Source organism: Ruegeria sp. AB7 (genome assembly GCF_056542625.1).
The window spans coordinates 1-46,553 of record NZ_JBQGAC010000012.1 but is presented as its reverse complement, the minus strand read 5'-3'; the positions used below and the strand labels follow the sequence as shown (position 1 = coordinate 46,553).

Here is a 46,553-nt window from a genome sequence, read left to right as displayed (position 1 = left end):
CCCGGCATCGCGCTTTGCGCGATGCCGGGCCCAAGGCGGCTAGCAATATTGGCGCAGCCAATGTTGCGCAGGCGCGGGAGCCTTTGCCTCGAGACTTCAGGCACCTTTGTTGAGATCATCAAAGCAGCGGTTCTCGGCCACCAGTTGTTCAAGCAGGGGTGCAGGTTGCCAGAAATAGGCATCTTCTTCAGCCCACTTGCGGATATCGTTCAATACGCCCGGCAAACCTTGCAAATCTGCCCATTTCAGCGGCCCACCCCAGTAGCGCGGAAAACCGTAGCCATAGAGCAGCGTAACGTCCACATCCAGCGGTCTACGCGCGATGCCGTCGCCTACCACCTTCGCCGCCTCATTCACCATCGCGACCATATAGCGACGGATGATCTCCTCATCCGTAAACGCGCGTGGAGTTATGTTCTGAGCCGCACGCTCGGCTTCGATCAATGATGTCAGCTCGGGGTTCGGCTCTCCACCCCGCTTGCCATTTTCATATATGTAATAGCCCTTGCCGGTTTTCTGGCCGAAATGTCCGGCCTCGCACAGCTTGTCGGCATAGAAACTGTCGCGAACGCGTGGATCCTGGCCTGCGGCCCGTTTCCGCTTGCGCGCCGCCCAGCCAATATCCAATCCGGCCAAGTCTGACACTGCATAGGGGCCCATCGCAAATCCAAACCCGGTCAGCGCAGCATCGATCTGGAATGGGCTCGCCCCATCCAGCACCATGTGATCAGCACAGTTCCGATATGTGCCCAAAATCCGATTACCTATGAACCCGTCGCACACACCTGCCCGAACGGCCACCTTGCCCAACCTCTTGCCCAACGCGAAACCCGTTGCCACAACTTCGGGCGCGGTGTGATCCGCCACCACGATCTCAAGCAGTTTCATCACATGTGCTGGGGAGAAGAAATGCAGACCGATGACATCCCGTGACCTTTCGGTCGATCCGGCAATTTCGTTGATATCAAGGTATGAGGTATTGGTCGCCAATACCGCACCGCTTTTGCAGACCGCATCCAGTTGCGCAAAAACCTTTTTCTTCACTGCCATGTCCTCGAACACGGCTTCGATCACCAGATCAACGCCACTCAGCGCGTCATAGTCGGTGGCCAGGGTCAGCCGGTTCTGCAGAATATCATCATGTTTGTCCTGGCTCAGCTTTCCGCGCCTCACGGCGCCAGCCAGATTTGCCGCGATACGATCTTTAGCGGACCGCGCTGCCTCGTGTGACATCTCAAGCAGCACGACAGGAAGTCCCGCCAGCAGAACTGAGGTGGCAACCCCTGCGCCCATCGTACCGCCGCCGATGACGCCAACCTGTTGCAGGTCCCGCGGCTCGACCCCATTCAACTCAGGCAATTTTGCAACCGCACGCTCCGCAAAGAATGCGTGGATCAACCCTTTGCGCTGATCCGAGGCCATCAGGTCCATGAATAATTCCCGTTCGCGTGCCAAACCGGAAGCAAAATCCTCGGCCTCGCAACTGGCTTGTATTGCCCGCACTGCAATCGCAGGCGACAGTTGGCCCCGGCCCTTCTTCAGCACCGCGTTATAGGCCGCATAAAAATCGATTGGGGCGGGCCGGGCCATATCGCAAACAGGACGCCGAGGTGCATCAGTTGCAAGCAGCTCTCTGACATAGGCCAGGCCGATCTCGCGCGGATCACCATCCTGAACTTTGTCCAGCACACCCATCTCAAGCGCTTCTGGAGCTCGGACGTGCCGCCCCGTCGTGATCATGTCCAATGCAGCCTCGGCTCCGGCAACACGCGGCAAGCGCTGGGTGCCGCCAGCGCCAGGAATGATACCAAGATTAACCTCGGGCAACCCCACCTTCGCAGACGGCACGGCAACGCGATAATGACAGGATAAGGCAACCTCAAGCCCACCACCAAGCGCGGTTCCATGCAACGCAGAAACCACCAGAAAGGGCGACGCCTCAATCCGATCACAGAGTGCGGGCAGCCACGGGTCCTGTGGCGGCTCGCCAAACTCGCGAATGTCTGCGCCTGCAAAATAAGTCCGACCCTCACCATAGATCAAAACCGCGCGCGCGCCCTCTGTTTCGGCACGTTCGATCGCAGACAACAAACCCCGGCGCACATCCACGCCCAGCGCGTTAACGGGTGGGTTCTCAGCCGACAAAACGGCGATATCGCCCACTTTCTCATACCCGATGACTTGGGTCATATGATCGTGCCTCCTCAGACGAAATGCGATGCCAGTAGTAAATCAGGGAATCCCCGGACACGGCGCGATCAAAGACTGGCCCGGTCTGCGTTCGTATTCAACTATATTTTCGACCGATCGTTCGGTTTATTTGATTTTCTCGGATTTAGTACCATAATCACGCGGTTCATGCCCGGAACTAACCTTTTACGTTGCGGTAGAACTTGCTTCGCGGCCTCAGACCAACGAAGCGCAAAGAACTGCAGTGCTTGGTCTGAATTCGCACGGAACCCGAGGGCGCGATCCAAATGGAAACGCAGCTAACAGGGCCTTAGCACTTGTTTGGGAAGTTCTGGTAGCGGAGGAGGGACTTGAACCCCCGACACGCGGATTATGATTCCGTTTACCTTCTAACTTAGCTGGAAGTCTCTCACGGTCTATGGCTGTCCATATTTATCCGGCCCTACCCTATTTTACTGTTTAAAATCTGGCTCCCTCATGTTGTCCCCCGAATAATTATTGTCTACTATCATCCATAACTGTCCGCCACAATCCAGTTGATTTTGTCCCCCATGAGTCCCCCAGAACGATGAAGAAGAAATTGACTAACAGATACCTTGAAAGCCTTTCCCCTCCCGAGACGGGGCGTCTTGAGGTGTCTGACACAGAGCGCAAGGGGTTGAGGTTCCGGCTTTCCTCTACTGGCAAGGCAGTATGGATGTATGAAAAACGGGTGAAAGGCGGGCCAAAGCGCAAACATACGCTTGGCCAGTGGCCCAGGCCCATTGGTCTATCAGAAGCCCGCAAGATGGCATTGGAGATTGAAGCCGAAGCCGCGCAGGGAATTGACCGCATCGCGAACGCAGAGGCAGAGAGGCGCGAAAAGAAGCGTACGCAGGCATCAACGCTGAACGTATCGCAGGTGCTGGATATCTATGACACCATCCATCTATCCAGCCTCAGAACGCGCGACGAAAGGCTGCGCCAGTTGCGCCAGTCCCTATCTGAGCATCTGGATAACCCAATCACTGGCTTGACGCGAAGCGATATTCAAAGGGCCGTGGACGCAAAAGCATCGGCTGGCCGAAAGGCATACGCTAATCGTATTCGGGCTGCGTTGTCTGCGTTTTCAAATTGGGCATGGGTGCGCGGCTACATCTCCGAGAATATAGCCAGCGGCGTTGCGAAGGCGACAACCGAACATGCACGAGAGCGGGTTCTATCGATTGGCGAAATAAGGACAATCTGGAAGGCTACGTTTCAGATGGGCCCTGTCTGGGGTCCGGTGTTTCGGCTTTTGCTGCTCACCTGTCAGCGTAGGGGGGAAATCCTGGGCCTTAGGTGGGAGGAAGTCTCATTCGACACGGCGCGAATGACAAAGCCGGGTTCTCAGACAAAGAATAAGAAGCCGCACATAACCCACCTTTCCAATCCAGCTTTGAAGGAATTGAAAGGGCTTCATTCCGAAGACACCGATACCGGCTTTGTGTTCACGACGACTGGCGAGACCCCTGTTTCAGGGATCGGAAAAGCAAAGGCACGACTGGACAAACTTCTGCCAGATGATTTCGAGCATTGGCGGATACATGACATCAGAACCGGGTTCGCGACAAAGATGGCGGAGACTGGGGAGAATGAGGCTGTTGTGGATCGCATATTGAACCACTCGGCCACGGCATCGGCCCCAACGCTCGTTGGGCGCGTTTACAATCAGGCTCAATTACTGGATCAGCGGGCTGCTGCGCTAGACAGGTGGGCAGAACTGGTGACACAGGAAAGTGCAAACGTTGTTGCGATTGGGGGCAAGAATGGCTGAGTTACCCGTGATATTGAATGGGCAAAAAATTTCGTTCCCTGCGCCTCGTGTCTGGTCCGAAATGTGCTACCCGGACGATAGGTTGGCAGCTTTGAGGGCTTGGGAGCAACTCTGTATCGAGAATCTTGCGATGCAGAGTGAGTTGCAAGCCGGATACTCCCACGTAGCTAAACTAATTCAGAAGGATATGAACCGAAGCACCAATCTTGGAAAATTGTGCGGCTACGTTGCTTGTCAAATGCGTTGGAACTACTTGAATCGAGGTGCCGTGCAAAAGGAAAGAGCTTGTTTCACAGTCTCTGAATTCTACGCAAACAAAAAAACTGTAGCGGGGAAGAACATTCCAACTGACGGAAAAAGGCTACGAGACTCTGTGAACAGGTTTTCGCCAGTCCTTCACTTATGGGCGGCCTTTGTTTTACTTGAGGACCACGACGGCCAGCCAGAAGGAATCCTAAAAGAGGATGAGGCCTTTGATGCACTCATTATTCTGGCCTTGGACATGCAGAACTTTTTTCGGAAATCTGGTGCATTTGCAAGTGGCGACAAACTATATGATAACTTGCTAACGATCCCAAAAGTCTTTGCGGAGAAGTACGCCGACTTTGCTGTAGCCTTCCCCAATGAACCGGATTGGGTACAATCTATTTTAAGTGAATACTCTCCCGATCAATTGCGCTAAGCAGGACGGGGAATTTAAAATTCCCCGAATTTCTTTATAAAAAACAATGAGGTACGGTCCAGCCACGTCCAGATGAATCCAAAAGGAGTTAGGATATGGTTGATCGTCATCTTCGCTGCCGAATGGTCCAAGAAGTTACCGGCCTGAGTCGCAGCACTATTTACGCCCTCATTTCAAAAGGTGAGTTCCCCCGGCCAGTAAAACTGACACCTAAGACGGTCGCGTGGCCTGAAAGCAAAATCGCCGAGTGGCTCGATGAACGTCGAGCTGCCTAACGAAAACCCGCACCCCAGGAACAGGGCGCGGGCGGTGTTTGATTGCGGCTAGTGGAATAGTTGTAATTGTAACCGTTTCGGCCCTTTGGTGCAAGAACCAAGGAGCAGAAAATGAGTACTGAGCAGAAACCAGACTTTGAACTCCCACCGTCAAACGCACTGCGCGTGTATCGCTGGGCAGACCTTCCTAACCTGACAGCCCCGGCTCTTTACCGGGTCACTGATCCGGGTCAGGAACCGCGCGAAATCTATGCGTCCAAGCATAAGCGCCAAGTCCTTGAAGGCCTGATGCGGTCGCCTCTCTATGCGGCCAGCTACTGCCGCCTGTCGGATCAGGTGCTGCCGCTGCGGCGCGATGACGGCGTGAACATCGAATGCAAGATGTATTGTGGCGATGCAGACACCGGACGCCAGAAATTCGGCATCTACTTCCTCGTCAGCAAGGTCGAGCTGATTCAGGCGAACGAGGTGGCGGCATGAGAACCGTAGACCTCCAGATCCGCACCATCCGTCGCAAGCATGGCCTTTCTGAAGCTGCAGCGCGTCTGATTGCCGCTCTCCACTACGGCGGGCGTCGCTCATGAGTGTCGTTGTTCAGAAAAACGCTCAGGAGGAAATCCACGTATCCCGTTGTGAATACATGGGCCACGACGTTGTTAATCTCCGTGTCTGGTACCTGACCAAGGACGGGAAAAACATCCTACGAAAAAGGGGGTGGCGTTCAGCGCCGCCCTGCTCCCCCAAATACTGGATGCGCTCACAAACCTGTCTCAGCGGGAAGGGGGTGGCTGATGGGCGCGATAAGCGAAACGAGAAACGTGGCGAGCACTTCACAAAGCTCGTTCGTAACATGATGGAGGAGCCCGCTTGGCGGGCCCTCTCGCCAACCGCGCAGGCGCTGTACCCTTGGCTAAGGTTAGAATGGCGCGGTGCGGATAATAACAACAACGGCAAGATTTGCTTGAGTGTCCGGCAGGCCGCTGAACGTCTGGGTGTATCGTACAACACTGCCGCAAAAGGGTTCCGTGAGCTTCAGGCCAAGGGATTCATCGCTGTTACGCGCCCTCCAAAACTAGGCACCAGCGGAGTCGCTTCTTCCCCGCTATTCGAACTGACCGAAATCTCATTACCAACCGCACGAGGTGAAGCTGGACGCAAGCTATACAAGCAATGGTCAGACGGTGCGGATTTCCCGGTCGTTAAGGCTCCTACTCACAACCCCAAAGGGGTGAATGGAAAAACAAAACCCTGTCTTAAAAACTGCGACGAGACCGTCGTAGATTTTGCGACGAGAATGACGGAGGCGACGCAATAAATGCGACGGGCCGTATCAATATTTGCGACGAAAACACCCGATTTCGGCAAGTCCCCCGTCGCAATATTTGAGACATCCTTAATCTACCAGGGGGTCTGGGGGAAACGGACACCTTCTGCACCAACAATCCAACACAACGAGGCATGAACAATGACTGATGAACCTGACCGTAAAAACGGAACGAATACGGACGAGAGAAACCCGGACGGCACCTTTGCCATCGGCAACCCTGGCAAGCCCAGAGGAACCCGTCACAGAGTCACACGGGCGGTTGAGGAACTGCTGGAGGGGCAATCTGAGCAAATCACGCAGAAAGCGGTCGATATGGCACTTGAGGGCGACAGCACGGCCCTGCGTCTCTGCATTGAGCGGATAGCGCCCACCAGAAAGGACGCACCGGTCAACTTCGAGCTTCCGCCTATCAGCACTGCTAGCGAGGCCTCCAAAGCCTCGCAGGCGGTGCTGAAGGCGGTTTCCGATGGTGAGATTACTCCGCTGGAAGGAGCAACGGTCATGGGGCTCGTTGAGCAGTACAGACGGATTCTCGAGACGATTGATTTGGAGAAACGTATTGCGGCATTGGAGGCAAAGAAATGAGCATCAAAAACCGTGTCAACAAACTGGAAGCGAGGTCGCCAAACGTGCTCGAACTTCCCATCGTGTTTTATCAGATATGCGGCATCAAGAAGGGTACAGAGCATACCACCCGCACCATTGAAAGAGAGCCTGGCCCGGCGACAATTCCAGGCCTCGGTATTGGTCGGATATATCCGCACGATGGTGAAAGCCAAAGCGAATTCGAGCGGCGTGTTTTTGCCATCAAAGCAGGTGGAAAGCTAATCGAAGACATGACCAAGGCAGAGCGGGAAGCAGCATTCGCTGCGGCGGACATCGAAATGGAAGGAAGCAGTCGTGACGATAAGTAAAACGCATCAGCAAACTGGAGCAGGCCAATGGGTCGGGTCTGGTTATCTATTTCACCGACCCTTTTCTCGGGGACGACGAAGAGCCCAAAATCCTCATGGCGCTGGTCGATGGCAGACAGTTCAAACGCCAATCCGACGAAGTTCAGGACGCCTTCACGGCTCGGGTAAATCCGACAGGTCAGCGGAGCGTCTACCTTGAATCAGACACACGCAATCTTTGACAGGAGCAGTACGCATGAGCGTAAAGAACAGAATTTCCAAGCTGGAAGCCCGGAAGGGCACCAAGAAAATGACGGCAATGATAATCTTGCCTGCCGAAATGACAGATGAAGATGAGGTGCGCGAAGTCGTGGGCCGTCTTACTGCCGATATTTCAGAGCCACTTGGTGAGTGGATATTTCATGACAACAACGCCACCGAGCCGACGATTGGCGTTGTGGATCTGGATGAGTTGTTGGCTGACATAGCCGCCAACATCAAACGGATTGGGGTGGACATCGGAGGCGCAGGAGATGAGGAAAGCCGTCACTGAACACGTCCGTGTGATGCGCGCATTGGAGCGACTTGTTTATAGCGAAGGTTAACTTCTGTGTGCTTTGGGTTTGGCCAATTCTCAGCACAAGACTACCGACACGGGGCGGCTAGAACCATTACCCAGGTACTATCCGCCGCCTCGTACAGCGCAAACTCCTGGGCCTTGCGTGACAGCATATTGGCGCGATGTCCCCGCGACTGCGCCCAAGCCGACATCACAGCGTCCAGACCAATTTGACCTTTGGCAATGTTCTCAGCAACGAAACACCAATCATAGCCTGCCTTGCGCACCCGCTTACCCACGTCAGAGCCGCTAGAACCGGTATGCGAAAAGAACCCCTTATTCACCATGTCTTCAGCATGAGACTTGGCGGCTTTCTCCAACTTCCGACTATAGACTAACCCTTGAAGACCTTGGCTTTTTCGAAACGTGTTCAGTTCGTCAGTCGCTGTGGGGTTTGCAGCGAGTCGCGCGGGCAAAAGAAACGCCAGTATTAACAACAAACGCGTCAGCATTTTTCCACCAGGTTTTTCCTATAATGGTTCACACGGATCCATAGATAGCATGTTGATTTCCCACCGGTCTTGATGAAACAACAATATCGCACCAAGGATTCTATTTGCATAGATAATAGCTTTGCTGGTTGGAGGTACGACGCGCCAAACTCGTACCCCCTCATCGAAATCGCTAATCCCATCACGACGCGCCGCACCTGCTTGGTATCGGTGCAGCGTGTTTGAATTGTGTCTGAGATAAGAAAATAAGGGGTCTACGGGAATCCCCCAATTTCGGACAAGGCGCTAACGGGGTAGATTGGGTTCAACGGAACAACACTACCACTCCGGATACCCTCTCAAGAGAGAGGGGCTGGCTAAGACCCCCTCATCCAGCCCCTCACCACCTTCACTCTCAATCATTTGTGAGACGGTGGGTTCTTCCCCTTCTCCCGAACCGGGAGGCCCGCACAGTATAGCACAAAAAACCCGTCATATTCAGCCCGCCATAAATGGGGGGTGTTCGGCAGGCCTATTGTCAGCAAATTTCGAGTTCTGCACTAACACATCGACTTGGTCGGATGTCGGCTATTAGCCCACTACTAACGTCTCGGTGAATTTGCGAGCACGGTAGATACGGTGCGCGTCTTTCTACTTCTTGTAATCACGATTGCGCCCAACACTAAGGCACATGCCAAAGCTTGAAGCAAAGAGATGGCTTCTCCAAAGGCAAGAAATCCCACGGCAAACATCGTAGGTAACTCGATGCTCCCGACTACTGCAGTTTGGGAAGCTCCGATGACAGGTGAGCAAATCGTGTAAATTAGCTGGGGCACGAACGCGGTGACTAGTCCAATACCAGCTATGAGAAGCCAATCAGATTGCTCACGCGGGAGAAGCTCTCCAACGTCAGCACCGAGAATGAGCGGAGCGAGGCCAAGAACAGACCCTAGAGAAACTGACGCTATGCGCGCTAATGGCGCAATCCGTGACAACCTGTGCACCAGGACGCAAATTCCGAAGCCAAACCCGAATGGAGCGGCAAGTGATATAAGCAGCGTTGGTACATGCTCTGTAGGGACTGACGCGGGCGAACCAGCAATGACAGCCGCGACCACAATCAGAGCAGCGGCCAACATGGCGCGTCGCGTGGGTGCATCGCCAAACACAGCCCAGGCAATGACTAGGGTGAACACCGGATAGGTCATGTATAGCACACCCACTGTCGATGCGGGCAACTTCTCCAGCGCCGTCACATATCCGATCCAACCAAGTCCCATTATGGCTCCGGCTGACAGGCCCCAAGTTATCTCTCGCCATGCTTTTCGGTGCAGGATGAGAACAGGAAGCAGAAGGAATGCCGCAACAACATAGCGATAAAATGCGACAGCATAAGGCGCGACGCCCTGTTCAGTCAGGTTACGGCTAAAATAGGGAACCAGTCCGAAACAGATTGAAGCAAAAAGGACACCAATAACCGCAAGTGCGTTAGGGATCGACGGTCGAATTCGCGCAGATGTCGTTGCCATAATCTGGAGCTATCACGCATTTGATAATTCGTCTTTAGATATTCGACGAGCCACAGCTTTGTCCTGCTTTGCAGCCTTAGCTCCGCTCCCGTCTTGCTGACTTCGAATGTCTGCTACGAGCCCCTAACGCCCCTTTTCCCGCCGACGACCTTCATCTGCCAAAATGTTGACGACTATCAATAGCGCTACAAATGCGGCGCAGGCCAATAAACCGAGAACCTTGCTCCAAGTGAAGAGAAAGACTGAGACAAGCATCGTGAGCATTGCAGCCGTGAAGACAATCAATGAACTGATTACAAGTCTTAAGGTGGTCTTTGTGGCAAATTCCCAAATCCGTGAATTTTCGATGCTGAGACGAACTTGAAGATATCGGTGCAACAAAAGCTTCATCATATGACTGTGATATCCCTGCGACATTTATTCAAGGCAAAGCGGCTCGTTTGGTTTATTCGTCGGTTGTCCGTTTAGTCCGCACAATTGCCGCCAGTCTCGTCGCCAACCATCAAAAAGTTCACCAAACGTTCCCCCTGTTTTGCTAAGCTCACCGAATGTGCGGACGACTCGGCAGACCCGAAATGACGTGGGCGGAGCTTTATGCTCTGCAGAACTGGATCGTGAACGGCGTTCCTATCCCAACTGAGCGCGATCCAAACGCCAAAGACCTGTCAATGAGCTGGAACGTCAAGCCAACTCAGATGTTGGATTTGGCGTTCATCCATGAAGAGCGACTGATTAGCTCCACGGCCCGCTGGTGGCTTGTACCGCACTGGTTCAAGGAAGACGTGAAACAGTGGAAGCCAACCACTTACAACGCGAAGATTGAAACAGCGCATAAGCTAGGTTCATTCCGGGTCGCCTGGAAGAGCAGCAGATGCATTATCCCGGCCAGTTTCTACTATGAATGGACAGGCCTAAAGGGGGCCAAACAGCCTTGGGTTATCAAGACAGATACCAATGACCCCTGCATGTATTTCGCAGGCCTCTACTCGCGCCTCTCGTCTGGTCTGAACACCTGCACAATTCTCACTCGCCCTGCGTTGCATCAAATCGAACACATACATGCACGGTCACCGGTAATTCTAACGAACGAGAACCTTGTGGCGTGGATGTCAGGCGAAATTGACCACGACGAAGCGCAGAACTTGGGCACGGAATGGGATGGGCGTATGCGTTATCACAAGGTCGCACCGATTGGCCGCGATGATGACGGGCCGGAGTTAATCGACGTTATCGAGGCGTAATGGTCACGCGCAGCAGATCACCGAAGAAAGCAGCGGATGAGAAGTACTTCCCAATCAGAGTGCGGGTTCAAGTTCCCGAAGAAGGGTTCGGCTACAAGCTTAGTGAGATACATTGCTGGCTAAATACTCATGCCGGACGGGGACGCTGGGGTTGGAATGCTGACAACGTGCTTTCTCGCGGCGCTCGGGATGCGGTGTCATTCTATATGCTGGACGAGCAATTGATTGCGCCGCTCATTGAGGCATTCGAACTGGAGCTTGCACAAGGTGAAGCGGACCTGTGCGGCAGCGGCTCATTCAAACTCATCGCTAAAACAAACTCGGAATGGTGTTCGTAGCTTCGCTGCTCTCTACTGTTTTGTCGGCGTCTTAGCGTATTTTCCCATCGCATAAGTTAGCAAAGAAAGGATCATTGATATCCCGATCCTCGCCACCACTGAACCGGCGGTGAAAGTATCACCAGCGCCTGAAAATAGAACTGCGCCGATTATCAAAGCCCCGGCCAATCCGCCATAGACCAAGGCCTGCCGCCAACTCTTGGCGAAGCATCCAGCCACAACGGCGACTAAGAGGCCACCCATTCAACTACTCCTCATGATTTTCAACAATAACTGGCCCTCTTGATCCGTGACTTGGCCTCTATGGTTTCAAGGTGTTTGTAGCGGCCACCACTGTATTTTGGGCAATCCAATGCATGACCCGCGGCGATAACTGTTGCACTCAGGTTTTCACCGTCGACAAAGCATGTGCCGATATGGCGGTCTCCGTTCATCTCGCCGGTCAGGTCGCATCGCACGGTTTGACCCCGGAGGTAGTCTATCATCCACTGCTTGCTGACCTGTCCCTCTTGGGTTTCCAGTTCGGGAGCATCGACACCTTCAAAGCGAACAGGCGTCCCTTTCTTTCCAAATAGAACAATCGTATCCGCATCTCGGACATAAATATCGGAAGACACAATGCCGTCTGAAGCGCAGCCGGTTAGCAAGGCAATCAGGCAGATAAAGCGTATCAAGACGGTTTTCCTTGCTTTGCAGTATTAGACCGACGTTCTGCTCGCTGATCCAACTTCTTGTTTACCCACCAGGTAAGCACTTTCCCAATCGAGCTTCCGATGAAAACACAAAGCGCCAAAACTAAGATGAGTTCAATCATTGGCATTCTTTCAATGGCAATCGGCGATATACAGCTACGCCGCTAATCGCGCATGAGCAAGCCATTAGCACTAAAGGAATATTCTTCCTTCTTCCCAATGATAACATGGTCATGAATGACAATGCCCATTGTGTCACAGGCATCCATAATTCGTTCGGTCATGACAATATCGGAGTTACTGGGCGTCGGGTCGCCAGATGGATGGTTGTGGACGAGGATGAGCGAACTGGCGTTCAGTTCCAAGGCACGTTTCACAACCTCACGCGGATAGACCGGAACGTGGTCAACTGTACCCTTGGCCTGTTCTTCATCAGCAATCAGAACATTCTTGCGATCCATGTAGAGAACCCGGAATTGTTCAACCTCGCGATGCGCCATTGCGGTTCGGCAGTAGGTCACCAAGTCTTCCCACGACGACACAACATCCCGCTTCATTATCTGTGCCTGCGCCATTCTGTGCCCGAAGGCTTCGACAACGCGCAGGTGATAGAAAACCCATTCGTTAGCCCCATCCACCTTCAGAATACGATGCTTTGATGCCGCAATAACCCCGTTTAGGTCGCCGAACTCTGCAAGCAGGCGTTTTGACAAGGGTTTGACGTCGATCCTCGGGATTGCGTTGAACAACAGCAGTTCCAGTAGCTCATATTCGGGCATTGGATCGTGACCGCCTTTGAGAAAGCGTTGCCGCAGTCGCTCTCGGTGCCCCCAATAGTGAGGCCGGTTAGCGCCGTCGTCGTCCTTAATCAGGCCACCACCAGCAGCATTCTTTCGTGAAAGTCGGTCTCGATACACGTATGACGGCGGGTGTGCAGGTTCAGTTATGGCGTCGGGTGGTGGGCTGCGTGCGTACAGCTCATCCAAACCCTTCAATTCTTCCTCAGAAAAGCCACCTCGCCCATCATGCTTAACTAGCTTGCCGAACCTCTTCCTATCGCGGCTTATGACCTCTTTGAGATTGTCCAGTATCGCCGTTTTCTTCATGGCTACCACTCCATGCACCAATCCCTAGACCATGCTCAAAGGTTGGTTAACGAGTGGTAAAAACGTCAGATGTGGCCTGAAATGGAACCTATGTTTCAAGCACGCTGATTAAAGATAAACTCATCTACTAGCATGAACGGCTTCAGTTCGAACCGCCCGCTATCTGTCGCCCTTTTTGATTGCGATTTCCGGCGCTCAATCTCGTTCAACAGAAAAAAAACGCCAGCAGGCTTACCAACGAGGTCACGTGGAACCTCGATTGTTTTGAGCGTTGACCGTGTCTGAACGCGCTCCGTCAAAACTGCCTCCAGTACTTCGATCCTGCATTGGTTTTTGCGCAGCATCGCGTGTGAATGCTACGCAATTCCCAAAGAAAAAAGCAATGCCAAGCAGTTAGTCACCAAAACCATGCGTTAATTTTGTCGCTGTTGGGGAATTCACCCTAAGAATACCCTAAGGTTTTGACGCGGGTACGATTGCTACGACTTCGACAGGAAGCATAGCAAAACCACGCTCATTGCGTTTCAGCAGAACAACGAAACCGTGTTGCTCCATGAACTCGTTGAAGCGGACTTCTTGGCCTTTTGAAAGCCCCTCGGTCGTACCGGATTTCGTACAACGGTGACATATCGCAATGCCCCATTGGTTCCGTCCGTACCAAGGGGCGTCATCTTGTATCGGGCAATCGCATAGGTGGCATCTGGTATAGTCGGCCATTGGTTTTCTCCTAAGAATTGGACCGACTCACCAATAAACCTGATTGGTTTCGCGCCAAATGCACGGCGCTTAACCGGCTCCGAACTACTTACTTTGCCTTTCCGCAATGACGGAAAGCTAGCGCTGAAAACAAGCCGTGATTCCGCAATGATAAGGCGGTGCTATATTACCTCATACCCCTCTTTTGTTCCCGTATAATTCTTGTTTTGATCCCTAATTTGTAGTACCCTTTTTCCTGACAGGAATAGACGGGAAAAGGCGATGATTAGTGCAACACTCAGCGGAATACTTGCCGAACATCGGCGGGAGCAAGTCGAGCTCGCTGAGCTACGGCGCTGGATAGACGGCGGGCGGAAAGCGCTCCTGTCATCAGGCTCAAAAGCTCGGTGGATCGGCATGGTTGCCGAGCACGACGGCCTTTTCGCGGCGATGTGCACCATGGACACACTCGCAACCAATCACATGCCAGGGGCAATACAATGAGCAGATTAGACCACTCGATTATTTTGGCGGGCCGACAGCCCGACATCGTCAACGCATTTGCGCAGGGACAGGAGGCCCGAGCCAAAGCCGACGAATACGACAGGCGAAACGCACTGAGCCGCGTGTTTCAGACACAAGGGCAGAACATCCTTGCAGGTGATCCCCAGGCGCTTGGGGCCGTAGCTCAATACGATCCAGGTTTGGCCGTGGGCATTCAGGGCCAGCATCAGGTTCAGGCGCAGCGCGCGCAAAAGATGGATTATGACAGGCGTGAAATGGAGATGATCCTTCACGAGCGCATGGCGAAAATGGAGGCTGCTGATGTTGAGCGTGAACTTGCAGGTCTTCGTCAGGGCGTCGCTCAAGCCACCTTCCTTTACGAGCAGGGTGACTTGAATGGTGTAAACCAGATTCTGCAACGTGCAGAGCATCCGCCCCTTCAATCGCTGCAAGAGTTCCCGGAGGTTGTTGCTAAGTTTGGTGATGCTGAGGCGATTATTGCTGATTTCCTGAAACCGAAGGAGCAGGACTTTGACAACTTCCGCGTTGTGGGCGGCAAGCTATACGACCTGTCCACTGAGGGCGGTCCTTCTGTTGTCGGAGAGGGTCACGGGCAAGGCTTCAACGTCACCACACCAGACGGCACGGTTGTTTCCTATGGTGGCGGTCAACAGGGGCCAGGATTTGGCACAAAGGCCACCAACGAGATTGAGGGCCGTATTCTGGACTCAGGCGCAATGCTCGGTCGCCTGAATGATACTAAGGCTCTCTTCAAACCCGAGTATCTAGAGCTGGCCACCCGCATTGGTGCAAAGTGGGGTCAGTTGATGGATAAGATGGGTAGCGCCACACCAGAGCAACAAGAGCTTGTCGCCAACTTCGCCCAGTTCAAAACTGAGGCTTTCAACAACCTCAATACCAGCCTGAAAGAGCTTTCGGGTGCTGCAGTAACGCCACAAGAAGCTGAGCGCCTGCTTGAGCAACTTCCCAGCGTCGGAACTGGTGTTTTCGACGGGGATAGCCCAACAGAATTTCAGGCTAAGCTTGAGCAATCCATTCTGCAGCAGCAGCGTGCCGTAGCGCGATACAATCTCTGGCTGGCAACTGGACGTCAGGGCAAGCCTTGGGAGATGGGTTCACTGGATGACGTGGACAAGATGATAAACGCCCGAGGTGCACAGATTGAGGAGCAGCTCAAGGCAAACGGCATTTCTGACCCAGAGGTCTTGCAGCGTCAGGTATCCATGCAGCTTCGCAAAGAGGTGGGTTTCTGATGGCTGGATATGATTACGCATCCGAGATTTTCGGAACCACGAAAGCCGCTGCTAAGCCGCCCTTGAAGGATTACGCCAGCGAGATATTCGGTGTCAGCCCGAAGCCTGAATCCGAGGGCGTTCAGCGAAATGCAGACGGCACCTATGGCACACCGCCCGAGGGAATGATTTACAACCCAGATACAGGGCAAATGACTTCCCGAGACATGTTGACGGAACACCACCGGCAGACAGGCTCTCAGGGCGGCGCAGCGCTGCGTATGGCCCCGCACGGGGCAACTCTGGGCTTCTCAGACGAAGCCGTTGCCCTTGGCTCCATGGTGCGTGGATCGGACGCCGCAAACTTCGCGCTTGAGAACGAGCGGGCCAAGATTGACGCGAACCGCAGTGAATATCCTGTCACGTCTATCGCTTCAGAGGTTGCGGGCGGGCTTGCCGTGCCAGCGTCCATTCTCAGCAATTCGGGCAAAGCCGCTACGTTTGGACAGGCCGTCAAGCAGGGTGCGAAGGCAGGGGCCGGAACCGGCGCAATATACGGACTTGGGGAAGGTGAAGGCGAAGGAAGACTGCGTAGTGCTGGCTTCGGCCTTATCGGCGGTGCTGTCGGTGGCGCTGCATCCGTGCCGGTTGCAACGGTTGTTGGATGGGCAGCGAAAAAGATTGGCAAGCCTGTCGCCCGATTGCTCCGGGATCCCCGCTATTATACTGAGGAAGGTGGCATATCCCCGGCTGGCCGCGATGCTCTGAAACAACTTGGCTATGACGTTGATGAACTGAGTAATGCATTCGCCCGTGAATTCTCCAAAGGCATCGATGACGGCGTTGATCCCCAACTTGCAGCCCGTGCCGCAGAGATGGAGGAGTTCGGGATCCCAGCATTCAAGCACAATGTCACTGGCGATGTGAACGATTTTGCGGACTTCGAACGCGCCCGCCGTGGTGTTGGCCCTGATGCTGTCGTCTCCAAAGCTCAACGATTGGGTGACGGGCAAGAGCTATCAGCCCGCAGAGCCGTTGACGGTGTGGCCAAAGAACTGAGCGACGGAATACCAGCCGACCAGTTGGACGCCTCACAGGCTGTAACCGCCCGCTTGCAATCAATGAGCGAAGCCGAGAGAGCCGCTGCACAGGCCATGTACAAAGCCGCAGACGATGCCGGGGTGTCTGTGCCCGGTAATGTGGCTAAGGGCGTCGTACAGCGCGTACAGAGCCGCCTTTCTGACGAAGAGATAGACCTCACCAGTGATATCTATTCAAACGCCCGTGCCTACATGTCACGGCTGCAGAAACGTGGTGAGGGCGGGGTGTCGCTGCGGCTGATTGAGACATTCCGTAAGGATCTGAACCAATCCCTGTCGAGAGCCAAACCTGAGGACAAGCGCGCCCTGTCCATCATCAAGAACGAATACGATGCATGGGTTGACGATGTGGTCACGGCCAAACTCTTTGACGGCGACGAGGCCGGGTTCGGGGATCTGAAGGAAGCCCGCAGGCTGTTTGCACAGTATTCAACCAAGTATCGCGGCAAGGATGCTGGCTCGCGGTTCCTGCAGGACATGATTGACGCGGATGCCTCACCGGATCAGGTCATGCGCTGGATGTTCGGTGCGTCTAAACTGGGAAGCGGCAAGATGAATGCGCCGTTGGCGGCAAAGCTTAAGCACACATTGGGAAAGAGCTCGGATGAGTGGAATCTTGTCCGACAGGCGGCATTCCGTCAGTTAACCCAGAAACCCGGTACAGAAACACCAGCCGCAACCGGTCCGATCCCATGGGGTCCGCAAAAGGTGTCAGAGAACATCCGCGCATTCTTCAATAGCCCTCAGACAAAGCCTCTGGCTAACGTTCTATTCACTCCGAAAGAACGCGGCCAGATGATCCGGTTATCAACCGCCTTGAACCGCATGGTCCCGCCTAAGGGTGCTGTGAATCACTCAGGCACGGGGTACGAGAACGCCCGAGTGGCAAGGAAGATGTGGGAAGGCGCGCTAATTCTTATTGGTTACAAGGCCGGTGGTCCTGCTGGTGCTGTTGCTGGCCGTGCCGCAGCCAAGGGTACTGAGAAAGGCGCAGGGTGGCTTCAGGCAGGCAAGATTGGTCAGAAAGTCAGAGGGCAGAAACCAATCGGACCTGTTGCAACTGGTGCGATACCGGGGGCTTCGGCTGGTATGTTCGTAGAAGACATTACTATGGGATTACTATTCCCAGGCCACCAAGAATGAGCGTCCCTCCAATCAGCACAGTAGCAGCGCCGATGAGAACGGCCATGTTTCCCTCCTCTCGCTGCCAATGTGCAACGGCACTCTTGGCACAGAACACCACGCAGTAGGCAATCAATATGCCTGCTGCCACTTCCAGAGCTAAAGGGGGATCGGATGGGTTCATGGCAACAATCTAATTACCCCGACACACAACGTCCAGACAGGAGGCACGGCAATGGCAGGTTTGAGTTTTCGGACGCCATAAAAAAGGGTGAGCTGGGCCGAGGGGAGTTAAACCGGAAAGCCCAGCAATATCAAAGACAGTTCCCGGATAAGGTACACACATGACCGACCGCGATAATTCAACAATCTGGATCGAAGAACTGAACCCGCCACATGTGCGGCTCAGCTTCACCCACTTCCCGTGGCAAAACGCACACCGGATCACACAACGCGCCCAAAAGCTGGCGCAGAACTATTCCAAGGGCTGGCACTGCGCCTACTGTGGCAACCTCATGCCGGAATGGAAACGGGTGGACGCCAAGTACTGCAAGGAAGGCTGTCGCAAGATGGCAGCAAGAAAGCGGCGTAACGTGAATTAAGCTTAAGCATAAGATTTTTTAGGGCTATTTCTCTATTTCGAGTATGCCCGAGCCACATTTTTGTACCGATTCAAGAGGTAGATCACTAGCATCATGATTCAACTATAGAGAGACTGCACCCGTGAAAAGACTGGCACTGATTATGTTTGGCGCGTTAGCCGCTTGTGCAAGCAACAGCACTGAACCTCCTGCTACAAAATTTGAAGGAAACCCTGTGGAGTTCCCAGTCAGTTTTATAGGTTTCGCGGATGGATTCTCGCCTACCTGTAGCTATGAGATGGGTTCCCAGAAGGGGGCGTTTAGTGTTCCGGCGAAAATAAACTTCAAGTTCACCGATAAGAAGCAGACACTGAACTTGAAGTGCACAGTCGATGAAACAAAGCAAATTCCCCGCAACGTAAGAAAAATAAAAGCTTTTCACTGGGAGGGAACTTGGAGTTGGTCGGCAGATACGACTTTCAAGCGCCATACTTCCTTCTACGCCACCGGGAAGATAGGTGACCGACGTCGTGTGAGAGTCCCAGCATCACAAGGTGAGCATGAACTTCGAGCCTCACTGATTGAAAGCAAAGGAGTTCAAATATTGCCGAACCTAATTGTGGTCACTCCCGAGGCGGGCAGTCTGGAGATGACGCCGATATATTGACCTCGTCAAGGGTGGTCGCTTTCTTGTCGCCGCCCTTTCCTCAATGCGGGAAACAGGATGCTGTTGCGAGCACAGTTTCAAAATTTATTTGGCGCTAAGTGCTGATGAGATAGTCTCAACCTTAGAGTATTATTGGTTATTCTAAGGCGAAGAGATTATGCAAAAGAGATACCAGGTCTTTGTCAGCAGTACATTTGACGATTTGCAGGAAGAGAGGGCTGAAGTAATGCAGGCCTTACTCGAACTAGATTGCATTCCCGCTGGAATGGAACTCTTTCCCGCCGCAAACGAAGAGCAATGGGATTGGATCAAGAAAGTGATCGATGACTCTGACTATTATCTGGTCATAGTCGCCGGGCGATACGGTCAAACCCATCCAGATACGAACCTGAGCTATACTGAAATGGAGTATCGATATGCCATTGATACGGGCAAGCCGGTGGTCGCATTTATCCATGATGATACTGGCAAAATTCCAATGGCAAAATCGGAGCAAAGCAAAAAGAACCAAAAAAAACTGAATGAGTTCATGGACCTTTGTAAAACTAGGCTTTGCAAGTTCTGGGCCAATTCGTCAGACCTTGGTGCGAAGGTTAGCCGTTCTGTCACCCAGTTGATTAGACACAATCCAGCGCCAGGATGGGTAAGGGCATCTGATATAGATGAAGCAGGGTTGCGCGACTTAGAAAGACTAAGGCTGGAAAACCAAGCTCTTCAACAGCAAGTGTCGATACTCAAGAGCTCTAGCGCCCTGTCCGGTGGCATCGAAACACTGAAGGATGGATCCGTTGAACTTGTCTGGGAATTGACAAAGAAACAAAGCGGTATGGGCAAGGGCGGTCGAAGAACTTGGAGGAAACTCCCTGTCTCGCGGTTCCATCAAACCGTGCTCTGGAAAGATATCGTTCGAGCCGTTTTCCCTCATTTGATTAGCGAAAATTTCGACATGTCTAACATTAGATTCAGTCTCTCGCAGATTGGAGACAGATACGCCCATGAATTCATCGGCGAAGATGAAAAAATCGATGTTTGCTTCGCGTTTGATGAAACCATCTCTCCTGTGAGGAACAAGTTCTTAGCCCTTGGATTGATCGAAATCACGGGGGCCGGTAATCATGGTGAATCTTGGAAATTGGTGGAAGGCGCGAAGGAGATGTTGCTCGAATTTCTTTCCGATTGAAAACTAGTGTGAAAAATTCCTGGACACTGCGCACTGCATCGCGCCGAAAGAACTGTACATCGGATCTAAAACCTTTCTCCAGATAGAGATACCACCGGCCTTTTCACTCAGACGAGTGACATGGCGTTTGCAGCAATTCCTAAAAAGGCAGCAACCGTTGTGATTGACTGTTTTGACACACTCAATAGCTCGTTCTTTCTTAGCCAGTTTCCAGCCCTCACATTCACAAATTCGCGGTACTTAAATGGATCATCAGGGCCTTCCTCTGCGGCTTCCAGAGCTACATCGCCCAAACGGCCAATTTCAGACAGGAATGCAGCCTTACTTTTAGATCCCAGCTTTAAGTAGAATTGATGGTCTCCTTTCGCTCGGAACATTAGGCAAGGCAAGTCTTCATGCCTTATGCCAAGCTCGCGTATGAACTCGTTAGAATGATCCACGTCGTATTCGTTGACGGCCAAGAATTCGCTCGATTGATAACACTCTTTCTTCTTCAATATCAGTAACTCGAAGCAGTTCCCCACATGGGCATCAAAACCAGCTTTTGCATCAAGTAACCACTGTAACTTTTCATGGTCGTAGCAATGGTCCAAATAAACACCCACCAATGCACGCTTGTTCTCAAATCTTTCTATGTCATCAGTATGGAATACAGTGCGCAATTCACTTCCTCTCCAAAATCCCCTGGCGACCCATGCTCGTTAATCGTTATCCGATATGTAGGTGGTTTATCAAACCTATGAGGGCTATCCCTGCATCTCTGGTTCGGGGGCATTCTGCTGGTCATACCGCTCTAGGGCTGCCAGATATTTTACGAGCTGCTTGCCTTCCTCGGTATCCGGTTCAGATCCCCACAGATACTCAATCTCTCGCAGGGCGGCACGGTATTCGGTCGGGGTGCGTAAAGTCGTCATGGCAACACCTCAAAGCTTAAAACAATACGACGTGCATACCTGAAAACGCGCGACTCTGATAGGTGACAATCTCGCACCGGAAAGGTTCGGCGTGATGCTGCGCAAGGCCTGCGGTAAGGAACAATTCTGTCCGGTTTCGTAAATTCGGAGATAATACCAAATTTAGGCATTCCCTGCATATCTGCACGGGCATGCGCCAAGTTGGAGCATATTCCATGTAGCAAGTTTAGCAGACGTAGCAGGGCGTCAGATTGGCCAATCCTGCGCAGAAAAAGAGATTCAACTACATTGCCGTGACGTGCCAGTGCTCATTTGGTTGGCCAGGGAACTCCAGCTTCGGCAACAGGCTATTTTGCGCACAAATTCTCTGAAAAATCAGCTTCTGCTCCGCGTTTTGGTCATTACTTCTTAGATCCACACGGTCTCCACGATTGTGCGTGTAATGGGGACCTTTCCAATCTTTATTTAGGTCGAAGACTCCACCAAACTGCAGCGCAGCATCGGTGCAGGTAGTGAAAAGACCGGTGTCCACATAGAACTGCTTTGCAACGCCCTCAATACGGGGTTTCATATAGTCTTTCACCCAATATGGCGAAAGATGATCCGATGTCGGGGACTTCAATTTTAGCGTCTGGTTTTGAACAAGGGGTACCAAGCCAGTAACATGATGAACAGTTGCTATACCGCCCGCAAGCGCTCCATTAGAAAAACGAGCAATAACCACTACCTCACCCGAGGTGGGGGGTAGGTCCCAACGCACACGGTGTTTCTGCGGGTAAACGGGACCTAACCGAAAGCGTGTGGGGGACAATCGACCAACCGCTCCGGGGTGCCTAGAACGACCACCGTGGTGGTGACCGCCGCTGCGAGGTTGGCGGTAATGCACCATTTCAACATACGCGTTTGGCGGACCGCTTACCTCGAACTCTTCTGCAGCCTTCGGTATCACGTCAGAAAGCGCAGATTGTTTGCTTAAGTCGAAATGCATCAAGCAAATCTTTTGTATCGGGTCCCCCTCTGATACCGGTTGATTGGAAAGAAACGCGGCATTCTGAGTTGCTGTTGTAGTTTCATCGGAAGTCTTAGGATGCTCATTTTCGACTTGAGAAAAAAGGGAGCATTCGAGTTCTTCCAGGTCCGTTTCTGAATAGTCTTCCATACAATTACACTTTCAAAATCCGTGTTAGTCATCTACGCAAGTTTAGAGGCAGGCTAGGCAATCAATTACTTAATTTCAATATCTTAGAGCTACGCTAAGACTATTCCCCGTGCGCCGAATAGCTCGGCGCTTGCAGCATATCCGAATACCCTCAGTCAGGTTAAACCTATTCCTGCCTGGTTTAAGTGGTTCCAGTTGAGCCACTTTCTTGACGCACGGGATAAATGACCTCTGCCCGGCCCACGGTTCCACCCTGCACCGGTTGCGCCCGGTGTGGGGCTTTCTATTGGGCTTTCCAAATCTAGATACTACCTGAAAGATTTGTTGGAGGTCACGACGCGGGCACATTCACTCAGGAGACGTTCTTGAGTCAGAACTATCAATTACGTCTGTCCGACCATCGCCGCGAACAGGTAATTCTCGTTCCATTTCCGCAAATGCGCTTTGAAATAGCGATTGAACGTCGGACTGATTCAATACGGGCTTACCCACTTCATCGTCAGCAATTGAACAGGCACTCTGAGCGTTCAGGTTTTCGTTCAAACTCTCAACATTCCAAGTTCGCCGAATGACAGACAGTATAGGTAGTTTCAATTTCTCCCCTCCCAGCAATAATTCAATCATTGTCGCCGCAGGTCTGACCCGAACCCTGCTGGTGAGACCGGCTCAAGGATCAAGTTCCGTGAGCAGCAACCCGCAGCGACAAGGTGCATCTAGTGGTTTCGATTTGAGACGTTAGGGGGAAGAAAACCGGGGTTTGCATCAATTTTTTACCGTTCAGTCAAATTACCATTTAGTTGCTGACCTTTACGTCAACTTCTAAGAAAGCCCGATACCTGCTGCGACGTGGCGTCAAAACGAGATTTGCCCAAACACCTTGTCACTACAGTTTAAAAAAATGGGCGCACCCACCACAAGCACGCCCACCAACAGGGAGAAAAATAAACTCGCGCTCTCAACACAACATGAGCGCCAACTCGTTAACTGCACTCAGATTGCATCATTCTAAGCAGGTGGTCAGTGAAGTGGGTTACACAGGTTGTGCAAAAAGAACCCGACCCAATGCCGACCGGGCAAGTCTCCGAGGTAATTGTCTAACTGGTCTGTTTTAGAAAAAGCTTATCCAGCAACTTGAGAACTGGGCGCACCCGTTCGTCGCAGATATTGTAGTACATGTAATGACCTTCGCGCCTCGCAACTATCATGCCCTCAAGCCGCAAGCGAGCGATACTTTGGGAAACTGTTGCCTGACGCATCGACCAAGCATCAATCAATTCACCAACAGATTTCTCACCATCGGCAAGTGAGTAAAGGATGTGCAATCGGCCATCGTGAGCGAAGGCTTTCAGGTAATCTGATGCCTCGCTTATGCTCTCTGGGGAGCGTTGTTTCATTTCTTCGCCGTAGAAAGAGGTGCTCGCGGCTCAAGCTTCTCAGCCCAGATGTCGGCATGTTCCTGCAAAAGCACCGAGCGTCTATCGTAGAGCGCCATGAGTTGACTACCCGCCCACATTGCCATGCTCTTTTCCAGGTCGTTGGCAGCCAGCTCGTACGCGTGGACAATTGCTGATTGGGCGGTTGCGGGGATAAACTTCATCTGGAACACACCTTGTTACTCATTCACTGCACTAAAACACCGTAACTGCCCGGAGTAAGTGAAATTGGGCACTCAAGAGACGTTATAGCGGCAAAACTATAAATTACGCCTGCGCCGGTTAGCTGGTTTAGCGGTTATTGTGAGGTCAGGTCCAAATCTGAGTTTTTTATTGGCTTTTACCTAGGGCACGTTCCAAAGCAGCCTCAGTACCGTAACAGAGCTTTATCTTTTCTCCATAAGGTTGCATTCTTCTAATTGAGCTATTGATTGGGTTGTATATCGAGGGATAGCGCTTTGGCTTTCATTACGATTCTTGAAATTGACAATGATCCGTTAAGCTTCACAGACGTTACCGTGCTTAACTCTTATCAGGTAGAGATTATTGATAATGATGATGCGCTTGAAGATCCTGATGCAGATGGAAGCCAGCAGCTCGACGTTTCGGGGGTACCTAGTTTCTTAGGTGACTCTACCAACTTTCAAACGTTTGAAACCTATAGCGGTGACATAGGTGGGCAGCCCGTAACATTCACACTGGTTCAGTTTTCCAACCCCCAGTACATCATTGTTACATCTGGCGATGTGGATGTCGGTGACACGATAGAAAACACAAACAACAGCATCGTTACTGCACCTCCTTCAGATTACGACACTTTGCCATCCTTCGTATGCTTCACACTGGGGTCGATGGTTTTGACACCTCTGGGCTCACAACCAATTGAGACCTTGCAACCCGGCGACCTAGTGACAGTTTTCGATGGGACAGCAAAGCCTGTTCGCTGGATCGGCAAACGACGCCTCACCGTTGGCGATTTACAGCAAAGTCCGCATCTCTGTCCGGTTCGCTTTCGTGCAGGTAGCTTCTCAAGCAAATGCCCGACACGGGATCTGACGGTTTCGCCACAACATCGGATTGCTGTTACCTCGCCAGACATGCAGCTGTGTTTCGGCGAAAGCTTGATGCTAGCGCCTGCCAAGGGCTTACTGGATGGTGAAATGGTTTTCCAACTCCCACCCGACCAAGAAGTTCATTACATTCACGTTCTCTTCGACCAACATGAGCTAATTTGTGTTGAAGGCGTGTGGTCCGAGTCCTTTTTCCCTGGCGATACTTCTCTAGACGCGATGGATCGCGCAACGCTGCGTGAGGTTTTCGAACTATTTCCCGAGCTGCGTCAGAGAAGAGAACGATTTGCCGAAACCGTCCTGCCCACACTGAAACCATATGAGGCAGTCTTACTGCGCGAAGGTCTCTATTCGCCCGATGAGATGGCCTACTCTGTCAGACCCGAGCACAGGGGCCAGCAGTTTCATCTATGAATACCAGCAAAAAAATGTTTCTGAACAGCGTGTGCTAGTTGGAATCCTGGTCGTTCAGTACTTGCTTTGAAATTGGTTTATCCAACCAAGCCAGGAAGTCGTCAAAGAACTCCAAGTGTTCTTTTCATCAGTCACCTTTATTGACCAAAACCACTCCGACCCCGTTAGCCGTATCACCTGCATCCAGGAATTGGATGCCTTGGGATTCATACCATGCTTTAAGCACAGCAATTGTCGCGGTATTTGGTCCACGCACGCTTTGAGGCGTCTGTGCTTCGGTTCGTGAAACCGTATTCGGTGTCACCCCAGTTTGGGTTGCCACTTCCCTAACACCTACCTTTAGAATTGCCCTTGCTGCCCTTGCCTGTGCTGGCGTCATTATCGATACCCTGTATCTTTTTGGTTGCCTTGTATTGACAAATACCCTGTCCGTTAATAGATACAGTGTATCGTTTTTAGGGGCAACATCGGCCCACCTATTTCGTCAGGAGGAAACACAATGACTGAACAACGCGCCAGCGCGAACGGTGGAACTGTGCCTAAGGCCAGAGACGAAATCGTAACCGACGCCTTGACCCTGAAAGGCCTAGCGAAAGCACTGGACGCACTGACATGGGAAGGCGTCCCGAAGGACTGGGGACCAACCGCAGCCCTGATCCGTACCATCAACCAGCAGGCGACAGAGCATTTCGAAGACATTGCCCGCCAGCCAGAGACACCCTGAAAGGAGCCGATATGATTGACCGTCGAACCCTCATTCAATCCGCCCCTGTTGCCGCCCTGTCCATCGGCGCAACCGCCGCAGCCTCGGACGCCACAGACCCGCATATTGCATGGGTCGCAGAACATAAGGTGGGGTTCCAGAATGTGTTCGCACCAGATGCGCCCGACCTTGAACCCAACAACTCTGTCTGGGTTCAGTGCAAGGAACTCGAAAAGAAGATATGCCGGACACCGGCCAGCACCCCAGAGGGTGCGGCGGCGCAGCTAGAGTTTGCCCTGAGCGATGAGGCCAACTTTGATTTGGTTGGCGGTGTGGCTGGTGACTTGGACGGCCAAGTGCTGGAAAACGTTCTGGGCACACTTCAATCCTTGTCGGGGAAAGTAAGCCGCCCTACCGCGCTGGGCGCAATCGCGGAGGCCACACCCATTGAGCGGATGTTCTCACGCTGGGAAACGGCACACGCTGAATATGAGCGACTGGCCGAAGAAGGCGATACAAACGGGAAAGGCCGGGACTATGAACGCGAAGTCGTTGATCCGGCCTATCTCGCGATGGTGGAAATTGAATCCGAGATAATGGAACAGCCCATCGAAGGTCCGCGCGACCTGGCCGTGAAAGTCGTTATCGCCCTGCGCGTAGAGGGTGCCCACGACGACGAGCAATACCGCACCTTGAACGCGGATGCGCTGCGCCTTCTGAGCGCTTGAGATATGAAAGGGAATAGCATGCCAGACTTTCCAGCAAACCTAACCGAGATGAACGAGAAGCCCATCACTGACAACTTGGTTTATGAAATCATAGAACGGATGAGCGAGCTTGATGTTGAAGATTTCGCGCTAATGGCGTTGAAAATCCATGCGCTGCGTAGAGATGATGAAAAGCTTAGCGCAGGCCTAGACAACTATGCGCTCACGCCTCGGCAAGACATAGAAGATGCGTCATGCGAAATCGACCATGGCTTACTTGCACGTTTGAAGTCGATATGCGGCGAGAATGAAGTATTGAACTGGGGCCGCGTGATTTGTCATAGCGCTATGCGCGGCGATGAACGTCGTGTCGAAGCAATTCAGGGTTTGATGCGTTGCCGAGTTGCAAACTGAGGCTGCGCAGCACTGGGCGCGGCTTTCCCTGCGCCCGTTTTGCTTTCTGAGATTTGACATGAAACATTACAGCATCAACCGGCATTGGTCCGACCAGTTCCTGCCCGAGATAAAGAGCATCATCGGCAACCACATCCTACAGGCCGCGCCAGATCCGCTGGACCACTTCCAAGCCACGGACCTGCTCATGTTGGACGCCAAGGACATGCGGATTGCCGCCAGGGTGCGCCGTCACGGCTACGCCAGCAGATACCCCCACCAATTCACCATCAGAGCCAAGCTGCCGACCGGGGCTGAAACCGAACTATCCAAGATAGTGAACGGTCACGGAGATTGGATGTTCTACGGCCATGCGGGGCCAGATGGAGCGACTATTCTGAATTGGTGGCTGATAGACCTGCGGGCGTTCAGGGCGGCGCTGATAAGGCACAGGACAGCAGGTTCATTCCTTCACATGGGCGACAAGCGCAACGCAGATGGGACGTGTTTCAAGTGGTTCGATATCCGGTCGTTTCCAAAGGAGCCGCCGTTGGTGGTGGCGCGGGGTTGATGCTCCCCGGCACTTTAGGGCATCAGCCTAGGATAGCTCGCATCGCAGTGCACCACCAGTATGCTACCTGAACCAATACCTAGGTACTCTTAGCTTGATTTTAGCACATATTTGCTTACATATAATCACAAAGGTTCCCCTCCGATGATAAGAACCCAAGGGGTTCTCCTTCAGGTAGTCGGAGGGGTCAAATCATCAGTAGTAGCGTCGAGTGCCGGTTCTAAAAATGTTGAACTCGCTTCGTATTTGATGAGATATTGTCTTGTGTGAGCTAGCATCGCCATGCTCCCATTTTCGGTATATCGCCCAGTTGAAGTAGTCAGCGACTTGCAAGCCATAGTGCGCGCGGGAGGAATGATGCATCACCCTGTAAGGTGCGCCAGAAGGAAGCATGCTTGCCAGTGTGGTCTTCACCGCCTTTTCGATTGCTCTACGCTTTCTTGCCACAGGTAGACTGTCTGTAATAACTACAACTTCACCTGCTCCATAAGTAGCCTTTCCAACTGCATATCGAAGAAGGTACCCTAGCATTTTAGGATAGAATTTTTCAGGTGGCTGTAACGCCGGACCAGTTTTTCGCTTTTCAACAATTACTGAATCTACGGCATCGTTTGGCACCGATGCCGCAAGCATCGAGAACACTTTGTTTCGAACGTATCTGTTATCGTCGGCGCAATGAAAATATTCCATCTCGATACGTGGAACTATCCGATGTTCGATGAGGTCATACTTGTATGTATCCAGGTCGGTATGAAGCTTAAACGGGCGATACATACTGACACAAGTGAGGGTAAAGTACTGCGAGCCTGCTGGAGAAAAGTCAAAATTCCCACCTTCATCGAGAAAAATGTACAGGGTGGGTAGTGTGGCTAAAGGTAACTCTTCCGTCATAAAAAATTCAATGTCCGTATCGCTAATTCTCGCATCCAGTTACTAGTCAATAGTGCATATTAAGGGAAGGGAGCATACGGGTGGCTTACAGTAAGCGCTCTACGTTACCATCTGCTTTGACCTGCGCAACAATCGCAAAGAGGTGAAAACTAAGATTCTTGCCGCTTGGCTCGACGTTCTATGTCTATGAAATTTTGCATCGCTTGAATCATCTGAAGTGCGAACCCTCTGTGATAGAAAAGTTCCTTGTGCTCATGTGAATATCGGAATTGCTCAAAACCGCTACTTATCACGTCAATCTGCGACTTGTAGGTGTCCAGGGTCTCGCCATAAGAACCTTGTGTGTGGAGTTCGAATAGTTCGAGTTGGGTGCTTTCCGGCAATTTTTCAAATAGGACACGGATATTATGCCCCCTTTTGGATTCACCGAGCACTTCAAATACGGCCTTCAGGTAAAGCTCCACTGAAAACGCAAGGCAAACAAAGTCCACCCCCATGACATGCCGTTCGAACTCACTGCAAATGCTATCAACTTTACTACCGGGATATACTGCATAGTCGGCAAGTGCCCGCCGCCGTTGCTTCTCTTGAGTTTCTCGCTCATGTTCATCGAGAACGTAGTAGGCATTCAAAAACCGCTTTGCGTTTGATTCGATACCCATTGCAGATCCGTATCTCTTTTTTCAAATGCGCCCGCTAGCGGCCAATTCCACTGAAAAATCGCCCAACTTGTCCCCCATATGTCCCCCAGAAATCAGCCCAGAGGGCGCCGGACAAACCAACATTCATGTAAGTGATTGATTTTAGTGGTAGCGGAGGAGGGACTTGAACCCCCGACACGCGGATTATGATTCCGCTGCTCTAACCAACTGAGCTACTCCGCCACGAGTGAGAGGCGATTTAAGCGAGGGGCCGGGGAGGGTCAAGAGGGAAAAGCGTGCCTGCCGAGATTCTTTATTGCGTTATTCAATGCGCGTCCTGCTCTGCCAGCCGGGTGCGGGAATTCTCGGCGATCTGGCGGATGAAACGCGCGCAGACTTCGGGTTCTGTGATGAGTATCATGTGACCCCGGTGTTCCATGACCTCAAAGATCAGGCCGAATTTCGTCATTGTAGCACCGTGTAGCTCGGCGGACAGGATCGGGTCCTCTGTGCCGAACAGGATGCCTCCGGGCACGCGCAGATCGTTATAGCGTGAAGTCAGGGCACCCATGCTGGCCTCTACCCCAACAACATCCTGTGAGGCGGTGATAAAGGCCGAGGGGCGAAGACCAAGGGCACCCCCAGCACGGTTCAGGAAGTCTGAGGGCGCGGACTCGGGTGCGAAGACGTCTTTCAGCACGAGGGGCGCGGTTTTTCGGGCCATCGGGACGGCGATTGTATTGCCAATAAGGTTGCGCAGCCACTCGGTACGGATTTCAAGTGGTTTAAAAACGGCGGGCGGTTCCGGCATTTGTTGCGTCAAGGGGGCCAGAAGCGCCAATGCCGCCGTGTTGTCGGGATAATCCAGTGCCATCGCAAGAGACACGGCGCCACCTAGAGAATGACCGACCAGTGTGGCTTGATCGACGTTCTTTATTTCCAGAAACTCGTGGATCATGCGGGCTTGTTCGGGCAATTCCGCCAACTGGGCAGCATCGCGCGTGGAATAGCCACAGCCCGGACGGTCAACCGCGAGAACGTGATAATCCTGAGCAAGATCATCCACCAATGCATACGTAAAATGCTGCAATTGGCCTGATAGGCCATGGATCATGACAATTGTCGGGTTGGAAGGGTCGCCTTTTTCGACATAGTGAATGCTGCCACCGTGAACGGGCACGATCCGCCCCAGTTGCGGCACCATTTCGCTGCCCTGCCGCGTTAGGCGACGAGTCCAGATGTGCATCCCCAGCAAAAGGGACATCAGCAACAAGACAATCGTTAGCAAAATCGACATCACGGATCTCCGGTAGGTTTGCTCAGGCGATGGTATTGCCCGGGGCCCGATTGCACCATGCGTTTTCTGAACGGCTGAATTGGCAGGCAGATAACCGCAACCTAATTAATGGTGTGTAAATTGGTATGACTTGGTCAGAAAAGCTCCCAGCACCCGGTATGTGCGCCGCACTGATAATATGGTTGAACAGACCGCTCAGCGTTCAACCACTTCCGCTCAACACATCAGCTGACGGTCGTGGCAGCAAATCAAGCAGCCCGAACACGCTATCGCGACAAGCAGGGCCAGCCCAATCAACAGGATAAAAAGCCAAAGGTAAGTCCGGCTGGCGTAGCACGACGCGCCGCCACCGATGCACCAGTAGAGTGCGCAGTGTTGCGCTCTGCAAGGGTGTAGGCGCCCAGCCTTCGGGACGGGACTTCGCGGCGCGTTCGACCGCGCCCAGAAGAGCCTTGCAAGAGGCGCGCAATTCGGGTGGACACAACCGATCCTGCACCCATTTGGGGGCTGCGTGCGGAGAGATGTCCAAGGCCAGCAAACCGTCCGACTGATCTGGTACGGGACCCGCACCCATCGCTACGTTGCGCCCAATAGGGATATAGTCATCGCTGAGCATCACGTCTTCAAGCACTTGTGTGCCCGATCCATCCTCGGCGATTAGAAGATGCCAATTTTCAATGGGCGAAGGACCGCGCGCATATATGCGCGGCGTGACGGCGGCGGATTGCGTCCGGCCGAATTCCGAGAGGACATGGCGCGAGACGCGTCCAATCCGGTCACTTTCAATCCAGCCGTCCTTGCGCAGCCGGTGCAGAGCGACGCGGATCGCTTCGGGTTTGATGCCCATCGGCTCAATGATCCGGGTCAGAACACCGCCCGAGATCTGCGCGCCGGGCTCTTGTGCCATGTCACCAAACAGCGAGACGATAATCGACCAGACCCGCTGGTCTTGCGGGTCCGCCAGTTCGGCCACAGCCGTTTCGAACCACGAGCTCTTTTCGGTCATGGACCCAGTTTAACCCATTAGGCCCAATAAGAAAAACAGGTAGTACAGCGGCTCAGCGGGCGTTCATGGTCAAAAGCTCGTATTCTGCGACCGGCTCATTATCCTGATTGGTCAGGGAAACGTGCCAGCGGACCTCGCCATAATCTTCATTGCGTGGGGTTTTCTGCTTTACCGTCAGGCGCACCTTGATGCTGTCGCCAGCAACAACGGGCTTCATGAACCGCAGCCCGTCCAGCCCGGTATTGGCCAGCACCGGCCCCTCGTTCGGCTCGACAAACAGGCCCGCCGCAAAGCTGAGCAACAAATAACCATGCGCCACACGACCGGGGAAGAACGGGTTCCGCGCCGCCGCGTCCTCGTCCATATGCGCATAAAAGGTATCGCCGGTGAAATTGGCGAAGTGTTCGATATCCTCCAGCGTGATGGTTCGCGAGGCTGTGTGCAGCGTCTCGCCGACCTGCAACTCACCAAATTTACGGGTGAACGGATGTGCCGGACCTTGGATTTCGGGCGCTCCTGGTACCCATTTGGTGCTGATACCACTAAGCATGCGCGGGGAGCCCTGAATGGCCGTGCGCTGCATATAGTGTTTCACTCCGCGTACGCCGCCCATTTCCTCACCACCGCCCGCACGGCCCGGCCCACCATGCACCATATGGGGCAGCGGAGATCCGTGGCCGGTCGATTCAGCCATCGAGTCGCGGTCGTTGATGTAAATCCGCCCGTTATAGGCTGCGGTCCCCATCACTACGTTGTGCGCGACGTTTGTGTCGTGAGTGATCAGCGACGTGACCAGAGATCCCTGCCCGCGATTGGCAAGTGCCACCGCATGATCCAGATCGCGGTAGCCCATGAGGGTCGAAACTGGGCCGAAGGCCTCGGTATCGTGCACGCGCTGCGCTTTGTCGGGGTCAGCACAGTAAAACAGCATCGGGGGAACGAATGCGCCGGTTTCAGGGCCGTGCAGGTCGAACGCGTCGGGGTTGCCATAAACCCGTTCAGCCTCTTGCCCGATCAGAGCTGCCTTTTCCAGAACGTCGGCTTTCTGCCCGTTCGACACCAGCGCGCCCATGTGAGTGGTGTCGGAACGGGGGTCGCCGATGGTGATATTTGCCAATCGGTCAGACAGCGCGGCAATTATGGCGTCGACCTGCAGCTGGGGCGCGATGATGCGTCGGATGGCAGTGCATTTCTGGCCCGCCTTTGTGGTCATCTCGCGCGAGACTTCCTTGACGAACAGGTCAAATTCGGGCGTGCCGGGCGTGGCATCGGGCCCGAGGATGGAAGCGTTCAAGCTGTCCTGCTCGGCCACAAACCGGACCGAGTTCTGCAAGATCGCAGGCGTCTGCCGCAGCTTCAACGCGGTGTTCGCCGAGCCTGTGAAGCTGACCACATCCTGACAATCCAAGTGATCGAGCATGTCGCCCAACCCGCCCGAGACCAGCTGTAGCGCACCGGCAGGCAGGATGCCGCTATCCAGCATGATCCGCACTGCCAGTTCGGTGACGTAGCAACTGTTGGTAGCCGGCTTGACGATTGCAGGCACGCCAGCCAGCAGCGTCGGGGCCAGCTTTTCCAGCATCCCCCAGACCGGGAAGTTGAAGGCGTTGATATGAACCGCGACCCCTTGCAGGGGCGTGCAGATATGCTGCCCCAAAAAGGTGCCATTGCGTGACAACTGCTCGATTTCGCCGTCCAGATAAACCTGCGCATCCGGCATCTCGCGCCGGCCTTTTGAGGCAAAGACAAACATCGTGCCGATGCCACCATCGATATCGATCAGGTGGTCCTTCTGCGTAGCTCCGGTTTCGAAACTCAGGCCGTAAAGGGCTTGTTTATGCGCCGAAAGCTCTTGCGCCAGCGCCTTGAGCATCCGAGCACGGTCGTGGAACGTTAACTTGCGCAGCGCGGGGCCACCGGTATTGCGCGCATAGTCAAGCATCGCCTGCACGTCGAGCGCGGCATTGCCAGCGCTGGCAAACGGTGCGCCGGTGATGGCGGATGCGATGGTGCGTGCGCCTTCTCCAGGCGCGACCCAAGTACCAGCGGCGAAGCTGGAAATCTGATGCAGGGACATGGTGTTCTCCTGTTTGATGCGGTGGGACTAGTGTCCCAAAGCGCCCATTTGCTGCGGCAGATACAGCACCACGATGGGCACCAGCACGATCAGCGCGAGGCGGAAGATATCGGCGATCCAGAACGGAGTGACGCCACGAAATATGGTGCCGGTCGAGACGTCACCCACCACGCCTTTCAGGATGAAGACGTTCAGGCCAACGGGTGGCGTGATCAGCGAGATTTCGGTGACAACCACGACGACGATGCCAAACCAGATTGGGTCATAGCCCAGAGACGTGACCAACGGGAAGAAGATCGGAACCGTCAGCAACAGCATCGAGAGGGATTCGAAGACGCAACCCAGAATGATGTAGATACCAAGGATCATCAGGATCACGACAAACGGAGCCACATCATAGGCGGTCACCATCGCGATCAGGGCTTCGGGCAAACCGGCCAGATTGATGAAATTTGAGAATATCTGCGCACCAATCAACACCGCAAACAGGGCAGACGCGGTAAAGCAGGTCTCTTTCAGCACCTCGAATGTCGAGCCAACCGTGAGGCCCCCACGAAAGAGTGCAATCAGAAAGGCCCCAGCGGCCCCCATACCTGCGGCCTCGGTGGGTGAGAATGTCAGGTTTAGGGGCTCAAAATCGAAGGCTCCATAAAGCCCGCCAATCACTAGGAAGAACAACAACAGCACAGCCCAAACCGAACCCAGCGCGCGGATGCGTTCGGACCAGGTGGCGCGCTCGCCTGCGGGCCCGGCCTCGGGGTTGCGCCAGACGGTCCAGCGCACGGCGAAGAGGTAGAACAGAATGCCGAGGATGCCGGGGATGATGCCCGCCATGAACAGTTTCCCGATCGAGGTCTCGGTCAGCAACCCGTAGATGACCAGAATGACCGATGGTGGGATTAGAATGCCCAATGTACCACCGGCGGCAATCGAGGCGGTCGAGAGTTCGTCGGAATAGCCGTAACGCCGCATCTGCGGCATCGCGACCTTTGACATCGTGGCGGCGGTTGCCAGCGACGATCCGCAGATAGCCGAAAATCCGCCACAGGCCGCAACCGTTGCCATGGCAATACCACCGCGCATGTGGCCAAGAAAGGCGTTGGACACCGCATAAAGCTCGCGCGCCATGCCGCCCTTGTTCACGAACAGGCCCATCAGGATGAACAGCGGCACAACCGACAGACCATAGTCCTGCGCAGTGTCGGTGATCTGTCGGCCCACCATGGACATGGCAGCCTTCATCCCGCGCTCATCAAAGATCGAGCCGCCACGCTCATAGGCAAATCCCAATGTGCCCACCAGACCCATGGCAAAGACGATAGGAAGGCGCACCAGCACCAAGATCAATACAATCGCAAATCCGATTAGCGCTGCGGTCATTACATAGGCTCCGACAGTGTATTTGGGGCGAAGGCCTTTAGCAGCCCAGTGGCGATCATCACCAGTGCAGTGATGGCAACAGACAGGGTAATGAACCAGCCGATCAGGTAGGTGGGGATTGAAAGATATTCGGTTACATCCCCATAATCCCGCGCACGCTCGGCCAGGACCCAAACGCGTTGGACCGGCCAGAACAGCATGATGCCGCTGACCACATAGATCACAACGTCCCGCGCACGCGACAGATGCAGACGGTGGAAGAACCCGTCTGTCAGATCGACCGCGATATGGCCATTGGTGGTGGAGACGATCGGGAGGACAGAAAACACCAGAATTGCCATCAGAATGCGCGTCAGCTCGGTGGCGGCCTCAATGGGCGCATTGAAGACCGAACGCAGGATCACGTCGCAAAAGGTCATTACCATCAGGATAAACAGTGCAATGCAGGCCACGATCACTGGAAGGGCGCTGGCACGGCGCACAAGCTGAATAATAGGGGTCATGGGAAACTCGCGCAGGGTAAGTCAGGGCGGCGCAAGAGCCGCCCTTCAGTCGGATCAGTTCGAGGACATTTCCGATTTGATCATGTCATATGCGGCCTGTGCGTCGACTCCTGTTGCGTCAACCTCGGCGATGACCTTGCCGCGGATGTCTTCGGCGATGGCCGAGAACTTCTCCATATCCGCGTCAGTGGCAGCGTTGATGGCATTGCCCTCCGCCGCCTCGGTTGCCTCACGTCCAGTGGCGTCGATCTCATCCCAGATTTTGCCGATCTCACGGCTCAGCGGTTCACCGAATACGTTTTCTTCCAGCGCCGTCTGCAGCTCGGGTGGCAGATCTGCGAAGGTGTCTTCGTTCATGATGAATGCAAACGAACCACGATAGAGGCCACCGGGCATCTCATAGACGTTCTGCGCAACCTCGGTCAGCTTGAAACCCTTGCGCGATTCCAGTGGCATGACCACGCCGTCAGCGGCTTTCGATGCCAGTGTTTCATAGACTTTCGGAGCGGGCACCTGAATGCCGGTCGCGCCAAGCGCCGCACCAACGTCTCCGCCAACGCCACCCGGGATACGTACTTTTAGGCCCGAAACCTCATCCAGAGTGGTTACTGGCGCGCTGGAATGCAGCTGCGCGGGTCCATGCGTGTGCAAGGCGATGACTTTGACACCACGATGCTCGTCAGCAGCTTTCAAGTACTTGTCGTAGGCGCGCCAGTAAGCAACCGAAGCGTCCTCGGCCGAGCCTTCGTAACCAGGCAGTTCGATCAGCTTGGTGGTGACGAAGCGTCCCGGTTGATAGCCGTGAAAGATAATCGAGGCATCGGCCGCGCCATCCATAATCAGGTCCATCTGCGCAGGCGGTGGAGCGATACCTAGCTTAAGCTCTGCGGTGACCTGCCCGTCAGTGGCCTCCTCTACCATTTCGACGAATTTGGGCCACATCTTTGCGTTGATGCCGTGGGTGGGTGGGGCCCAGCTGGAAATTGTCAGGGTGTAGTCAGCCGCAAAAGCAATGGTGCCGGACACCGCCAAGGTTGCAGACGCCAACAATGTGGTGAGCTTGGTGAATTTCATGACCGGGTCTCCTCCTCAAAATCGCAAGTCGTGAATGTGTTAATGGTACGTTTTGTAACTATCAACGACGAGAAATGCTGTTCCGCCCGCTGGCCAAAGTGCATTTCCGATCGCCGAGTCACAAACGGCTATAGAATTTATTGACCAACCGTTCGGTTTATGCAAGAAGTTTGTTGTAACTTATGAAAAGCGAACCGGGCATGTCCGACACGATTATTTCGCAGAATATGGGTCAATGGGTTGAAATTACACTCAATCGCCCTGATCGCCTGAACAGTTTCACGGATGAGATGCACTATGCCCTGCGCGCTGCACTTGAGGCCGCGCGTGACGGTGGTGCCCGAGCGGTGCTGTTAACCGGCGCGGGGCGCGGGTTCTGCGCAGGGCAGGATTTGGGCGATCGAAACCCTGCCACGATGGAGGGTCCGCCGGATTTGGGCTATACGGTTCGCACGTTCTACGCACCTTTGGTCCGCCTGATCAGGTCTTTGGAATTACCTGTTGTCTGCGCCGTCAATGGCGTTGCCGCCGGGGCGGGTGCGAATCTAGCCCTGGCTTGTGATGTGGTACTTGCCGCTGACTCTGCCAAGTTTATCCAATCATTTTCCAAAGTGGGCCTGATACCTGATACCGGCGGCAGTTGGCATCTGCCACGTTTGCTGGGTGAAGCCCGAGCCAAAGGGCTGGCCCTAACTGGGCAACCCCTGCCAGCAAAGCAGGCTGCGGATTGGGGGCTGATCTGGAAAGCAATTCCAGACGCTGAACTATTGACCGAGGCGCGCGCACTAACGGAACAGTTCGCCAATGGTCCGACGCTGGGACTTGGCCTGACGAAACAGACGATACAGGCGGCTGCCACGAATACCCTGACCGATCATCTCGAGATTGAGGCGGACGCAATGAAAACCTGCGGCGAAAGCGTCGACTATGCCGAGGGCGTTACTGCGTTTCTGGAAAAGCGCGCGCCAGTATTTCGGGGAGAATGAGATGACGCCGAAGGAACGCGCACAGAAAGCCGCTGCTGCCATGTGGGGGCGGGACAATGCCTCGAAATGGGCAGGCATGGAACTGGTGGAGATGGATGAAGGCGCTGCGACGCTGGCGTTGCAGGTGGCTGACCATCACTGCAACGGGCACGGGATCTGCCATGGCGGCGTGACATTCATGTTGGCCGACAGCGCCTTTGCCTTTGCCTGCAATAGTCGCAACCAGTCCACAGTCGCCCAGCACAATGTGATCAGCTACGTCGCGCCCGCGCGATCCGGTGATCTGCTGACGGCCCGCGCAACGGAACTGAGCCTGACAGGGCGCAGCGGCATCTATGACGTATCCATAACCAACCAAGCCGGACAAAAGATCGCAGAATTTCGGGGCTTTTCCCGCGCGGTCAAAGGCCCGGTGTTTGACGAGACCTGAGATGAGGGGGATGGCATGAAGGATCTTACTCCGAACAAGGCGGATCTTGATCCGATCGAGATCGCCTCGATTGATGAAATCCGCAACCTACAGTTGGATCGGCTGAAATGGTCGCTGCGCCATGCTTATGACAACGTGCCTATGTACCGGCAGCGGTTTGATGAGGCCGGTGTGCATCCTGACGACCTTCAGTCCCTCAGTGATCTGGCACGGTTTCCGTTTACCTACAAAAACGATCTGAGGGAAAACTATCCCTTTGGTCTGTTTGCAGTCCCGCGTGAGCAGATCATTCGTGTTCATGCCTCGTCGGGAACCACGGGTAAGCCAACCGTCGTGGGGTATACGCAAGGCGACATAGACAACTGGGCGGATCTGGTGGCGCGGTCATTGCGTGCCAGCGGTTTGCGCCGGGGCGACATGGTGCACAACGCCTATGGCTATGGCCTGTTCACCGGCGGTCTGGGCGCGCATTATGGAATCGAACGTCTGGGGGCCACGGTCGTCCCGATGAGCGGTGGGCAGACCGGCAAGCAGGTCGACCTGATCACTGACTTCAAACCAGACGGGATTATGGTAACACCATCATATATGCTGAACATTCTTGAGCAGTATCACAAGATTGGACTCGATCCGCGCGAAAGTTCCTTGGCTGTCGGCGTCTTTGGCGCTGAACCTTGGACGGATTCGATGCGCTCCGAGGTTGAACAAGCATTCGATATGCATGCCGTCGATATCTACGGCCTGTCCGAGATCATGGGACCGGGCGTCGCCAATGAGTGCGTCGAAACCAAAGACGGGCCCGTGATCTGGGAAGACCACTTCTACCCCGAAATCATCGACCCGCAGACCGGCGAGGTCATGCCTGATGGTGAGATTGGTGAACTGGTGTTCACCACGCTGACCAAAGAAGGTCTTCCGATGATCCGCTATCGCACCCGTGACCTGACGCGGCTTTTGCCCGGTACGGCTCGGTCGATGCGTCGGATGGAAAAGATCACGGGCCGCTCGGATGACATGATCATTCTGCGGGGTGTCAACGTCTTCCCCAGTCAGATCGAGGAGCAGGTTCTAGCAACCGGCGGTCTGGCGCCCTACTACCAGATCGAACTTTACAAAGCTGGCCGGATGGACGCGATGCGCGTGCATGTCGAAGCAACGCCGGATGCAGCCGATGAGCTGAGCAAAACCGCCGCTGCTCGGATGCTATCTCGCCGGATTAAAGAGGTGGTTGGCATCTCGACCGAGATCGATATAGGCGAGCCGGGCGAGGTTGAACGCTCACAGGGCAAGGCCCGGCGTGTGATTGACAATCGGGACAGCTAAGCGACAGACGGAGGGTCAGGATTTGGCGCGCACGATAGCAAAAGACCACGACCATAAACGAACACGCATCCTGAAATGCGCCGCCCGCGTCTTCGCGCAGGAAGGATTTGATCGGGCGTCAATGTCTCAGCTGGCGCGGGAGTGCGGGATATCCAAGGCCAATATCTATCACTACTACGACAGCAAGGACGCCATTCTGTTTGATATTCTCGACAGTTACCTGCTGCAATTGCGTGACCAGGTTTGCGGCTTGGACCTTGACGGGATGGAACCCGCGGATCGCTTGAAACGGGTGGTGCGGGAAATCCTACTGGCCTATCAAGGCGTGGATGATGAGCATCGCGTGCAAACCAGCGGCATGTCCGCATTGCCCGAAGAGCAGCAGAATCTGCTGCGTGGCTATCAGCGGGATCTGGTGGTGTTCGTCAGCGACATCATCGCCAGCATCTCGCCTGCAACTTTCAAGGATGATGCGGCCAAGCTTCGGGCCACGACCATGTCCGTTTTCGGAATGTTGAACTGGTTCTACATGTGGAATGCCGGGGCGGATGCCAACGCGCGCAGCGATTACGCCACGTTGGTAAGCAATCTGACATTATCAGGTGTTGATGGCCTTTGAACCCTTGTTGGCACAGAGTTGATTTGGCTTTTCGGTCAGGATGAGGTTCAATAAGGGCGGAGGTTACCCATGCAACGCCCTGATCGTTTCGATAAATTCTATTTCGCCAAAGTAGGTCTGGGCGAAGCCTGTGGCTGCGCCGAGCGGGTGATTGACGTTTTTGAGTTCAATCGGAAATGTGGTGCTAAAGCCCAGCAGTCATTGAAGAAAGATCGGCGAAAGCGTCGCACGCTTCGCGGATTGGCCGTGAAGTATGGGTTGCTGAGCCGTAAACGCCAACTTTGAAAGCTAGGGTACTTTAAGTCCCAGCTTTTCGATCTGTTCGGTCGCTTTTACTGTCCACTGATCTTTCATCTCAATCCCGGTTAATTGCCGCAGCCCCAGCTTGCGGAGCGTTTCGGTTTTCTCGGCTGTGCCTGCCCCAAAACTTGCCGCGACCCGGGGCCACCAATAGTCGACCGACGCTTGCATTTCTGCAGCCTTTCCCTGTTCGATCAGCTTGCCCGCACCCTCAAGCGCAAGCTCCCCATGGCGCGCCTCGATCGGGGAAATCTCGCGGAAGGCCTCGGCCAGAGGCTGATAGGATATCTGCGAAAACTGAGCCAGTTGGACGTCAACCGCCAGGCTCATCAGCAGGTTCATAACCACGGCATCTTCCCATCCTTCGATCGGATAGTTGAATACAGCAAGGCGCATGTCGTGTTCGGACCGCGTAGCCCCGATATCCGCATCACGATCCAGACGTGTGGTCCAGGGATGGTGATTTGCATAGCGGTCAGTGTTGGCTCCGAACTCGCCCATGATTTTCAGGACACGATCTGCGTTGTCGGTCTTTTCCAGCACAATCTTGGCCGCCGCGATGCGTTCCTTGATGCCCGGGCCCAGATTTATGATGTCGGCAAAGCCCGCTGCGCCGGCCAGTTCGCTGTCCACGAAGGTCGCCATCAGTTTCATGAGCTCTGCACGATAGCGCGGAGGCACGTTGGTTGGATTACTCAGGACACCACCCGCTGCCAAATAGCTCTCGATTGTCATGTCTTCAGCCATCATTCCCTCCGTCTACTGATCGTAGTCTACGACTACAGTGTCGGTCAGCGGATAGGCCTGACAGCTCAGGACGTATCCTTTCTCGACTTCGTAGTCTTCCAATGCGTGATTGGCGACCATCTCGACCTCGCCTTCAAGCACTCGGCAGCGGCAGGTTGAACAGACCCCGGCCTTACAGGCGTAAGGCGCGTCCATCGCATTCTCCAACGCGGCATCGAGAATCGATTGATCCTTCGGCATGGTGATCGTTTGCGTTGCCCCGTCCATGGTGATTGATGTTTTGGTCTGGTTGTCCTGAGATGCCGTGTCCGCCCCGCTCACTTTGCGCTTGACCCGACCGGGTTGAGCGCTGGCGAAGAGTTCAAACTTGACCTGCCCGTCGTTCAGCCCATGCGCCCGCAGGGCTGAGGCAATGCCCAGCATCATCGGCTCGGGGCCGCAGATAAAAGCCGTGTCGACGTTCTGAATATCGATCCAGTGTTCAAAAAGTTCGGCACATTTGTCTTGCGTGACCAGACCTGTAAAAAGCTCGATTTCCTGCGCGTCTGTTTCCAGAATATGGATCACGTTCAGACGCCCCATATAGAGATTCTTGAGGTCCTCAAGCTCCTCTCGGAACATGATCGTGTTCACGCCCTTGTTGGCATAAACCAATGTGAACCGCGAATGTGGTTCTCGGGCGAGCGTCGTCTTCAGGATCGAGAGAACCGGCGTGATGCCCGACCCACCCGCAAAGCCCAGATAATGTTTTTCGGCGGAGGGATCGATTGCGGTGTAAAAGCTGCCCATCGGCGGCATCGCCTGCACCGTATCGCCCACCTTTAGATCGGAGTTGGCCCAGGTCGAGAATGCGCCGCCATCCACACGCTTGATCCCCACCTGCAGAATGCCCTCATCCTTGCCCGCGCAGATCGAATAGGACCGGCGCAGTTCTTCCCCGTCGAAATCGCGGCGGAAGGTCAGGTACTGGCCTTGGGTAAAGTCGAATTCATCGGCTGAACCGTTTACAGGTTTCAACGTCACGACCACCGCATCGCGGATGGTTTTGTGAACATCGGTAACTTCCAGATCATGAAAGCGTGCCATCCGGTGATCCTCCCTCAGATGCACTTGAAATAGTCAAAAGGTTCCAGGCAGTCGGTGCAGCGCCAATGGGCCTTGCAAGGGGTCGAGCCAAACTGGCTGACCTTTTCAACCGCCTTGCTACCGCAATGTGGGCAGCGTTCAGGTCCACCTGCAGGCTGCGGCGGGGCGATGCCGTAATCCTCGAGCCGAGCACGGCCCTTGTCGCTGAGCCAATCGGTGGTCCAAGCCGGTGCGATACTTGTCTCGATCCGCAGATCGTCGATTCCATGATCACGCAGCGCAGTTTCGATATCCATGCTGATGACCGAGGTCGCCGGGCAGCCTGAATAGGTCGGCGTGACGGTAACCGTCAGAGTGTTTTCATCCCATCGCACATCGCGTACAATGCCCAGATCGACGACCGAGATCACCGGAATCTCAGGGTCTGGTACAGCGTCCAGCCATTCCCAAACCTGATCCGTTGAAGCCCGCATTGATCCTTACCACTTCGCGCCGGGATAGGCGCGCTGCAGCCACTGCATCTGTGTCAGAAGATGGCCCAGATGCTCGGTATGCATGCGACCGTCGCGCCCGCCCTTATGGGCAAAGCGGCTTTCGGGAATGGTTAGTGTCGCCTCGGACAGCACACGCTCGATCAGAGCGTCATATTCTGCGCGCAGATCTGCCGGGTTCGGGGCAATCCTCGCCGCAACCATTTCTGCATCAACATCGTCACTGGCAAACATCTCGCCGACATATGGCCAGAGATAGTCCAGCGCCTCTTGCATGCGGGCATGACTTTCCTCGGTCCCGTCGCCGAGGCCCACAACCGTGTCGCCCGAGCGTTCGAGGTGGTAGGTAACCTCTTTGCTGGCCTTGGCGGCAATCGCCGCGACCCGGTCGTCAGAGGATGTCATCAGACGCCCCAGCATGATCGAATGCCAAGCATCAAACAGGAACTGACGCATCAGCGTGCGGCCGAAGTCGCCGTTCGGCACTTCGACCAGCAGCACATTGCGGAAATCCCAGGCGTCGCGCAGAAAGGCCAGATCATCGGCGGATTTGCCGCCGTCGATCTCACCCGCAAGACCCAGCCACATCTGAGTCTGACCGATCAGGTCCAGCGCGGTATTGGCCAGCGCGATGTCTTCCTCCAGCACAGGCGCATGGCCGCACCATTCGCTGACGCGATGGCCGAGGATCAGGGTATTGTCCCCCATCCGAAGCAGAAACTGCAGCAAAGCGTCATTGGAAACCGGAACACTCATTACATCGCCCCCACTTCTTCGGGAATATCGAAGAAGGTTGGATGGCGGTACACTTTGCTTTCGCTGGGCTCGTACAGCGGACCTTTGTCGCTGGGCGATGAGGCCGAGATGTTGTTGGCCTCAACCACCCAGATCGAAACGCCTTCGTTGCGGCGCGTGTAGACATCGCGCGCGTTCTTGATCGCCATTTCCGCGTCCGGGGCGTGTAACGACCCAACATGGCGGTGGCTCATGCCATGTTGTCCGCGGATGAAGATTTCCCACAGGGGCCATTCGTTGTTCATTTGGTATCCTCCTCAGGGCAGTCTTATTCTGCAGCCAGATTTGCGGCGCGTTTCTTGCGGGCATGAGCCAGCAGCCCGTCGCGAACCCATTTACCGTCGTCCCACGCCTTGTTACGCGCGGCCAGCCGGTCGACATTGCAAGGGCCGTTGCCCTTGATCACATCGAAAAACTCGGACCAGTCCGGGTCGGTGTAATCATAATGGCCCCGTTCTTCGTTCCATTTCAGGTCCGGGTCAGGGATACTCAGACCCAGATATTCGGCCTGAGGCACGGTCTGATCCACGAATTTCTGGCGCAGCTCGTCATTGGTGTTGATCTTGATCTTCCACGCCATGGATTGCGCCGAATGCACGCTTTCCTTGTCCGACGGCCCGAACATCATCAGCGACGGGTACCACAGTCGATTTATTGCATCCTGCGCCATCTTACGCTGCTCTGGCGTACCCTCTGCCATCTTGCGGATCGCATCATAGCCCTGGCGCTGGTGAAAGCTCTCTTCTTTGCAGATGCGGATCATTGCGCGCGAGTATGGTCCGAAGGACGTCCGCTGCAGCGGAACCTGGTTCATGATCGCGGCACCATCGACCAACCATCCGACCGCGCCGATATCAGCCCAGTTCAGGGTCGGATAGTTAAAGATCGACGAGTATTTCATGCGCCCGTCCAGCAGCATCTCGGTGATCTCATCCCGGCTGACACCCAGCGTTTCTGCCGCGCAATAGAGATACAGCCCATGCCCGGCCTCATCCTGCACCTTGGCCAGCAGGATCGCCTTGCGCTCCAGCGTTGGCGCTCGGGTGATCCAGTTTCCTTCGGGCAGCTGGCCTACGATTTCAGAATGTGCGTGCTGGCCAATTTGACGGATCAGTGTCGCGCGATAGTCGTCGGGCATCCAATCCTTGGGCTCGATCTTGATATCGGCGTCGATCTTGTCCTGAAACGCGCGTTCCTGCTCGGTCATCTCCTCGCGGGATTTCACGCCGGATCCGGCTGTTTTGATCATCTGAGCGTACATGTGAGGTCTCCTCCCTTACACACGTTCAAGAATAAGTGCGGCACCCTGCCCAACCCCGACACACATGGTACAGAGCGCGTAGCGGCCTCCGGTGCGGCGCAGTTGATAGGCAGCAGTCATCACTAGCCGCGCACCGCTCATTCCAAGCGGGTGGCCAATGGCGATTGCCCCGCCATTTGGGTTCACATGCGGCGCATCATCGGGCACCCCGAGTTCGCGCAGCGTGGCTAGGCCCTGCGAGGCAAACGCCTCGTTTAATTCTATCACATCCATCTGATCGATGCTGAGCCCAGCCCGTGCAAGCACCTTACGGCTGGCTGGAACCGGGCCGATGCCCATCACGCGCGGCTCCACCCCAGCAACGGACATGCCAACCATACGGGCAATCGGGGTCAGATCGTTCTTTGCCGCAGCAGATTCATTCGCCATCAGGATCGCTGCCGCGCCGTCGTTAACACCCGAGGCGTTTCCAGCGGTCACAGTCTTGTCCACCCCATTGATGCCCTTTAGGCCAGACAGTTTCTCTGCTGTAGTCCCCGGTCGCGGATGCTCGTCCGTGTCGACCACCACCGGGTCACCTTTGCGCTGTGGGATTGTGACCGGGGTGATCTCCTCCTGAAACACCCCGGTCTGGTGCGCCGCGGCCCAGCGGGCCTGGCTGCGTTCGGCAAACGCGTCCTGATCGGAGCGACTGATACCATAAGCTTCCGCTACGTTATCCGCTGTTTCGGGCATCGAGTCGATACCAAATTCCTTTTTCATTTTCGGGTTCACAAAGCGCCAGCCGATCGTGGTGTCGTAAACGGCATTGGCACGAGTAAAGGCGGATGTTGCCTTGGGCATCACAAATGGCGCACGCGACATGCTTTCGACCCCACCCGCGATCGCCATGTCATAATCCCCAGCCTTGATGGCGCGCGCAGCCATGCCCACCGCATCCATGCCAGACGCGCAGAGCCGATTGATTGTCGTTCCCGGTACATCCACCGGCAGCCCTGCCAGCAACGCCGCCATCCGCGCCACATTGCGGTTGCTTTCACCGGCTTGGTTCGCATCGCCATAAATCACGTCGTCCAGACTGGACCAATCCACCTGTGGGTTACGCGCGACAAGCGAAGCGATTGGCAGGGCGGCAAGATCATCTGTGCGCACCTGGCTTAGTCCACCACCATATCGTCCGATCGGGGTGCGCTGGGCGTCGCAGATAAAGGCGTCCATAGGTCGATTACTCCGAATTTGAATTCACATCATTAAGTGACCGATAGGTCGGTTAATAAGCCTCTCATCGATTCGCAGCAAGCTTTATGTTACTTCAACTACGTTTTCTTGATTTTTCCGTAACGCATTGACTCGCTGCGAGTAACTTGGTCGTGTGAAGTGTAGTCTCTGCCGGCTTACCACCTGCGCCAATACCGTCTCAGACCTTTGATAAGGGTTCCTTCAACACAAAATTTGACAAATCGAAAGCGTACTTAGACCGCTTCGAATAGGCAGTTTGAAAGGTTGCCATTCTCAGATTGGAGTTCCAGTAAACGTCAGTATCTGCAGCAGACATCGCACCGGATTGGCTGGTTTTGACCTATAGCGTTTAATGAATGACACTTAACCGCTTTCGTCCCAACAGCTGCCTCCAGTCATCGCCAATCATCAAGTTAACTTTGAAAAGAAGCGTTGAATGATCTATACACAAAAGCCGAGGTGATGACGATCATCCGCTGCCTTCTGTTGGAGACCCAGTAGGTCCCCGAAGAACGGAAGTATGCGATTAAACTTGTTGGGGAACTTGCGGATTTGCTTACTTTGGGGGCGTCCCAGAATGAACAAAACCGCCCTAGGGCGGCGCGTAAACATCTGACGTTGCACGGTATTTTGTTTTCAGCATTAGGAATTGAACCTACGGCCTTCATGTTATGAGCCTGACGAGGTTTGATCGTTAATCGAACAGTCCGGTGGACTGTTTGTAGTCTGCACGGGCTGCTCTGGGATTTTCTAAAGTTGGTTGCGGGAGCAGGATTTGAACCTGCGACCTTCAGGTTATGAGCCTGACGAGCTACCGGGCTG

The 46,553-nt window shown here is 54.3% G+C and carries 53 protein-coding genes and 1 tRNA gene; 25 read left to right on the top strand and 29 right to left on the bottom strand.

From position 1 onward, the window contains the following. Positions 1 to 96: 96 nt before the first annotated feature. Positions 97 to 2,190 carry a 3-hydroxyacyl-CoA dehydrogenase NAD-binding domain-containing protein gene (locus tag ACR0EN_RS20500; protein ID WP_480588519.1) on the bottom strand — a complete coding sequence of 698 codons (2,094 nt, stop codon included), beginning with the start codon at positions 2,188 to 2,190 and terminating at the stop codon, positions 97 to 99. A gap of 568 nt (positions 2,191 to 2,758) precedes the next feature. On the opposite strand from ACR0EN_RS20500, the gene ACR0EN_RS20495 reads away from it, so the two are divergent. From ACR0EN_RS20495 to ACR0EN_RS20460, 8 genes are all read left to right on the top strand, one after another. Then, positions 2,759 to 3,985 (top strand): tyrosine-type recombinase/integrase, encoded by a 1,227-nt coding sequence (locus ACR0EN_RS20495; protein WP_480588517.1) that lies wholly within the window; start codon positions 2,759 to 2,761, stop codon positions 3,983 to 3,985. After that, complete coding sequence (locus ACR0EN_RS20490; protein ID WP_480588515.1) at positions 3,978 to 4,667, top strand: hypothetical protein; 690 nt, start codon at positions 3,978 to 3,980, stop codon at positions 4,665 to 4,667. The genes ACR0EN_RS20495 and ACR0EN_RS20490 overlap by 8 nt, the downstream gene beginning before the upstream one ends. Positions 4,668 to 4,762: 95 nt before the next feature. After that, entirely contained in the window at positions 4,763 to 4,942 is a 180-nt protein-coding gene (locus tag ACR0EN_RS20485; protein WP_480588513.1) for a helix-turn-helix transcriptional regulator, read from the top strand. A gap of 111 nt (positions 4,943 to 5,053) precedes the next feature. After that, a complete protein-coding gene (locus ACR0EN_RS20480; protein WP_480588511.1) occupies positions 5,054 to 5,422 on the top strand; it encodes a hypothetical protein in 369 nt (122 codons plus the stop codon). Positions 5,423 to 5,522: 100 nt separating this feature from the next. Next, complete coding sequence (locus ACR0EN_RS20475) at positions 5,523 to 6,257, top strand: hypothetical protein (protein WP_480588509.1); 735 nt, start codon at positions 5,523 to 5,525, stop codon at positions 6,255 to 6,257. 150 nt (positions 6,258 to 6,407) lie between these two features. Then, positions 6,408 to 6,854 carry a hypothetical protein gene (locus tag ACR0EN_RS20470; RefSeq protein WP_480588507.1) on the top strand — a complete coding sequence of 149 codons (447 nt, stop codon included), beginning with the start codon at positions 6,408 to 6,410 and terminating at the stop codon, positions 6,852 to 6,854. Further along, positions 6,851 to 7,183: a hypothetical protein gene (locus ACR0EN_RS20465; RefSeq protein ID WP_480588505.1), complete on the top strand. Its 333-nt coding sequence runs from the start codon at positions 6,851 to 6,853 to the stop codon at positions 7,181 to 7,183. Before ACR0EN_RS20470 ends, ACR0EN_RS20465 begins: the two co-directional genes overlap by 4 nt. Before the next feature lie 235 nt (positions 7,184 to 7,418). Continuing rightward, positions 7,419 to 7,715: a hypothetical protein gene (locus ACR0EN_RS20460; RefSeq protein WP_480588503.1), complete on the top strand. Its 297-nt coding sequence runs from the start codon at positions 7,419 to 7,421 to the stop codon at positions 7,713 to 7,715. A 92-nt stretch (positions 7,716 to 7,807) separates the two neighbouring features. On the opposite strand, the gene ACR0EN_RS20455 is transcribed toward ACR0EN_RS20460, so the two are convergent. The 3 genes from ACR0EN_RS20455 to ACR0EN_RS20445 all read right to left on the bottom strand — a co-directional run bounded on the left by ACR0EN_RS20455 (position 7,808) and on the right by ACR0EN_RS20445 (position 10,134). Continuing rightward, entirely contained in the window at positions 7,808 to 8,233 is a 426-nt protein-coding gene (locus tag ACR0EN_RS20455; RefSeq protein ID WP_480588501.1) for a CAP domain-containing protein, read from the bottom strand. Between the two features lie 581 nt (positions 8,234 to 8,814). Continuing rightward, positions 8,815 to 9,741 carry a DMT family transporter gene (locus ACR0EN_RS20450; protein WP_170398064.1) on the bottom strand — a complete coding sequence of 309 codons (927 nt, stop codon included), beginning with the start codon at positions 9,739 to 9,741 and terminating at the stop codon, positions 8,815 to 8,817. A gap of 123 nt (positions 9,742 to 9,864) precedes the next feature. Next, positions 9,865 to 10,134: a hypothetical protein gene (locus ACR0EN_RS20445; protein ID WP_480588499.1), complete on the bottom strand. Its 270-nt coding sequence runs from the start codon at positions 10,132 to 10,134 to the stop codon at positions 9,865 to 9,867. 155 nt (positions 10,135 to 10,289) lie between these two features. Between ACR0EN_RS20445 and ACR0EN_RS20440 the strand changes: the two genes are divergently transcribed. Together ACR0EN_RS20440 and ACR0EN_RS20435 are read left to right on the top strand one after the other, a co-directional pair. Beyond that, a complete protein-coding gene (locus ACR0EN_RS20440) occupies positions 10,290 to 10,982 on the top strand; it encodes an SOS response-associated peptidase (protein WP_480588497.1) in 693 nt (230 codons plus the stop codon). Beyond that, complete coding sequence (locus ACR0EN_RS20435) at positions 10,982 to 11,320, top strand: hypothetical protein (RefSeq protein WP_170733186.1); 339 nt, start codon at positions 10,982 to 10,984, stop codon at positions 11,318 to 11,320. The genes ACR0EN_RS20440 and ACR0EN_RS20435 overlap by 1 nt, the downstream gene beginning before the upstream one ends. 12 nt (positions 11,321 to 11,332) lie before the next feature. Here the strand turns inward: ACR0EN_RS20435 and ACR0EN_RS20430 are convergent, their stop codons facing one another. The 4 genes from ACR0EN_RS20430 to ACR0EN_RS20415 form a co-directional block, all read right to left on the bottom strand. Next, the gene (locus ACR0EN_RS20430) at positions 11,333 to 11,563 is read right to left on the bottom strand and encodes a hypothetical protein (protein ID WP_170398051.1); all 231 of its coding nucleotides are present in this window, start codon (positions 11,561 to 11,563) and stop codon (positions 11,333 to 11,335) included. A gap of 20 nt (positions 11,564 to 11,583) precedes the next feature. After that, entirely contained in the window at positions 11,584 to 11,994 is a 411-nt protein-coding gene (locus ACR0EN_RS20425) for a thermonuclease family protein (protein ID WP_223117741.1), read from the bottom strand. A 182-nt stretch (positions 11,995 to 12,176) separates the two neighbouring features. Further along, on the bottom strand, positions 12,177 to 13,118 hold the full coding sequence (radC, locus tag ACR0EN_RS20420; RefSeq protein WP_480588495.1) for a RadC family protein: 942 nt from the start codon (positions 13,116 to 13,118) through the stop codon (positions 12,177 to 12,179). A 453-nt stretch (positions 13,119 to 13,571) separates the two neighbouring features. After that, a complete protein-coding gene (locus tag ACR0EN_RS20415) occupies positions 13,572 to 13,835 on the bottom strand; it encodes a hypothetical protein (RefSeq protein ID WP_170733189.1) in 264 nt (87 codons plus the stop codon). 479 nt (positions 13,836 to 14,314) lie between these two features. Here ACR0EN_RS20415 and ACR0EN_RS20410 point away from each other — a divergent pair, with 479 nt between their 5' ends. The 5 genes from ACR0EN_RS20410 to ACR0EN_RS20390 all read left to right on the top strand — a co-directional run bounded on the left by ACR0EN_RS20410 (position 14,315) and on the right by ACR0EN_RS20390 (position 20,221). Beyond that, entirely contained in the window at positions 14,315 to 15,592 is a 1,278-nt protein-coding gene (locus ACR0EN_RS20410; RefSeq protein ID WP_480588493.1) for a hypothetical protein, read from the top strand. Next, positions 15,592 to 17,814, top strand: coding sequence for a hypothetical protein (locus ACR0EN_RS20405; protein ID WP_480588491.1), 2,223 nt, complete (start codon positions 15,592 to 15,594; stop codon positions 17,812 to 17,814). The genes ACR0EN_RS20410 and ACR0EN_RS20405 overlap by 1 nt, the downstream gene beginning before the upstream one ends. 323 nt (positions 17,815 to 18,137) lie before the next feature. Next, positions 18,138 to 18,395, top strand: a complete 258-nt coding sequence (locus ACR0EN_RS20400) for a hypothetical protein (RefSeq protein WP_480588489.1) — start codon at positions 18,138 to 18,140, stop codon at positions 18,393 to 18,395. Between the two features lie 121 nt (positions 18,396 to 18,516). Continuing rightward, complete coding sequence (locus ACR0EN_RS20395) at positions 18,517 to 19,041, top strand: hypothetical protein (RefSeq protein ID WP_480588487.1); 525 nt, start codon at positions 18,517 to 18,519, stop codon at positions 19,039 to 19,041. Between the two features lie 157 nt (positions 19,042 to 19,198). Continuing rightward, positions 19,199 to 20,221 carry a DUF4062 domain-containing protein gene (locus tag ACR0EN_RS20390; protein WP_480588485.1) on the top strand — a complete coding sequence of 341 codons (1,023 nt, stop codon included), beginning with the start codon at positions 19,199 to 19,201 and terminating at the stop codon, positions 20,219 to 20,221. A gap of 107 nt (positions 20,222 to 20,328) precedes the next feature. Here ACR0EN_RS20390 and ACR0EN_RS20385 read toward each other — a convergent pair whose 3' ends face one another. From ACR0EN_RS20385 to ACR0EN_RS20365, 5 genes are all read right to left on the bottom strand, one after another. Then, a complete protein-coding gene (locus ACR0EN_RS20385) occupies positions 20,329 to 20,883 on the bottom strand; it encodes a hypothetical protein (protein WP_480588483.1) in 555 nt (184 codons plus the stop codon). Between the two features lie 84 nt (positions 20,884 to 20,967). Continuing rightward, entirely contained in the window at positions 20,968 to 21,135 is a 168-nt protein-coding gene (locus tag ACR0EN_RS20380) for a hypothetical protein (protein ID WP_480588481.1), read from the bottom strand. Between the two features lie 283 nt (positions 21,136 to 21,418). Next, positions 21,419 to 22,294, bottom strand: a complete 876-nt coding sequence (locus tag ACR0EN_RS20375; protein ID WP_480588479.1) for a hypothetical protein — start codon at positions 22,292 to 22,294, stop codon at positions 21,419 to 21,421. Positions 22,295 to 23,388: 1,094 nt separating this feature from the next. Next, the gene (locus ACR0EN_RS20370; RefSeq protein WP_480588477.1) at positions 23,389 to 23,688 is read right to left on the bottom strand and encodes an ArsR/SmtB family transcription factor; all 300 of its coding nucleotides are present in this window, start codon (positions 23,686 to 23,688) and stop codon (positions 23,389 to 23,391) included. After that, the gene (locus tag ACR0EN_RS20365; RefSeq protein WP_480588475.1) at positions 23,685 to 23,891 is read right to left on the bottom strand and encodes a hypothetical protein; all 207 of its coding nucleotides are present in this window, start codon (positions 23,889 to 23,891) and stop codon (positions 23,685 to 23,687) included. Before ACR0EN_RS20365 ends, ACR0EN_RS20370 begins: the two co-directional genes overlap by 4 nt. Before the next feature lie 294 nt (positions 23,892 to 24,185). Here ACR0EN_RS20365 and ACR0EN_RS20360 point away from each other — a divergent pair, with 294 nt between their 5' ends. The 5 genes from ACR0EN_RS20360 (at position 24,186) to ACR0EN_RS20340 (ending at position 27,585) form a co-directional block, all read left to right on the top strand. Beyond that, the gene (locus ACR0EN_RS20360) at positions 24,186 to 25,211 is read left to right on the top strand and encodes a Hint domain-containing protein (protein ID WP_480588473.1); all 1,026 of its coding nucleotides are present in this window, start codon (positions 24,186 to 24,188) and stop codon (positions 25,209 to 25,211) included. A 499-nt stretch (positions 25,212 to 25,710) separates the two neighbouring features. Further along, positions 25,711 to 25,935, top strand: coding sequence for a hypothetical protein (locus tag ACR0EN_RS20355; RefSeq protein ID WP_480588471.1), 225 nt, complete (start codon positions 25,711 to 25,713; stop codon positions 25,933 to 25,935). Positions 25,936 to 25,946: 11 nt separating this feature from the next. Beyond that, complete coding sequence (locus tag ACR0EN_RS20350; protein ID WP_480588469.1) at positions 25,947 to 26,642, top strand: hypothetical protein; 696 nt, start codon at positions 25,947 to 25,949, stop codon at positions 26,640 to 26,642. A gap of 18 nt (positions 26,643 to 26,660) precedes the next feature. Then, on the top strand, positions 26,661 to 27,035 hold the full coding sequence (locus ACR0EN_RS20345; RefSeq protein ID WP_480588467.1) for a hypothetical protein: 375 nt from the start codon (positions 26,661 to 26,663) through the stop codon (positions 27,033 to 27,035). Positions 27,036 to 27,093: 58 nt separating this feature from the next. Further along, positions 27,094 to 27,585, top strand: coding sequence for a hypothetical protein (locus ACR0EN_RS20340; protein WP_480588465.1), 492 nt, complete (start codon positions 27,094 to 27,096; stop codon positions 27,583 to 27,585). Between the two features lie 195 nt (positions 27,586 to 27,780). On the opposite strand, the gene ACR0EN_RS20335 is transcribed toward ACR0EN_RS20340, so the two are convergent. The 9 genes from ACR0EN_RS20335 to ACR0EN_RS20295 all read right to left on the bottom strand — a co-directional run bounded on the left by ACR0EN_RS20335 (position 27,781) and on the right by ACR0EN_RS20295 (position 36,454). After that, positions 27,781 to 28,476 carry a DUF3800 domain-containing protein gene (locus tag ACR0EN_RS20335; RefSeq protein ID WP_480588464.1) on the bottom strand — a complete coding sequence of 232 codons (696 nt, stop codon included), beginning with the start codon at positions 28,474 to 28,476 and terminating at the stop codon, positions 27,781 to 27,783. A gap of 149 nt (positions 28,477 to 28,625) precedes the next feature. Further along, the gene (locus tag ACR0EN_RS20330; protein ID WP_480588462.1) at positions 28,626 to 29,138 is read right to left on the bottom strand and encodes a HEPN domain-containing protein; all 513 of its coding nucleotides are present in this window, start codon (positions 29,136 to 29,138) and stop codon (positions 28,626 to 28,628) included. A 145-nt stretch (positions 29,139 to 29,283) separates the two neighbouring features. Beyond that, positions 29,284 to 29,360, bottom strand: a tRNA-Met gene (locus tag ACR0EN_RS20325). 82 nt (positions 29,361 to 29,442) lie between these two features. Next, positions 29,443 to 30,414 (bottom strand): alpha/beta fold hydrolase, encoded by a 972-nt coding sequence (locus ACR0EN_RS20320; protein WP_170818137.1) that lies wholly within the window; start codon positions 30,412 to 30,414, stop codon positions 29,443 to 29,445. 202 nt (positions 30,415 to 30,616) lie between these two features. Beyond that, on the bottom strand, positions 30,617 to 31,420 hold the full coding sequence (locus ACR0EN_RS20315) for a PaaX family transcriptional regulator C-terminal domain-containing protein (protein WP_170424488.1): 804 nt from the start codon (positions 31,418 to 31,420) through the stop codon (positions 30,617 to 30,619). A 52-nt stretch (positions 31,421 to 31,472) separates the two neighbouring features. Further along, positions 31,473 to 33,497, bottom strand: a complete 2,025-nt coding sequence (gene paaZ / locus ACR0EN_RS20310) for a phenylacetic acid degradation bifunctional protein PaaZ (RefSeq protein WP_480588459.1) — start codon at positions 33,495 to 33,497, stop codon at positions 31,473 to 31,475. A gap of 27 nt (positions 33,498 to 33,524) precedes the next feature. Then, complete coding sequence (locus ACR0EN_RS20305) at positions 33,525 to 34,877, bottom strand: TRAP transporter large permease (RefSeq protein ID WP_170397698.1); 1,353 nt, start codon at positions 34,875 to 34,877, stop codon at positions 33,525 to 33,527. Continuing rightward, positions 34,877 to 35,380 (bottom strand): TRAP transporter small permease, encoded by a 504-nt coding sequence (locus tag ACR0EN_RS20300; protein ID WP_170397701.1) that lies wholly within the window; start codon positions 35,378 to 35,380, stop codon positions 34,877 to 34,879. The genes ACR0EN_RS20305 and ACR0EN_RS20300 overlap by 1 nt, the downstream gene beginning before the upstream one ends. A gap of 54 nt (positions 35,381 to 35,434) precedes the next feature. After that, the gene (locus tag ACR0EN_RS20295; protein WP_170397704.1) at positions 35,435 to 36,454 is read right to left on the bottom strand and encodes a TRAP transporter substrate-binding protein; all 1,020 of its coding nucleotides are present in this window, start codon (positions 36,452 to 36,454) and stop codon (positions 35,435 to 35,437) included. A gap of 200 nt (positions 36,455 to 36,654) precedes the next feature. Between ACR0EN_RS20295 and paaG the strand changes: the two genes are divergently transcribed. The 5 genes from paaG (at position 36,655) to ACR0EN_RS20270 (ending at position 40,097) form a co-directional block, all read left to right on the top strand. Continuing rightward, positions 36,655 to 37,440 carry a 2-(1,2-epoxy-1,2-dihydrophenyl)acetyl-CoA isomerase PaaG gene (paaG, locus tag ACR0EN_RS20290; RefSeq protein WP_170511238.1) on the top strand — a complete coding sequence of 262 codons (786 nt, stop codon included), beginning with the start codon at positions 36,655 to 36,657 and terminating at the stop codon, positions 37,438 to 37,440. A 1-nt stretch (position 37,441) separates the two neighbouring features. Continuing rightward, positions 37,442 to 37,870, top strand: a complete 429-nt coding sequence (gene paaI / locus ACR0EN_RS20285; protein WP_170397710.1) for a hydroxyphenylacetyl-CoA thioesterase PaaI — start codon at positions 37,442 to 37,444, stop codon at positions 37,868 to 37,870. A gap of 15 nt (positions 37,871 to 37,885) precedes the next feature. Beyond that, positions 37,886 to 39,193: a phenylacetate--CoA ligase PaaK gene (paaK, locus tag ACR0EN_RS20280; protein ID WP_170397713.1), complete on the top strand. Its 1,308-nt coding sequence runs from the start codon at positions 37,886 to 37,888 to the stop codon at positions 39,191 to 39,193. A 22-nt stretch (positions 39,194 to 39,215) separates the two neighbouring features. After that, the gene (locus tag ACR0EN_RS20275) at positions 39,216 to 39,812 is read left to right on the top strand and encodes a TetR/AcrR family transcriptional regulator (RefSeq protein ID WP_480588457.1); all 597 of its coding nucleotides are present in this window, start codon (positions 39,216 to 39,218) and stop codon (positions 39,810 to 39,812) included. Positions 39,813 to 39,881: 69 nt separating this feature from the next. Further along, positions 39,882 to 40,097, top strand: a complete 216-nt coding sequence (locus ACR0EN_RS20270) for a hypothetical protein (RefSeq protein ID WP_170596871.1) — start codon at positions 39,882 to 39,884, stop codon at positions 40,095 to 40,097. 3 nt (positions 40,098 to 40,100) lie between these two features. On the opposite strand, the gene ACR0EN_RS20265 is transcribed toward ACR0EN_RS20270, so the two are convergent. Genes ACR0EN_RS20265 through pcaF form a run of 7 tightly spaced genes read right to left on the bottom strand, consistent with a single transcriptional unit; the run spans position 40,101 to position 45,710 of the window. Next, entirely contained in the window at positions 40,101 to 40,859 is a 759-nt protein-coding gene (locus ACR0EN_RS20265; protein ID WP_480563130.1) for a Phenylacetic acid catabolic protein, read from the bottom strand. A 12-nt stretch (positions 40,860 to 40,871) separates the two neighbouring features. Beyond that, positions 40,872 to 41,945 (bottom strand): 2Fe-2S iron-sulfur cluster-binding protein, encoded by a 1,074-nt coding sequence (locus ACR0EN_RS20260; RefSeq protein WP_480588454.1) that lies wholly within the window; start codon positions 41,943 to 41,945, stop codon positions 40,872 to 40,874. A 14-nt stretch (positions 41,946 to 41,959) separates the two neighbouring features. Further along, a complete protein-coding gene (gene paaD, locus ACR0EN_RS20255) occupies positions 41,960 to 42,418 on the bottom strand; it encodes a 1,2-phenylacetyl-CoA epoxidase subunit PaaD (protein WP_170397728.1) in 459 nt (152 codons plus the stop codon). Positions 42,419 to 42,424: 6 nt separating this feature from the next. Then, entirely contained in the window at positions 42,425 to 43,192 is a 768-nt protein-coding gene (gene paaC / locus ACR0EN_RS20250; RefSeq protein ID WP_170397730.1) for a 1,2-phenylacetyl-CoA epoxidase subunit PaaC, read from the bottom strand. Further along, positions 43,192 to 43,476, bottom strand: coding sequence for a 1,2-phenylacetyl-CoA epoxidase subunit PaaB (gene paaB / locus ACR0EN_RS20245; protein ID WP_170404692.1), 285 nt, complete (start codon positions 43,474 to 43,476; stop codon positions 43,192 to 43,194). Before paaB ends, paaC begins: the two co-directional genes overlap by 1 nt. Before the next feature lie 23 nt (positions 43,477 to 43,499). Then, on the bottom strand, positions 43,500 to 44,492 hold the full coding sequence (paaA, locus tag ACR0EN_RS20240) for a 1,2-phenylacetyl-CoA epoxidase subunit PaaA (protein WP_170397736.1): 993 nt from the start codon (positions 44,490 to 44,492) through the stop codon (positions 43,500 to 43,502). A gap of 15 nt (positions 44,493 to 44,507) precedes the next feature. Further along, on the bottom strand, positions 44,508 to 45,710 hold the full coding sequence (pcaF, locus tag ACR0EN_RS20235) for a 3-oxoadipyl-CoA thiolase (RefSeq protein ID WP_480588452.1): 1,203 nt from the start codon (positions 45,708 to 45,710) through the stop codon (positions 44,508 to 44,510). Between the last annotated feature and the right edge of the window lie 843 nt (positions 45,711 to 46,553).

Coding starts and splice junctions, on each gene's coding strand:
- ACR0EN_RS20370 (WP_480588477.1), bottom strand. CDS start 23,688: ATGAAACAACGCTCCCCAGAGAGCATAAGCGAGGCATCAGATTACCTG.
- paaI (WP_170397710.1), top strand. CDS start 37,442: ATGACGCCGAAGGAACGCGCACAGAAAGCCGCTGCTGCCATGTGGGGG.
- paaA (WP_170397736.1), bottom strand. CDS start 44,492: ATGTACGCTCAGATGATCAAAACAGCCGGATCCGGCGTGAAATCCCGC.
- ACR0EN_RS20435 (WP_170733186.1), top strand. CDS start 10,982: ATGGTCACGCGCAGCAGATCACCGAAGAAAGCAGCGGATGAGAAGTAC.
- ACR0EN_RS20330 (WP_480588462.1), bottom strand. CDS start 29,138: ATGGGTATCGAATCAAACGCAAAGCGGTTTTTGAATGCCTACTACGTT.
- ACR0EN_RS20400 (WP_480588489.1), top strand. CDS start 18,138: ATGACCGACCGCGATAATTCAACAATCTGGATCGAAGAACTGAACCCG.
- ACR0EN_RS20345 (WP_480588467.1), top strand. CDS start 26,661: ATGCCAGACTTTCCAGCAAACCTAACCGAGATGAACGAGAAGCCCATC.
- ACR0EN_RS20340 (WP_480588465.1), top strand. CDS start 27,094: ATGAAACATTACAGCATCAACCGGCATTGGTCCGACCAGTTCCTGCCC.
- ACR0EN_RS20415 (WP_170733189.1), bottom strand. CDS start 13,835: ATGGCCGACTATACCAGATGCCACCTATGCGATTGCCCGATACAAGAT.
- ACR0EN_RS20460 (WP_480588503.1), top strand. CDS start 7,419: ATGAGCGTAAAGAACAGAATTTCCAAGCTGGAAGCCCGGAAGGGCACC.
- ACR0EN_RS20305 (WP_170397698.1), bottom strand. CDS start 34,877: ATGACCGCAGCGCTAATCGGATTTGCGATTGTATTGATCTTGGTGCTG.
- ACR0EN_RS20485 (WP_480588513.1), top strand. CDS start 4,763: ATGGTTGATCGTCATCTTCGCTGCCGAATGGTCCAAGAAGTTACCGGC.
- ACR0EN_RS20405 (WP_480588491.1), top strand. CDS start 15,592: ATGGCTGGATATGATTACGCATCCGAGATTTTCGGAACCACGAAAGCC.
- paaB (WP_170404692.1), bottom strand. CDS start 43,476: ATGAACAACGAATGGCCCCTGTGGGAAATCTTCATCCGCGGACAACAT.
- ACR0EN_RS20335 (WP_480588464.1), bottom strand. CDS start 28,476: ATGACGGAAGAGTTACCTTTAGCCACACTACCCACCCTGTACATTTTT.
- paaD (WP_170397728.1), bottom strand. CDS start 42,418: ATGCGGGCTTCAACGGATCAGGTTTGGGAATGGCTGGACGCTGTACCA.
- ACR0EN_RS20380 (WP_480588481.1), bottom strand. CDS start 21,135: ATGACGACTTTACGCACCCCGACCGAATACCGTGCCGCCCTGCGAGAG.
- ACR0EN_RS20490 (WP_480588515.1), top strand. CDS start 3,978: ATGGCTGAGTTACCCGTGATATTGAATGGGCAAAAAATTTCGTTCCCT.
- ACR0EN_RS20495 (WP_480588517.1), top strand. CDS start 2,759: ATGAAGAAGAAATTGACTAACAGATACCTTGAAAGCCTTTCCCCTCCC.
- ACR0EN_RS20480 (WP_480588511.1), top strand. CDS start 5,054: ATGAGTACTGAGCAGAAACCAGACTTTGAACTCCCACCGTCAAACGCA.
- ACR0EN_RS20315 (WP_170424488.1), bottom strand. CDS start 31,420: ATGACCGAAAAGAGCTCGTGGTTCGAAACGGCTGTGGCCGAACTGGCG.
- ACR0EN_RS20320 (WP_170818137.1), bottom strand. CDS start 30,414: ATGTCGATTTTGCTAACGATTGTCTTGTTGCTGATGTCCCTTTTGCTG.
- ACR0EN_RS20430 (WP_170398051.1), bottom strand. CDS start 11,563: ATGGGTGGCCTCTTAGTCGCCGTTGTGGCTGGATGCTTCGCCAAGAGT.
- ACR0EN_RS20260 (WP_480588454.1), bottom strand. CDS start 41,945: ATGGCACGCTTTCATGATCTGGAAGTTACCGATGTTCACAAAACCATC.
- ACR0EN_RS20455 (WP_480588501.1), bottom strand. CDS start 8,233: ATGCTGACGCGTTTGTTGTTAATACTGGCGTTTCTTTTGCCCGCGCGA.
- ACR0EN_RS20390 (WP_480588485.1), top strand. CDS start 19,199: ATGCAAAAGAGATACCAGGTCTTTGTCAGCAGTACATTTGACGATTTG.
- paaK (WP_170397713.1), top strand. CDS start 37,886: ATGAAGGATCTTACTCCGAACAAGGCGGATCTTGATCCGATCGAGATC.
- ACR0EN_RS20295 (WP_170397704.1), bottom strand. CDS start 36,454: ATGAAATTCACCAAGCTCACCACATTGTTGGCGTCTGCAACCTTGGCG.
- radC (WP_480588495.1), bottom strand. CDS start 13,118: ATGAAGAAAACGGCGATACTGGACAATCTCAAAGAGGTCATAAGCCGC.
- ACR0EN_RS20475 (WP_480588509.1), top strand. CDS start 5,523: ATGAGTGTCGTTGTTCAGAAAAACGCTCAGGAGGAAATCCACGTATCC.
- ACR0EN_RS20440 (WP_480588497.1), top strand. CDS start 10,290: ATGTGCGGACGACTCGGCAGACCCGAAATGACGTGGGCGGAGCTTTAT.
- ACR0EN_RS20365 (WP_480588475.1), bottom strand. CDS start 23,891: ATGAAGTTTATCCCCGCAACCGCCCAATCAGCAATTGTCCACGCGTAC.
- pcaF (WP_480588452.1), bottom strand. CDS start 45,710: ATGGACGCCTTTATCTGCGACGCCCAGCGCACCCCGATCGGACGATAT.
- ACR0EN_RS20410 (WP_480588493.1), top strand. CDS start 14,315: ATGAGCAGATTAGACCACTCGATTATTTTGGCGGGCCGACAGCCCGAC.
- ACR0EN_RS20465 (WP_480588505.1), top strand. CDS start 6,851: ATGAGCATCAAAAACCGTGTCAACAAACTGGAAGCGAGGTCGCCAAAC.
- ACR0EN_RS20500 (WP_480588519.1), bottom strand. CDS start 2,190: ATGACCCAAGTCATCGGGTATGAGAAAGTGGGCGATATCGCCGTTTTG.
- paaG (WP_170511238.1), top strand. CDS start 36,655: ATGTCCGACACGATTATTTCGCAGAATATGGGTCAATGGGTTGAAATT.
- paaZ (WP_480588459.1), bottom strand. CDS start 33,497: ATGTCCCTGCATCAGATTTCCAGCTTCGCCGCTGGTACTTGGGTCGCG.
- ACR0EN_RS20375 (WP_480588479.1), bottom strand. CDS start 22,294: ATGGAAGACTATTCAGAAACGGACCTGGAAGAACTCGAATGCTCCCTT.
- ACR0EN_RS20270 (WP_170596871.1), top strand. CDS start 39,882: ATGCAACGCCCTGATCGTTTCGATAAATTCTATTTCGCCAAAGTAGGT.
- ACR0EN_RS20445 (WP_480588499.1), bottom strand. CDS start 10,134: ATGATGAAGCTTTTGTTGCACCGATATCTTCAAGTTCGTCTCAGCATC.
- ACR0EN_RS20300 (WP_170397701.1), bottom strand. CDS start 35,380: ATGACCCCTATTATTCAGCTTGTGCGCCGTGCCAGCGCCCTTCCAGTG.
- ACR0EN_RS20355 (WP_480588471.1), top strand. CDS start 25,711: ATGACTGAACAACGCGCCAGCGCGAACGGTGGAACTGTGCCTAAGGCC.
- ACR0EN_RS20265 (WP_480563130.1), bottom strand. CDS start 40,859: ATGGCTGAAGACATGACAATCGAGAGCTATTTGGCAGCGGGTGGTGTC.
- ACR0EN_RS20470 (WP_480588507.1), top strand. CDS start 6,408: ATGACTGATGAACCTGACCGTAAAAACGGAACGAATACGGACGAGAGA.
- ACR0EN_RS20350 (WP_480588469.1), top strand. CDS start 25,947: ATGATTGACCGTCGAACCCTCATTCAATCCGCCCCTGTTGCCGCCCTG.
- paaC (WP_170397730.1), bottom strand. CDS start 43,192: ATGAGTGTTCCGGTTTCCAATGACGCTTTGCTGCAGTTTCTGCTTCGG.
- ACR0EN_RS20450 (WP_170398064.1), bottom strand. CDS start 9,741: ATGGCAACGACATCTGCGCGAATTCGACCGTCGATCCCTAACGCACTT.